Source organism: Enterococcus sp. LJL98 (genome assembly GCF_054871745.1).
The window spans coordinates 1-57,671 of the sequence record NZ_JBTXLU010000011.1; the positions used below are offsets into that span (position 1 = coordinate 1).

Genomic DNA, 57,671 nt, shown 5'->3' on the forward strand with positions numbered 1-57,671 from the left:
TAGGTGCGGCGCAAAACCGTTTAGGTCATACAATCAAAAATTTAACTACCACTCAAGAAAACTTAACGGAAGCAAATTCACGCATCCGTGACGTGGATATGGCAGAAGAAATGATGGAATTTACGAAGAATAATATCCTTTCTCAAGCAGCAACCTCAATGCTTTCTCAAGCAAATGCAATGCCAAACAGCGTTTTAGGTTTATTACAAGGTTAATCATAACTTTTGAACTCGACAGCCATGTCGAGTTTTTTCTTTTTGAAAAACTTAAATGATTCAAATACTTTCCGATAAGTAAGAGTAGAGGGTCACCCTTACAAGAAAAATTAGGAGGCAACACACAATGAGAATTAATACAAACGTATCCGCAATGAATACTTATGGTCGTTTAACCAACGCTAACGCATCAAAAAGTGGTTCATTAGCGAAATTATCATCAGGTTTACGTATTAACAAAGCCGGAGACGACGCAGCAGGACTATCGATTTCAGAGAAAATGAAATCACAAATCGGAGGCTTGAAACAAGCAACACGTAACGCCCAAGATGGGATTTCATTAATCCAAACGGCAGAGGGTGCTTTAAACGAAACCCATGCAATTTTAGGTCGTATGCGTGATTTGGCTGTACAAGGATCGAACGGTACATTAAGTCACGATGACAGTGCAGCCTTGAATAAAGAATTTGCGGCATTATCGGATGAAGTGACGCGTATTGCTGAGAAAACAGAATTTAACACAAAAACCTTACTAGATAAGGATGCAACAAAATTTACATTCCAAATTGGTGCGAATAATAATCAAACCATGGAAATCGAAATTAACAGCATGAAAGCAAATGATTTAAAAGTTTCAAAAGATGATGTGAAGTTAGCAGCTGAGGATGATTTTGAAGTAGAATTAACTGCAGGAGGTACTAAGTTAACGTTAGAAGATGCAAAAGAAGCATACGATACTGCTGGGGCAGCTGATAAGGAAGCAAGATTAGCAGATTTAAAAATAGTAGAAAAAGGCTATTCTGAAAAGAGTCGTGAATTAGCAGATGGAACAATTAGTAAAATCGACGATGCAATCGCTAAAGTTTCAGCACAACGTTCTGACCTAGGTGCGGCGCAAAACCGTTTAGGTCATACAATCAAAAATTTAACTACCACTCAAGAAAACTTAACGGAAGCAAATTCACGCATCCGTGACGTGGATATGGCAGAAGAAATGATGGAATTTACGAAGAATAATATCCTTTCTCAAGCAGCAACCTCAATGCTTTCTCAAGCAAATGCAATGCCAAACAGCGTTTTAGGTTTATTACAAGGTTAATCATAACTTTTGAACTCGACAGCCATGTCGAGTTTTTTCTTTTTGAAAAACTTAAATGATTCAAATACTTTCCGATAAGTAAGAGTAGAGGGTCACCCTTACAAGAAAAATTAGGAGGCAACACACAATGAGAATTAATACAAACGTATCCGCAATGAATACTTATGGTCGTTTAACCAACGCTAACGCATCAAAAAGTGGTTCATTAGCGAAATTATCATCAGGTTTACGTATTAACAAAGCCGGAGACGACGCAGCAGGACTATCGATTTCAGAGAAAATGAAATCACAAATCGGAGGCTTGAAACAAGCAACACGTAACGCCCAAGACGGGATTTCATTAATCCAAACGGCTGAAGGTGCTTTAAACGAAACCCACGCGATCTTAGGTCGTATGCGTGACTTAGCCGTTCAAGGAGCAAATGGTACCTTAAGCCATGATGACCGTTCAGCACTAGATAAAGAATTTGCGGCATTATCGGATGAAGTGACGCGTATTGCTGAGGAGACAGAATTTAATACAAAAACATTGCTAGACAGTGATGGGGCAGATTCGACAGGTCAAAAATTCACTTTCCAAATTGGTGCGAATAATAGTCAAACCATGGAAATTAAAATTAAAAGTATGAAAGCAGATTCTTTGGGATTAACAAAAGAAGTTGATTTAATTGATGCAGCTCATGAATTTAATGTTAAGGTTATTAAAGATGATGGCTCATCTGACGCAATGGAAGACATTACGTTAGCAGATTTAAAAGACAAGCTAGATGAGGCAAACGAAGCTGCAGTAGGGAAAGATTCTACAACAGATGAATTCAAAAAAGCAGCTGCTCTTCAAGAGGTTTATAACGATACCTTAAAAGCAGCTGATAGCATTGGTCGTGAAGCATCAGATGCTGCAATCAGTAAGATTGACGATGCAATTAAGACTGTTTCTGAACAACGCTCAAGCCTAGGTGCGGCGCAAAACCGCTTAGGTCATACAATCAAAAACTTAACTACCACTCAAGAAAACTTAACGGAAGCAAACTCACGCATCCGTGACGTCGATATGGCAGAAGAAATGATGGAATTCACGAAGAACAACATCCTTTCTCAAGCAGCAACTTCAATGCTTTCTCAAGCAAATGCAATGCCAAACAGCGTTTTAGGTTTATTACAAGGGTAATCATAACTTTTGAACTCGACAGCCATGTCGAGTTTTTTCTTTTCCTTAAAAAAGAGGGTCTACCCTTTAACCACCCGTCTTTTTCACCGATAAAATACTTGTATAGGATGAAAGTTTTGTAATTAGATAACATTTACAGGAGGGCACATCAGATGGCGAATATTACAAGTTCTTCAGGAATTAGCGGCATGTTAGGACAATACTCAGGAATTGGGGCCGAACAAATTGAAAGTTTATTGCAAGGAGACGCGATTCCCAAAACCCGTGCCGAAAATCGGATTGAAGAAATTAAAAATCAAAAAACAGCGTGGAGTGACGTAAAAACTCGTTTAAATAATTTCTTAAGTAAATTAGAAGCACTGCAAAAACCAGAAGCCTTTCAATCAAAGCTGGTGACGTCTTCCAATGATAAAATCGCAAACATCAAAGGAACGGCAGAAGCTTTAGAAGGCAACTACAAATTAAAGGTCGACCAATTAGCAACGGCAACCAACCTAGTCGGAAAAAAAATGGACGATAGCAGTCGTTCACTCGGTGCAAATGGTGAACTCGTGATTGAAACGGCAGATTTGGATGAGGCAGGACAACCGAAAAGCTTCACCATTCAAATTGAGTCTGGCGATAGCATGAAAGATGTAGTTAAGAAAATCAACGCAGAATCAAAAAACTCAGGTGTTTCGGCGGTTTTAATGGATAATCGGTTAGTCTTAACTGATAGCAAGACGGGCAATCGTGAGTTGCAGCTTCACGGTGACGTGGTGTCTGAGCTAGGACTAGGAGCAGATGATGTGACCTTAAACAAAGGAGTCGATGCCCAGTTCACCTTAAATGGGATTGAAATGACGCGTGCAAGTAACACGCTGACAGACGTCGTGGATGGCATTACCTTTGAATTAAAGAGTGTCAGTGAAGAAGTCGTTGATTTGAGCCTCAAAAATGATACCGGCAAATTAAAAGATGCCGTGAAAGAATTGGTTTCACAATACAACAGTTTAATGAGTTTCATCAATGAAAAAGCCGATGTTGGCGACCCAAGCGCAAAAGACAACAAGGCTGGGACTTTATCGGGGGACAGTTCGTTAATGCGGCTACAAACCGAATTACGAAATTTAATCGCGCCACCTTATGGCATTGGTTCTGGCTTGAAAGCGACGGAACTGGGGCTTTCGATTTCAGACCGTCAAGGAACCTTAGCGTTTGATGAAAAGAAATTTGATGAGAAATTAAAAGAAGATCCAAATGGCGTACAAGATTTCTTTTATCAAGCAGAAAAAGTCGCTGGTGAAAGCCAACCAAAGACGTCGGGGTATACGGTGGCCTTAAAAGCAGTTGCCGATAAATATTTGGTTGATAAAACCGGTGAAAAAGGCGTAATCGCCTCAAAATTTGATAGTTTCGAATCATCGATTAAAGACTTAAACAAACAAATCACGCGAATTGATGAAGTATTAGAACAAAAAAAGGCACGTTATGTCGATATGTTCACCCGATTGGATCAAGCGATGATGCAAGCCGAGGAACAAATGAGTTGGTTAATTAGCCAAGTCAATGCCTTTAATGGTGGGCAATAATGACGGCCTTGCATGACTTACAGACCTTGTTTGCGGCCTGGGATGGCACGTTTGAACAAGCAGAAAGCATCTTGGCTGCGAGTCAGCCGCTTTTTTCGAAACTAGAAGCGACGACTTTAGCCGCCAAAGACGTTCCGGAGTTGCAGCACCTCATCAGCGAGTATCAGAAATTGTTGCGTTTTTTACAAGAAGAAAAACGACAAGTTCAACGCGAAGCCGGGAAACTGAATCAGGCCAATCAAAAAGTTCGAGACTATGTGAAATTCAATCAGTCGTCAGGCTATGAATTTTATTATTAATAAAGCGAGGAAAAAAATGTATCAAAAAAACCCTAATTTATATTTAAAGAACCAAGTCATGAGCGCGTCGCCGAACAAGTTAATTGAGATGCTTTATGAAGGGGGCATTAAAAACATACGCTTAGGTATTTTAGCCTTAGAAAAAGAACAATTTGTCAAAGCGGGCGAATACTTAATCAAGGCTCAAGACATTGTTTCCGAGTTGCGTTATTCAGTGAATACCGAAGTGGAAAGTGAAATCCCTCAGCAATTAATTCAACTTTACGACTATATGTACAATCAGTTAGTCATCGGCAATGTCGATCAAGAGGTGACGGTTTTACAAGAAGTTCAAAAATTATTAACGGAACTACTAGAGACTTGGAAAGAAATTCAAGCAGAATAGACCATCAGACAAGTGCGCAGACTGCAACTTGTCTGATTTTTTATTTGAAGCTTAATGAGCGGTTGAAAGTAGCCGATAGGACAAGAGTAAGCATTTGAAAACGTGCAGTGTGTAGGAGGATTTTTTTATTATGGATATCTTTTTAATTATCGGTATTTTACTTGGTTTCTTTTCCGTGGTCGTGGGAATGATCGTCAAAGGAGCCAACGTCGCGGTCTTGATTAATCCTGCGGCGATTATTATTATTTTTGTTGGGATGGTGGCAGCGCTAATTAATGCCTATCCGCAAAAAGACATTAAACGGTTGCCTAAAATCTTTGGAATTGTTTTTCAAAATAAAACCTACGATGTGGCAGGGACCATCACTACGATTGTGGAATTATCCAACTTGGCTCGACGGGACGGCTTGCTCGCTTTAGAAAGCAGCGTGCAATCGTTAGACGATCCTTTTTTAAAGATGGGACTTGAGATGGTCGTTGATGGGGTGGACCCAGAACAAATTCAAGAAACGCTCGAAAATGAAATCGCCGGGATGGAAGACCGTCACCACGTCGGAGCCTCCATGTTGCAAACGGCGGGCACGACTTCGCCGACCTTGGGGGTACTAGGAGCCGTGATTGGTCTAATTGGTGCTTTAGGGAATTTGAATGACGTGGACGCGCTGGGACATATGATTTCGGCGGCTTTCGTTGCGACCTTGTATGGGATTTTCTTCGGATATGTTCTTTTCTTACCTTTTGCCAGCCGTCTAAAAATCAAATCACAGGAAGAAGTGCTGCAAATGAGTATTGTCATTGAAGGGATTATGGCGATTCAAGGTGGACAATCACCAAAAACGATTGAACAAAAATTATACAGCTTGATTGAACCGGATCAACGGAAGCAATCTTCCTAGAGAGGGCGAGTGACAGGGATTGAAACGAAAAAAAAGAGAAGAAGAACACATCGATGAAGGTTGGCTTTTACCTTATGCCGACATGTTAACCTTAGTCTTGGCATTATTTATCGTCATGTTTGCCATGGCTTCCGTCGATGATGCCAAGTTTCAAGAATTTCGGACGGAATTTGGGACGATTTTTGCCGGTTTACAAACGGGGGGCGATTCGCTTGTTGGGCCGATTGTTGATTTAGGAAGTTTTTCCGGTGAAGGCGGTAACGGTGCAGCAGACTCGGTCGAGGTCAGCACGAAAGCAGTCGAAGAAGCCAAAGAAGACCAACTCGCGCAAAAAATGGAAGACCAACAGATGGTAACAGCTAGTGAGAAGCTAAAAGCAGATTTGGAAAAGTCTGATTTTGGCAAAGAGATGAATGTTTCGCTAAAATCGGATGGGTTACATATTAATCTGGATAGTAATATTTTATTTGCACCTGGAAGTGCCAATTTAGGCAGCGACGTGGCAAAATCATTGGGCGTCGTGGCGCCGCATTTAAAAGATTTGAACCAAGAAATCATTGTCGCCGGCTATACCGACAATGTCCCTGAAAACGTCACCTACGCGTCCAACTGGGAGTTAAGTGCAGCACGTGCCATTTCTGTCATGAACTATCTCGTGGAAGAGAAAATCGTGCGTGACAATCAAATCTCCATTCAGGCTTATGGGGAGAATAAGCCGCATGCAACCAATCAAACGGCGCAAGGACGCGCCAAAAATCGCCGCGTTGAGATTATCATAAAAAAAGTTTACCAGTAAGGGATGACAATGAAGAAAAAAATTCTAATTCATTTGCTGTTACTATCGATTGTTGGACTGACCGTTTATTTTTCTTATTTTTATGAAAGTCCAAAGGCAAAACAGCAGGCAGAGCAAGAAGCCGTAGAGGACGCTTTCTGGTTTGGCGAAGAAGAACCGGTGAAAAAAGGCGACCCTGCCTTCATCCGCAGTATTCGTCTAGACGTCCCCTTAGAAGACCAACTGGCCAACCACGCCTTAGAAAATGGCTGTGAAATTACCAGTTTATCGATGTTGCTTCAATATTATGGCTTCGAGGTGGATAAAAACCAGCTAGCGAACAAATTGGACTATGAGCCCTTTACAATCGATAAAAAGACGCATGGCGATCCGAATCAAGGATTTGTCGGAAACATCGAAACAGGCAAGCAAGCAATGGGCGTTCATGTCGAGCCAATTGCCAAAGTTGCTCGGGCCATTGTACAAGAAGAATATGAAGTGGTTGCCGGTAAAGGCCGTTCCTTTCAAGAAATTCTAAACAAATTACAGGAAGATACCCCCATTTGGATCCTCTCGACTTTAGAGATGACGGTGCCAACCAAAGAAGATTTCCTTTCTTGGCAAACAAAAGCCGGAGAAATTCAAGTAACACCCCTGATTCATTCTGTCGTTTTAACGGGGATGGACGAGCAGTACATTTACTATAATGACCCTTTAGGTGGCAAAAGTGCGCGGGTAACCCTTGAAGTTTTGGAACAAGTTTACAACCGTCTTGGTAAGCAATCTTTATACCTTAAATAACAGGATAATTGATGAAAAAATCATCGATTATCCTGTTTTTTTATTAGAAATCGCCGATAAAAAGCTGTGAATGACCGAACGGAAATTGATGGAGGACGGACCGGTTTCGCTAGAGCGACGAGCCAAATATAAGTTTCGAAAGATTTATTTTTTGTGAAAAAAATGTCGAATATTAAAAAAGGTTCTTTAAAATCTAAAAATAAGTATGACGTTAAAAATAAATGGGAGAAATCTAATATAATGCTTTTCATTTAATCAAAAGCATGCTATTATCGGCATGTGTTAAAAATGTTTAATAGGAAAAAAACATTTTTAAACAAAGGTTAATGGGAAGTAAATGACAGGCATCGAATTTGGATGACTGGTATTTTCGTGCGCCAGAATCAAGAATCAAAAAAACAAGTAGGGTTGTTTTTTGAAAAAAAGAAAAGGAGGGTTATCAAATGTTATTGGAAAACATGGATAATCAAAAGGGTCAAATGGCAGAAGTCGAAAAAAGAGTAAATGGGCATCGTCGCTACTCATTGTTAATGCTGGCCTTACTATTTATTGGGATGGCAACCTATGGGACGTACGCCTACTTCACGGATAGTACGAATGTTGCTGGCCAAATCGAGTTGAAGACAGGGACTGTCAGCTTAGGCCAAGCAACGAAAGCAGATTGGGTTTATGGCTATGCTGATGATAAGGTCTTAGAAAATACTGTTCGGGATGAAAACGTATCCGTAAACCAGTTTACAAACTTACAACCAGGCGATTTTTATACCAAAACGGTGAAAGTTGCTTACACTGGAAGCCTTAATGCAAAAGTAACGGCTAAAATTAAGGGGGAAACGGAACTAAAACAAGATGGCTTTACTTATACCGTTGCCTTGGCTGGCTTGACCGATGGAAAAGTGCTTGCTGCTGACGATGGTGAAAAGGAACTGACTGTCACTTTAACAGCAAGTGTCGATTACTCAGAGGAACCGGAAAAACCAGGTAGCCGTAATCGAGAAGATGCTCCAAGCTTAAATCTATTAGATGTAGAGGGTCTCGTAACGATTACCGCCGAGCAAATTCGTAACTAAAAAAAACAAAGGGAGACACTAAAATGAAACGAAAAGTACTTTTTTTGCCACTAGTCATTTTAGTGGCCCTTTTTTTGAGTTCTGCATGGATGCATGGTACGAGTGCCTATTTCATCGATCAAAAAACAATCGATGGCCAAATTAAACTCCAAATGGGGACCTTGACCTTAGGCGAATGCCAACCCTCAAAAAGTGAAGTGATACTGGGAGATAAAGAAGAGGAAATCGAGTTAGTCATTCAAAACACAGGGACTTTAATCGGAAAAGTTCAGCCCCTTATAAAGGCTGAACCAAGCGGAGAACAGCTGCGGATTGATTACACACTCGACAAAGAAAGCCAGCAGCTAGCAGGGGGAGCGTCGACCACCTTGCGTTTGAAATTCAATCAGCAGGATTGGGATGAAGCCGGTGAGAAGTTGGTCACGGTTCGTGTGCAGTTGAAGCAGGCGAATCTCAAAGCCGATCGGGGAGGTTTTTCAGATGAAAAAACCGTACAGATTCTCGTGAAAAGAGAAAAAAAACCAACGACTTCTTGGCCGAGTGAAGACCAATTTGAGAATCAAATGTTCATTGAACGAAACCTGTACTATAGTGTTGTGAATCAACAATTAACAACGGTGGTTCCAGGAGTTGTCTTCTTAGAGTACCGTAAAGGGGAAACGCTAACGGAACGTGAACTTGAGGCAGTGAAAAAACACCTGACAAATAAAATAACGACCAAGATTCCAACGGCAAAGCCAAACAGCCAAGGGGAAACAGAATCTTATCTTGTCAAAGAGCTTGTCTACGTAGAAAAACAGGGCTTTAAGCTAGTGCTCGAACTCAAGCCAGGGATAAAAAGAGAGTGGCAGGACTATTCATGGCTTCGAATCAATATTGCCTGGTTTCATGAAGAGTATTTACCTTATCGTGGGGAGGAACAATTTGGCTTGCCGGTACTGATCGACACTGACATCAATCAAGATGGTCGACCGCAAGTTGGGGCACCGATTGAGTTAAAAGGGACAGAGCCCTTGACATTAAAGCTTTACACATTAGCGAAACAGCAAGATCCTTTATCTGCGAGACTCCCATTAAATCTGGCTGCTTATTTTGAGAAGAACATCGAAGCAGTAATGGAGACGTCAGCTGTTTCATTTGAATGGGGGACAGCCTATGAATCCTTTACCTTAACTGCGGCTGAAAGTAGTACGAAAAGGATTCGTTTGGATTTAGTTAAAGGGGGACAAGTCGTCTTTTCGCGTGAAATAAAAATAGAAGGACTACCCGCCGAAGCTAAGACAGACTTGCCTGTAGACTCTGTGCTTTTATCGGCTGAAGAAGGCCCTCAATCCCGTCCGAATCCACCAGAAAAAACAGCCGAAAGCCTCCCTCAAGAGCCAACCATTGAAGCAGAGGGAAAATGGGAAGAAACATTCATGGAATCTCGCGCTTCTTTGCTCTTGGAGGAACAAAACGAGTGAAAGAGGGCACCAATAAAAGAGTAAGGGAGTGTTAGGAGAAAAATATGAAAAAAAAGCTAGGCTTGATGTTAAATGGGTTGACCACCTTATTCGTGGGGCTCATTTTAACCTTTGCTTTATTAAATTTTTTATCAGAACCAGGCAAGCAAGGCCTGTTTGGTTATAAAGGCTATATCGTGTTGAGTGATAGCATGCAACCGGTCTTTTCAGCCGGAGATTATATTATCGATCGACAGGTACCCTATGCGCAATTGAAGGTCGGCGATGTGGTCTCCTACCTTGACTCGGAACAAGCCGTGATTGTCACCCATCGAATTGTGGCAATCACGGATGAAGGTTTAGCGGTGCAAGGGGACGGCAATGACTTTATCGATCAGACTTTCGTCACAAAAGAAAATTTCATCGGCAAACAAGAATATAAAATTTCGAAATTAGGGCACTTAATGTTAAACTTAAGTCAACCGATAGTTTTGATAGGGATTAGTTTTGTTTTTGGCATCCTCTTGCTTTATGGATTTTTCAAAAGAAGCCAATCCGTATCAAACGCATAACAGATGGGTGGCTGAAAGACCTTGGACAAAATCAAACAAACGATGCGAAAAAATCTTCTTGTCGGAAGCCTATTTCTTTTATTTGTGTTTGTCTTTTTTGAAATGAAACGAAGTATCAATCAACGCAATTTGGAAAATCAATATTTTTTGGCAACGGTTTATCGAATGGATGAAAGCGTCGACCATTATTCAGAAGACGTCTATGAAAAAACGCACATTCAAGAACCCCTAAGTAACCAGGCTTTTTTTCAGCGGGTCAAAGAATTGATTGCAAAAAATCAACACCCACAAAAAATTATTTTAATGGATGTTTCGAATTATCAAGAGGAACGACTGGGACCAACAGAAACTTTGGAGCAAGTGATGGTCACTTATTCTGGCAATCAAGTCCAGTTGTTGCTTGATCGCAGCTATCGCTTGGAAGAGGACTTACCCGTCACGCAAGCGCCTTTTGATTTGATTTCGGAGGGGAAACTGGGGCTGGTTTCAAATACGCTTGAGTACCGTTTGGCGGTGACAGAGTGCGAGGGACCAGAAGAATGGATTTCATATTTGCCTGTTTTTGTGGATCAAATTCAAGCAGTCAACCAATTACCAAACACGGAAAGCGTCGTTTACATCGAAACAACTTCCAGACAATTTGTTTACCGCTCCAAAAAGAAAAATCAATTAACCGAAATTAAACGTCAAGACTTGGAGTAAAAAATGAAGAAAAAAATGCAACGAACGACCCAAGTATTGGGCACCTTTTTTGTCCTAGGCGTGTTGGCATTCGCCCTTTTAAATTTTTATTCATCTCCCGAACGACCGTCACTTTTTGGTCATCGCGGTTATACGGTGATTAGCGGCAGCATGGCACCAGCCTTGGCGATTGGCGATTACATTCTTGTCAAAGAAAAGCCTTTTGAACAATTGGAAGAAGAGGAGATTATCTCTTTTCGCAATGGACAGATGATTGTTACCCATCGAATTGAAAAAGTCTTAGCCGACCAGCACCTGATTACGCGCGGGGACGCCAATCAAGTGGATGATTTATTAGCGGTGACGGAAAAAGAATACATCGGCAGCTTGGTTTATCGTATTCCGAAGCTCGGCCATGCAATGATTTGGCTGCAAAACCCACTCGTCTTTAGCTTAATTTTGGGTGCGATTGCGACACGATTTGCGGTCTTATTCATCAACCGCAAGTAAGAGAAAAAACAAAGATCAATTGAATGGTAGGAAAGAAAAAAAGTCGGGAAGTGGCCATTGTCACCCTCCCGACTTTTTTACGTAGTGGAAGAAGAAGGACCGACTGACTTTCAAAAGCAGGGGATTTTCTTTGGCTCTGCTTTTTTTGTCGTTTGAATCGAAATTTTATTGAAAAAATAATGAATTTTCTGAGAAAAAATCCTCAGATTCCTTGACTAGTTCCTTCATTTTCGTTAACATTTGTATAACAGTAAAGTTTACCTGTAATAGCTTACATGAAAAATACGTGAGGAGGAAATTCGTAATGAGTGTCGATGCCATTCAACAAGTCATACAAGCAGAAGAACAAGCAGAGAAGATTTTACAAGAAACAAGGCAGCAAATCGAAGAACGACAAAAAATCAGTCAAGAACTGCTTGCTGTTTTTCATAAAGAACGAAAAGAGGCGGTAAAGCAAGAACAAAAGGAAAAATTGAAGCAACAAGAACGTGAATTTGAAACATTAAAGGCGCCAGTCGTTCAAAAAACAACTGGAGAAATTCAAAAATTGCAACAAGTCTCCCCTAGCCAGCGTGAGCAAGCAATCCGATTAATGTTGGAAGCGGTGGTGAATTAATTTGGCCATCGTACAAATGCAAAAATTCCATGTGTTGACCTTTCAAGAAAATCAAGAACAAGTGCTACAAGGCTTACAAAACTTTCAAAAAGCCGAGATTTTGGCAGCCGATGAAGACCTTCATGGCTTGAATACCCATTTTACAAAAGAAAATGCTTCTGCCAAAACAGAAGAATTAGAAAACCAACTCGCTCGAGTGGTTTGGGCAAGAGACTTTTTAAAGAACTACTTACCAAAGGAAAGTTTTTTACAAGGGTTAAGGCGTCCGCCAAAATCCTTTACACTCCCACAATTAGCACAGCTCACCGCAACCTCTTCTTGGGAAACCTTTGTCGAAGATTTACGCTTAAGCGATCGACGACTCCGTCTACTTGACCAAGAAAAACAAGACCTTTCAAAGGAAGAAGATGAACTGAATCGTTGGCGTTATTTTGACGAATCCCCAGCAGTTCTAAAAACACTGAAACATTCAATTGGTATCCTGGGAACGATTTCCAACGAACAAATGACGCAGCTTAGTCAAGAACTCGAAAAATTCCCAAGCACTTATTACCAAATCATCCAACAAACAACCACAACGACTTATGTGTTTCTCTTGTTTCATAAGAGTAAACAAAAACCTATTGAACGGGCATTGATTATGACCGGTTTTTCCGAATATGAGTATCTTTTTGAAGGCAAACCCGCCGATGCGCTAAGCCAAGTAAAAGAAAAACGACTGGCAGTGGTCAATGAAGAAAAAGCCCTCAAGGAAAGTCTCCAAAAAATGACGAAAGAAGCGGAAACCTTAGGCCTCGTTGCCGAGCACCTAAGTAGCGCCATCATCAAAAGTCAAAATCAAGAGAAAATCTTGCATTCCAAATCGATTCTAAATGTTTCGGGCTGGGTTCCAATCGAAGAAGCGACCAACTTTGAGGCTGTCTTGCAAAGGACAACGAAAGGAAATTATTATCTCGTTTTCGAGGAAGTCAAAGAAGAAGAAATCAAAGAAGTGCCGATTTTACTGAAAAATCACCGTCTGGTTGCGCCCTTTGAAGCTTTGATTGAGATGTACAGTTTGCCACGCTATGATGAAATTGATCCGACGCCTTTTATGGCCCCTTTTTACGCCTTGGCCTTTGGCATGATGGTAGCCGATTTTGGTTACGGACTCTTATTATTTTTAGGAATCTTTTTAATCAAACGCTTGTTTCATTTTGAGGCAGGTATGAAGCGTAATTTGGATTTCTTTCAAATTTGTGCCGTCCCAACAATGATGTGGGGCTTGCTCTACGGCAGTCTTTTTGGCTTTACCATGCCGCTTCAAGTCCTTTCCAGTCAATCAGACATTACGGAGATTTTACTGATTTCTGTCATTTTCGGTTTTATTCAAGTTTTCTTTGCGCTCATTTTAAAATTTTACTTATTATGGAGCAAGCAACAGCAGAAATTCCGAGCAATTTTCCAAGCAGGATCATGGATGCTCTTTTTACTAAGTGGTGCCTTGATGGCGGTAGGGATGATGCTGTTACCAGACACCCCACTAGGAACGATTGGGTTAAGCGGACTGATTCTTTCATTAGTAGCCGTACTCATCGGCGGTAGTGTGGATGGGAATACCTTTGTTGGTAAAATTGGAACGGCCTTGTATAGCTTGATGGACTTAACCAACTATATGAGTGACCTGGTCAGTTATACCCGTTTAATGGCCTTAGGTGTTGCCGGCGGAAGTATTGCGGCCGCCTTTAACTTAATTATTAGTTATTTCCCACCAGCCATTCGTTTTACCTTCGGGATTGTTTTATTTATCCTATTACACAGTATTAACATTTTCCTAAGTTACTTAGGTGCCTATGTCCATGGGATTCGTTTGCAATACTTAGAATTCTTTGGCAAATTCTTTACCGGTGGCGGCCGTGCTTTTAACCCCTTAAAAGCAAGTGAAAAATACGCATCAGTCAAAATTGAAGAAGTGAAAACACAGGAGGAGTTAGATTAGATGGAGAATTGGATTAGTTTTTTTGTTGAAAATGGTGGCTTAATTTTTGCCGCATTAGGAGTAGCCATGGCGACGATTTGTGGCGGGATTGGCTCAACAGTCGGAATTGGTATGACCTCTCAAGCAGCGGCAGGTTTGATTGCAGAAGAACCAGAGAAATTCGGTCAAGCCTTGATTTTAGAGTTACTTTCTGCGACCCAAGGATTATACGGTTTCGTTATTTCCTTTATGATCTTTTTACAAATTACAGGAGATATTACTTTTGAAAAAGGGATTTTCTTATTTGTTGCTTCCCTACCGATTTCAATCGCAGCGATTTTTAACGGCGTGTGGCAAGGTCGTGGATCGGCTGCTGCTATGCAAATTTTAGCCAAAAAGCCAGAACATACCACAAAAGGAATTATCTTTGTGGCGATGATGGAAACTTATGCAATCTTAGGTTTCGTTATTTCTTTCTTATTGGTTATGATGTAGGAGGAAAAAAATGTCTGATATTACAAAATTAACCATGAAAATTATTGCAGATGCTAAGCAAAAACAAATGCATCTTTTAGAAGAAGCGGAAAAAGAAATTCTTGAAAACGAACAAATCAAAAAAAAGCAAATCGAAAAAGAAGCGAGCGAACAGCTTCGTCGTTATGATAGAGAACTGCAAAAAGAGTTAAGTTTAAAAGTATCGGAACTCCATGTGAAATCGCGCAATCGCGTGTTGGCAGCCAAGCAACAAGTCTTAGACGAGCTCTTTGAAGCGGCGAAAGAAGCCCTTGAGGAGATTTCTCCTGCTGATTTTCAACAGTTTGTTTTAGAAAAATTGCAGGCAACCCAAGTGACCGGTGAAGTCGAATTGATTTTTGGCTCAAAAAGTCGAGAAATCGTCACTTCCGAGCTTCTTGCAAGTTGGCAAGAGGCTTTGGGTGAGACCGTTCACTTAACGATTGCCCCACGGACGATCCCAAATCGCAGCGGGGTAGTCTTTAAGCAACAAGAAATTGAATTTAACTTTATTTTTGAAGCGCTCCTAGAAGCGAAGGAAGAAGAATTGAGTTATCAATTGATCGCCTTGATTTTTAGCGAAGCGTAGGAGGAGGGATTGCTTGAAGGATATTCAGTTTAGTCATGCCAACGTACGCATTCGAACCTATGAAAATCAATTGCTAAACCAAGCGGATTTGACCCGCCTACTAAGTGTAGAAGATGCAAGTGGGTTGTACCCCATCTTGCAAGAAACCCCTTATGGCGACTTCATCGATGAAACGACATCCTACCACGACTTTGAAAAAGTCTTGCTAGCGGAAGAAAAAAGAACCTTTGAAATGGCCTATGAATTAACGCCAGTCAAAGCCGTTGTTGATATTTATACTTTGAAATACGACTACCAAAACTTAAAAATACTGGTGAAAGAGTGGTACACCAAAGAAGATTTGTCGGCCTTGATTGTGCCATTTGGCGCCTTCTCACTTGACGTTTTAAAAGAAGCTGTCCAGACACGTACGCACAAAGAAATCCCACAAGTCATGATCGATTGCCTAGAAGAAGTCTTTGCCTATATTGAAGACTATGAAGAAGTGCAAGGCATTGACATCATCTTTGACAACTATTATTGGCGTCATTTCTTAGAAATTTCTGAAGAAAACGGCGATGCGCTGTTTCTAGAAATCAGCCAACGTTTGATTGATACTTTTAATTTATCCACGATTTTACGTAGCTATTTTATGGGGCGCAAACAAGGCTTTATGAGTGCCGTTGTCGCTGAAGGCGGGCTTCTTTCGACGGATGAATTGCTTGATGCCATTCATCAGTCCTTAGCCACCTTCCTTGAATACTTAGCCAATACGCCCTATTATCGCTTAGTCGATACCAGCGTCAGTGAGTTAGAGGAACGTCGCACCTTGAATCAATTTGATTTGATTAAAGATAACTTTTTAATGAATTATTTTAAAGAAAAGAAAATGATTGTTTTTGGTCCAACGGCATTACTAGGCTACCTTTATGCCAAAGAGACGGAAATTAAAAATTTGCGTATGATTTTTATTGGGAAAATTAATAAAATTCCCGTGGAAAAATTAAGCAGTCGGGTGCGTGATTCATATGTATAAAAAAATAGGGATGCTGGGTGGGAAAAACTCGATTTTGCCCTTTAAAGGATTAGGTATCGATGTCTTTCCAGTCACGAGCTTGGCGGAAGCCAAAAGGCAATTGACCACAATGGCCGAGTCGTATGGCGTGATTTTTATTACCGAACGGATTGTGGAGCAACTCGAAGAAGAAATTGCGCTTTATGACAATCAACTAACGCCAGCCATTATTCCCATCCCAAGTAGTACAGGGAGCTTGGGGATTGGCATGGCACGCTTACATAAAAATGTCGAACAGGCGATCGGTCTATCGATTTTAGAAAAAGATTAAAGTAGAGGAGGAGCCTATTTGGCAATTGGAGAAATTATCAAGGTTTCCGGTCCTTTAGTTCAGGCAAAAGGCTTACAAGGTGCGAAAATACATGAGCTTTGTAAAGTCAGTGAAAAAGGACTATTAGGGGAAATTATTGAATTAAAAAAAGGGATTGCCTCCATTCAGGTTTATGAAGAAACCAATGGCATCGGTCCCGGAGAAATCGTAGAAACAACGGGGTCGCCTTTATCAGTCGAGCTGGCTCCTGGGTTACTTGGACAAATGTTTGATGGGATTCAACGTCCCTTAGACCAGTTCATGGCCCTAACAGAAAGTGATTATTTAGAACGAGGGGTCATGATTGATGCCCTCGACTGGCAAAAAAAATGGACCTTTGTACCGAAAAAAGCGGTTGGCGATGTCGTCGTCGCCGGTGATATTTTGGGTGTTGTACAAGAAACCGAAGTCATTGAACATCGCGTCCTCGTTCCCAACGGTGTGGCTGGCGTGATTCAAGAAATAAAGGTAGGGAATTATAGTATTACCGAACCGATTGTGACTTTAACCTTAGAAGATGGCACCGAAAAAAAATTACCGATGATGCAACGCTGGCCCGTACGGACACCGCGTCCAAGTAAAAAGAAAATGACACCCGGCGAGCCACTGGTGACTGGACAAAGGGTGATTGATACCTTCTTTCCAGTAGCCAAAGGAGGATCTGCTGCCGTTCCTGGACCATTTGGTGCGGGGAAAACGGTCGTTCAGCACCAAATTGCCAAATGGTCGGATGTCGATATCGTCGTCTACGTTGGTTGTGGCGAACGTGGAAACGAGATGAAAGACGTAATCAACGAATTTTCCGAATTGATTGACCCCTTAACTGGAAAATCATTGATGGAACGAACCGTTTTAATTGCCAACACGTCAAATATGCCCGTTGCAGCACGTGAGGCGTCGATTTATACCGGAATTACCATTGCGGAATATTACCGTGATATGGGGTACGCCGTGGCAATTATGGCCGACTCCACCTCTCGTTGGGCGGAGGCACTGCGAGAAATGAGTGGTCGTTTGCAAGAGATTCCAGGAGATGAAGGCTATCCAGCTTATCTCGGTAGTCGAATTGCAGAGTATTATGAACGTGCTGGACTTTATCAAACCTTAGGGAGCGAGGCACGTGAAGGCAGTATTACCGCGATTGGCGCCGTTTCACCTGCCGGGGGAGACATCAGTGAACCTGTCACGCAAAACACCTTACGTATCGTGAAAGTCTTCTGGGCACTCGACAGCGCCTTGGCCCAAAAACGTCATTTTCCATCGATTAACTGGACCAATTCTTATTCGCTTTATGAAGAAGAATTAAATGCGTATTTGGATCAAATTTTTAAAGGCGAGTGGTCCAAACAAGTCATTGCGGCGATGACCCTCTTACAAGAAGAAAGCCGCTTGGATGAAATTGTTCAATTGGTCGGGATTGACGCCCTCTTGCCAAAAGATCGGATGACCCTCGTCACCGCGCGTTCGATTCGTCAGGACTACTTACAGCAAAATGCCTTTGATGATGTTGATACGTATACCTCCAGAGAAAAACAGTTTTATTTATTGAAAAATATTTTGGCTTTCCACCATGAGGCCTTACGAGCCATCCAATTAGGGGCTTATTACCATGAAATTATTGAGGGAACGATTGCCTTACGCGAACAAATTGCACGTAGCAAATACATTCCCGAACAAGAAATTGGCGAACTCAGTCAACTCGAACAAGTGATTAAACATACGATGCAAGCCATCGTTGAAAAAGGAGGGATGGAATAAATGTTAAAAGAATATCGTTCCGTCTCTGAAATTTATGGACCGATTATGGTCGTTGAAAACGTCGCAGGAGTCAAATACGACGAGCTCGTTGAAATTCGAACAGACAGTGGCGAATTACGACAAGGTCAAGTATTAGAAGTGACGAATGACAAGGCCATTGTCCAAGTTTTTGAAGGCACAAGTAACTTAGGTGCCGAAGAAAGTCGCGTCCGTTTCTTAGGCACCGGCCTAAGTTTAGGTGTTTCAGAAGACATGCTCGGCCGTATTTATGATGGCATCGGCCAACCGATTGACGACGGACCAAAAGTGATTCCAGACAAGCGAGTCGATGTGAACGGCGCCTCGATTAATCCGATGGCTCGGGCTTTCCCTGATGAATTTATTCAAACAGGAATTTCAGCCATCGATCACTTAAACACCCTCGTTCGTGGTCAAAAACTCCCGATTTTTTCTTCAGCGGGATTGCCGCATAAAGAAATGGCGGCACAAATTGCTCGACAAGCAACGGTACCAAATGATGAAGGAAACTTTGCAATTGTCTTTGGAGCAATTGGGATTCCTTTTGAAGAATCGGAATTTTTCATTGAAGAATTTCGCAAGACTGGCGCACTAGATCGCTCGGTCATGTTTTTAAACTTGGCCAACGATCCGGCAATTGAACGGATTGCGACGCCGCGGATGGCGCTAACGGCTGCCGAATATTTAGCTTTTGAAAAAGGCATGCACGTGCTGGTGATTTTAACGGATATGACGAACTACTGTGAAGCCTTACGTGAAATCTCCGCCGCTCGACGAGAAGTTCCTGGCCGTCGCGGCTACCCCGGGTATTTATATACGGACCTGGCAGGCTTGTATGAGCGGGCTGGAATGTTAACAGACAAACCCGGTTCCATTACGCAAATTCCAATTTTAACCATGCCGGATAACGATAAGACGCATCCAATTCCAGATTTAACGGGCTACATTACGGAAGGTCAGATTATCTTATCGCCAGAGTTGGAAAAACGAAACATTCATCCGCCAATTGACGTCTTACCAAGCTTGTCCCGTCTAAAAGACAAGGGGACTGGTGAAGATAAAACAAGAAAAGACCATGCCGCTACGATGAATCAAATCTATGCCGCTTATGCGGACGGCAAAGACGCCAAAGAATTGGCGGTCGTTTTAGGCGAATCTGCCTTATCAGAAGTCGATCGTAAATATGCACGTTTTGCCGATTTATTTGAAAATGAATATTTAAATCAAGGGTTTTATACCAACCGTAGCATTGAAGAAACACTCGATTTAAGTTGGAAATTACTTGCTACCTTACCAAAAGAAGAACTGAGTCGCATCAAAGAAGAATACATCGAAGAATTCTTGCCTGATACGAAGGAGCTGAATGCTTAATGGCGATTTTAAATGTCAATCCCACACGGATGGAACTGAGCCGTTTACGTAAACGACTCGGGACAGCCACACGTGGGCATAAACTTTTAAAAGACAAATTAGATGAATTGGTTCGTCAGTTTATTACGCTAGTCAAAAGAAACCAAGCCTTGCGTCGTGAAATGGAGAAAGCCTTACAAGACGGCATGGAAAAGTACGTGCTGGCATCAAGCGTCATTCCAGACCACGTGCTTGAAGAAGCCTTTTCGATTCCAATGAACCAAGTTTCGCTGGATGTCCAGACCAAAAGCATTATGAATACCGAAGTGCCCGTACTAAATACGATGTATCAAGAAGAAAGCGACGTGGACGATTTTTCTTATGGCTTTGTAACGACGACCAGTGAACTCGACCTTTCCTTGAGTTATTTAGACGCGATTTTACCGCAAATGTTGCAATTAGCAGAAATTGAAAAAACCTGTCAATTGATTGCCAAGGAAATTGAAAGTACCAAACGACGCGTCAACGCCCTCGAATATCTAACCATCCCCAATTTAACCGAGACCATTGCTTATATTGAAAGTACCTTAGATGAAAATGAACGTGGCAATGTGACGCGTTTAATGAAGGTGATTGATATTTTGGAAATGGAAGAAGAGGAATAAAGAAAAGACCAAAGAGTGAGACGGTCCGTTTCACATCAATAAAAAAACATTCGCCCATCCAGCGAATGTTTTTTTGTTAGTCAATATCAATGATGGATTCTTTGTGGTAAACGGTGCAATCGCGCTCGTTTATCGCTCGTAGCACGCGACAAGGGCTACCGACAGCAACGACATTTGCCGGAATATCTTGTGTGACAACGCTCCCTGCTCCAATGACACTGTTTTCACCAATCGTGACACCCGGCATCACCAGTACTCCTGCTCCCAACCAGACATTGGCTTCAATTCGAATCGGTAAATTGTATTGTGCTGTTTTCCGGCGTAGCTCGGGATGAATCGGATGCGTCCCCGTTGCTAGCACAACGTTTGGCGCAATCATCACGTGATCACCGATAAAAATATCTGTATCGTCGACTAGGGTTAAATTGTAATTCACATAGACATGCTTACCAAAATGAACATGTTTGCCGCCCCAGTTGGCATGAAACGGCGCTTCAATGTAACAGCCTTCCCCAATTTCAGCAAACATTTCCTTCAGTAAGGCTTGCTTTTCCGCTTGTTGCGAAGGGCGTAGCTGGTTGTAGTCAAAGTTCTTTTCTAAATAAGTTAATTGGTCGGCCACAAGTTCTTCTTGTCCAGAATAATACAATTGGCCTGTATGCATGCGTTTTTTTACTTCACTTAAATCCATGGTTGCTTCTCCTTTGTTTTTTCCTTTTTTCTTATTATACCGTTTTTTGCTGCAAAAGAGCAGCTTCTTTTAAAGCGTTCTTGCGCAAAAAAACACAAGCATATTTTTCGTACTTCTTTGTGAAAACCACTATAATGTCAGATGTATAATTTTTAAGGAGGAACCGATATATGGACTATCGTGTATTACTTTACTACAATTATACTAAAATTGAGGACCCTGAAACCTTTGCCAAAGAGCACTTAGCTTTTTGTAAAAGTTTAGGTTTGAAAGGTCGCATTTTAGTAGCCGAGGAAGGCATTAATGGCACTGCTTCAGGAACGATTGAAGCAACGCAACAGTATATGGACTGGATGCATGGGGATGAACGTTTTAAAGATACTTGGTTTAAAATCGATGAAAGTGAAGGCCATGCTTTTCGTAAAATGTTTGTGCGACCAAGAAAAGAATTGGTGGCCTTAAACTTAGAAGAAGACATCGATCCGCTACGTTTAACTGGAAAATATCTAGATCCAAAAGCATTCAAAGAAGCTTTATTAGATGAAGACACAATCGTGCTGGATGCACGCAATGACTATGAATTTGATTTAGGACATTTCCGTGGTGCCATTCGCCCAGATATTCGTAATTTCCGCGAATTGCCCCAATGGATTCGTGAAAATAAAGAGCAATTTATGGATAAAAAAGTGGTCACGTATTGTACAGGTGGCATTCGCTGTGAAAAATTCTCTGGTTGGTTATTAAGAGAAGGGGTAGAAGACGTGTCACAATTACACGGTGGCATTGCGATGTACGGTAAAGACCCTGAAGTTCAAGGGGAATTATGGGATGGTAAAATGTACGTCTTTGATGACCGAATTAGCGTTGAAATTAACCACGTGGATAAACAAGTGGTCGGTAAAGACTGGTTCGATGGCACACCATGTGAACGTTACATTAACTGTGGCAACCCCGCATGTAACCGTCAAATCATTACTTCAGAAGAAAACGAAGCCAAACATTTAGGTGGCTGCTGCTACGAGTGTGCCGCAAGTGAAACCAATCGTTACATCAAACGCAATCAGATTTCAGCAGAAGAAAGAGTGCAACGCCTAGCCGCAATGACTCAAGAAGTTTCTGCTTAATTTAAAAAAAGAGGTGTGACAAAAGTCGTTTTGCTCTGAAAAACTGGAGGGAAATTCGAACAATTGGCTTTTTCAATTGCTCGAATTTCGTGAAGTTTCCGAAAGAGTAACGTTTTGTTGCCCATTTATCCGCCAAAGAAGGGACTGTGACAGCTGTCACAGTCCCTTCTTTGGCCTTTTCTCTCAAGAATCCTCCTTTTTGAGTAAAAAAACAACAATTGCAAGTCGTTTTTCATGAGGGTGTAGAGTTGAAAAAGACCTTATTATGCTTTTCTTAAGATTTGTTGATTCTCGTAAATGTAGGGGAAGTTTGTTTTACAATTAAGAAAGAGTAAATAAGCATTCGAAAGTAGGTGGCGTCCATGTTTTTAGCCTTAAATGAAATTCGGCATTCAAAGCTTCGCTATGGGTTGATTATCGGTGTGATGTTTTTAATTGCGTATCTGGTCTTTTTCTTAACCGGCTTAGCCTATGGTTTGGCACAAGAAAACCGTATGGCGGTCGATAAGTGGGGAGCAGATGTCATTTTTCTTTCAAAAGATGCAAACAGCACCCTAGGGATGTCAATGATTCCTCAAAAACGCTTTGATGAGGTAGAAGCTGAGGAAAAAGCACTGCTCGCGCAAACACCGGGAATTGTGGCGAAACTGGGCCATGAAGAAGAGCAAATGACTGTCAGTTTTTTTGGTGTGAAAGAAGACCAGTTTTTAATGCCTGAAGTGACAGAAGGCCGAGGATTTCACGCCGTTGATGAAGGGGTCGCGGATGCGAGTCTTCAAAAGACGGATGGCCTGAAATTGGGCGATCGTTTGAAACTGGCTGGTCAAGAAAAGGAAATTACCATCGTTGGTTTTACAGAGAAGGCCAAATTTAATGTCTCTCCTGTGATTTATACCACTATTGAAACCTATCAAGAAATCCGTTTTGAAAAACAGGATACCAGTCCTGAGGCACGTGTAAATGGTATTGTTGTCCGCGGGCAAATCAAAGACTATCCAAAAGAAGAATTGGAAGAAATTTCCATTCCAACTTTTATTAATGATTTGCCTGGATACCGTGCGCAAGTCTTAACCTTTGGCTTTATGATTGGTTTTTTAATTGTGATTGCGGCGATTGTCATTGGGATATTTATTTACGTTTTAACGATGCAAAAAGTCAACATTTTTGGTGTTATGAAGGCACAAGGCATTTCGACCAAATACATTGCGACTTCGGTTGTGATACAAACACTCTTACTGGCGCTTGCTGGTGTGGGACTTGGTTTACTTGGAACGTATGCGACGGCACTTGGCTTACCAACAGCGGTCCCGTTTGCAAGTAACATCTTCTATTTTATCGGCATTGCAGTGCTAATGGTGATTTTTGCCTTAATGGGGGCACTTTTTTCTGTACGTACGATTGTGAAAATTGATCCCTTAAAGGCAATTGGATAAGGAGGCGGAAAAAATGACGGTATTAGAATTTAAAAAAGTTCGCAAAGATTTTCCCGATGGCGATCAAGTAATTCACGGCTTAAAAGAAACCAATTTTTCAATCGCTGCGGGTGAATTTATCGGAATTATTGGCCCGTCAGGTTCGGGAAAGAGTACCTTTCTAACCTTGGCAGGTGGGTTGCAAACGCCAACCGCGGGTGAAATTTTAATTAATGGACGACCATTTAGCGAAGAAAAAGAGAAACAACGAGCAACCATTCGTTTTCAGTCCATTGGCTTTATCTTACAAGCTTCCAATTTAATTCCCTTTTTAACCGTCGCAGATCAACTGCGTTTCGTTGATAAGGTCAACCATCGCTCGCAGACGGAAAAAGCCCAACAACTTTTTGAGAAATTAGCGATTCAAGGCTTGTTGAAAAAATATCCTCAAGATTTGTCTGGTGGGGAACGCCAACGGGTCGCGATCGCGCGTGCGTTGTACAATGATCCTTCAATTATTTTAGCGGATGAACCAACGGCTAGTTTAGATTCTGAAAAAGCGTTTGAAGTTGTCGAAATCTTGGCAAGGGAAGCCAAGGAAAAAGAAAAAGCGATTATGATGGTGACGCACGACACGCGTCTAATTGATGCTTGTGATAAAGTGTATGAAATCAATGATGGCGTCATGCACCCGTATGCAAAGAAAAGAAATCCCTCTTCATGAAAACGATTGACGAACAACTTTGTAACGGATAGACTAAAAAGCGTAATGAAAGAAGAAGGGGACGTTACGAACAGATGACACAGCAAAAAGCACTGGCTTATGCCACCGATTATGCCGGAGAATCAACCGGAATTGAGGAGATTGAAGCAAGGATTCGCCAAATCTCAGAAGCAGGATTCAGCCATATTCATTGGTGCCATGAATGGGATGGTGATTATACCTATTCGATTTATGAAATGCAACAAATCAAAGAATGGTTAGAAAAATATCATTTGAAAGTCCGAGGACTACACGCTTCAGAAGGAATGCGTTGGCGCGCCTCAAAAACAAAATTTCACTACCGTTGTACGACCTACAATCGCCGTGATTTTACGGCTTTTAACGAATACAACCGCCAAGCAGGTGTCGAACTGGTGAAAAATCGGATCGAGATGGCGGCATTTTTAGGGACAACGGAAATTGTTTTGCATATGCAAGTGCCCTATAAAAGTTTTGAAGAAGAAAAAGGCTATAAAGAGCGTTACTTTAAACAGGCCTATCAATCGTTTGATGAATTGCAACCCTATGCTTTAGAAAAAGGCGTGCGAATTTGTTTAGAAAATCAATTAGGAACACCTAACGCCTATCAAATCGATCAATTTGATCGGATGTTTGCCCGTTATCCTGCGAACTTTCTTGGATTTTGTTTTGATACAGGGCATGGCAATATTACGGGTTCCGATTGTTTAGAAATGCCGAAACGTTACCAAGACCGTCTCTATATGATTCATTTGTCGGATAATCATGGCTTGACATCAGAAGAATGTTGGGAAGATGCTTATCTTTTAGGACCTTGTGACGAGCACCTGAATCCTTACTTGGGTACCTTTGACTGGGAAGGTTTCGCCAAAATTGTTGCCCATTCGCCTTATGAAATGCCACCGGTGATTGAAGTCGCGCAAAAAGAAGCAGAAGCCTCTGCCTTTTTAGCAGAAAGCATTGCTTCAGGCCTGCGTTTTTCTAAAGCAGTCGAAAGATACCGACTCGAAAAATAAAATCATTATCCGACGCGAAAGGAAACATCCATCTCGAGTCGGATATTTTTTTGCTGAAAATATGCGATAATAGAAAGTATAAGGGAGGAAGAAGAAAATGAAAGAAAAAAATACGTTTCATGTAAACGGGTATTTAGGTTTGATTGTGTTGATCGGTCTATTGATCGGTGGGGGGTATCTCTTTTACACTGGTGTAGAAACAGAAACAACGTGGAAAATGATTACGGCAATTCTCATTGGAGTGATTTCTTTATTATTTATGAGTTCTCTAACAATCGTGAGTCCCAATCAATCCAAAGCCATTTTGTTTTTTGGACAATATTTAGGGACCATCAAGTCAAATGGCCTATTCATTACCACGCCATTAACCCAAAAAGTCAATGTTTCGTTAAAAGTGCGAAACTTCAATAGTTCATTACTAAAGGTCAACGACTCTGACGGGAATCCGGTTGAGATTTCAGCAGTCGTCGTCTATAAAGTCAAAGACACGGCCAAAGCTTTGTTTGATGTGGATTATTACCAAGAATTCATTGAGATTCAAAGTGAAACAGCCATTCGGCACATTGCTACCCAGTATCCCTATGATACCTTCAAGGAAGATGATATTACTTTGCGTGGCAATACGGCAGAAGTTTCGGCCGAACTGGCTAAAGAATTGCAAGAGCGACTAAGTGTGGCCGGCGTCGAAGTCATCGAGACACGTTTAAATCATTTGGCCTATGCAACAGAAATTGCGAGTGCCATGTTGCAACGGCAACAAGCCAAAGCCATTTTGTCAGCTCGTCAAACGATTGTCGAAGGTGCCGTTTCGATGACTCAAATGGCCCTGGAACAAATCGAAGAAGGGCAAGAAATAACCTTTACGGACGATCGGAAAATTCAATTAATCAATAACTTGCTCGTGTCGATTATTACCGATAAAGGCACACAGCCAGTCATTAACACCGGCGATGCGACACGTAGCCCGCACGAATAAGAAAGGGGGGAATGTATGATGCGACAACTTTACATTAAGCAAAAAGTCTTTAGTCTAGGAGAAAAATTCACCGTCTACGATCACCGCGAACGCCCCCAATACTTTGTGGAAGGCAGTTTCTTTCAAATTCCGAAAAGTTTTACGATTTACAATCAAAACCAAGTGGAAATTGCCCAAATTACCAAGAAAGTTTTTAGTTGGTTGCCAAAATTTTATGTGGATATTCGGCACAATCCGCAAATTATCATTGAAAAAGAACTGACCTTTTTCAAAGCGAAATACCAGATTTCAGCAGAAGATATTACGGTTGAAGGCGATTGGTGGGACATGGATTTTAGCATCCAACGACGTGGTCAAACCATTGCACGCATTCAAAAGAAATGGTTCACTTGGGGAGATACCTACGAGGTCGAGGTGCGAGATGAAAGTCTAGAAGAAGTCATTGTTTCCCTTGTGATTGCAATTGATTGTGTAAAAAATGATCAAAGTGCTTCTAACAGTGCAAGTAGCTAAAAAAGACCTTCCTCTATGAAAAATAGGGGAAGTCTTTTTTTGTTGGTCGATTTTTGTCGTTTCATTCAGTGATAATCGGACAACCACGAAAGGCAAGTCGTGCTATAGTTAAGGGGAAGAAAGGTTTTATCATAAAAAAATTTAGCGAATCGTTACCCAGTCGAAAAGCGAAAAGGAGCGGATGACAATGAAAGCAAGACTCAATCAAATTATTGGTTCTATCGGAGCGAGTATCGGAATTTTGGTCTTTGTTGCCTATATCCCTCAAATCATTTCAAATTTAAACGGTGTAAAAAGTCAACCATGGCAACCACTTGTCGCAGCGATTTCTTGTTTGATTTGGGTTTTGTATGGTGCGACAAAAGAACCGAAAAAAGACATCCTCTTAATCGTGCCAAACGCTTTTGGTGTTGTTTTTGGGCTGTTGACCTTTTTGACTTCGTTTTAGAGGAATTCATTTCGAACAAAAATATAAGCAAACAAGAGCCTACGACTATCGTCCATCGTCCAAGGCTCTTTTTTTTACATCTTTGCCACTACTTTTCGACTGTACAAAGCAATCATCAGGCTAACGAAACTCACTCCAACAATCAGCCACATGGTCGCATCACCAGCCAAGAGATTGCCGATGCCCCCATAGAACAATTGTCCTAAGGGCATGGCCGCTGCAGATAAAACCATGACAAAAGCCATCACTCGCCCAAGAAAATCGGTAGGTACATTCATTTGAATATAGACGATTAATTGTAACGAAACGAAGGAAAAGAGAGCCATAATGAAACTCACAATCACAAGCATTGTCCAAAAAGAAGCGAGGAGTTGATTCATCCAATGTAAGGGAAGGAGCAAGCCTAGAAAAATAAAACTGACAAGGAATAGACCGTTAGAAATCCATTGATTTGTCACTGTTTTCCCTTTGATTCCATAAAAAACCGTTCCGAGCAAACCGCCAATCGCAAAGCATGTATTCATGAGACCAAACTGCCCATCCGTCACTTGGAGCTGAATGCGCGAGAGGTAAGGAATCATGACTTGAATAAAAGCAGAAAGAAATAAATTAAGTAAAAGAGCAACAATGCAAATTTGCAGAATGACGACTTTTTTACGTAAGAAAGCCAGGATTTCCATAAAATCTTCTTGTACGATTTTGAAAATCGAAGCGTCGGTCACCGCTCTTTGAACGAGTGGTATTTGTAAAACGACTTCGCATAAGATGGCTAAGAAAAACAAAACTCCAGACCAAATGAAAATCAAATGCATGCGTTCAAATTGATACACCATCCCTGCGAAAATGGGGCCGAAAATCCCTCCTAAAATGCCAATGCCGCTAATAATACTATTCGTTTGTGGGATTTGTTCAGGGGTGCAAAGTAAAGGGATGGCTGACTGCACGACAGGTGTTTCGAAAGCGGAAATCATACCAAGCAAGACGGTTAAAATGCCAATGAATAAGATTCCGTGTTCTAAAGAGGTCACCAGATAGTAGAGTAGGGCAAAAATGAGGTAACCCGTATCCATGACCAACATCATTTTTTTCTTAGGTAGACGATCGGCTAAAATCCCGCAAATCGGCAAACAAAGCACCCGTCCAATAATGGCGAGAGCGGTAATGAAACTAAAAGTCCAAAGTGATTTTGTAAGGTCTAGGACATATAGGGAAATGGCAAATTGCATCAAGGTCGTTCCTAGGACAGAAAAGAGTTGGCTCCCTGTCAGTAGCAAGATGTTTTTATTTTTGGTCATAAGTGGTCTCCTTTTCGCTGGTTATAGGCTTCATTTTTTCTTTGAATTATCATCGGGAATCCTTTCTTGTGTTTTACATACTACTGGTATGTTGGAGCGTAAAAAAAATAGTTCAAGACTATTTTTTTAACTGATCAAACAAGTCATCGGCCGTTGCGACGTGTTCCTCTGTCAAAAGAGGGACATTTAATCCTTCAAAGGTCCTTTTGATGAAACGAACTTTTCGCTTGAGTGTTTGGGTATCTTGTTCATGTATTTGAAAGCCAATCCATAAGTTTAGCAACAAAATAATCAACTCAGCAATTTCTTGAGGATAATCGGTTTGGATGGAGCCATCATCGATTCCTTCTTGGACAATGCTTTGGATTTCAGGAGCGAAGGTCGCAAAGGATTGCAAGTATTGTTCGCCAATAATTCGTGGTGTTTTTAGTAAAACACTCGCAGAAAAGGCGATGGATTGCTTCTTAAAAGAAGAAAATTCGGCTTGAATGGAATTTTGGAGTTTCTCAAGCCCAGTGTTACCTTGCCAATCAAAGAAAGTCTGACCATTATCAGAAGCACTCAGTAAAGCTTCAAAAATCGCAAATTTCGATTGAAAATGATGATAGATCACGCCTTTTGTCATACCACCTAAACCATCGACAATGTCTTGAATGGAAGTATCATCATAACCTTTTTCTAAGAAAAGTTCTTCTGCCACGTCTAAGATTTTTTGTCTTGTTTGCTCAGGATTGCGTGTTTTTTTCATAAAAAAACTCCTTTACATACCAGTAGTATCTAAAGGATAAGAGGAAATCTACAAAAAGTCAATCGAATAGTAAAAATGCCTTTGTTTTCTTGAAAAAGAACGGAATCCTTACTCAAGGAACAAAAAACACGATGTAAACGTTTTATAAAATAAGAAATTCACTAAAGGACTAGCTTTATTGCAAAAATCTATTTAAAATAGAACTATTAAAGCATAAAAGGAGAAAAACGTCTATGTTATATGGGTCAATTGAAGCAGGCGGAACAAAATTTGTATGTGCTGTCGGCAATGAAAAATTAGAAATCGTGGAACGAGTGAGTTTCCCAACAACGACACCAGCAGAAACAATGCCATTGGTGATTGGGTTCTTCAATAAATACAAAGAGGATTTAGTTGCGATTGGTGTGGGTTCATTTGGACCAATCGACATTCGCCCTGATTCTGCAACATACGGTTTTATTACCTCAACACCGAAATTAGCTTGGCAAAATTACAACTTTTTAGGTGCAATGAAAGAAGCCTTTGATCTGCCAATGGCTTGGACAACCGATGTGAACGCTGCAGCCTATGGGGAATACGCTTTTGGTAACGGTCAAGGAACGAAAAGCATGGTTTACTACACGATTGGTACGGGTGTGGGTGCAGGTGCCATTCAAGACGGCAACTTTATTGAAGGGTTCAGCCATCCAGAAATGGGACACGTATTAGTTGTTCCTCATAAAGATGATGACTTTGAAGGTAGCTGTCCTTTCCATGGAAACTGTCTCGAAGGCATGGCGGCAGGTCCTGCGATTGAAAAACGTAATGGACGCAAAGGACAAGATATTCCTGAAAGTGATCCTTTCTGGGAAATTGAAGCAGAATACATCGCACAATGTGCGCACAACACGACCTTAATGTTTTCACCAGAAGTCATTATTTTTGGCGGTGGCGTGATGAAACAACGTCACATGGTTGAAAAAGTTCATGCAGCCTTTAAACGTTTAATGAACGGCTATGTGGCAACACCAGATTTAGAGAAATACATCGTAACCCCTGCTTTAGAAGACAATGCAGGAACAATTGGTTGCTTGGCCTTAGCAAAAAAAGCATTAGCTGAAGCGTCATTTTAACGAAAAAAATTGAAAGAGGAGGTGCAGTTGTGAGTTTGTATTTGGAAATTCCACAATTGAACCTCCAATTTCCTTATCGGGCGTTTTTGAATGACGGAATGACGATTGTCTATCCGCATTGGCATAAGGAAATTGAGATTATTTACGCCAGTCGGGGACAAGTGAAGATTGGCGTGGACGATACGGTTGTGGAATTAGAAGAAGGCGAGATTTTTATGATTGCCAGTGGTGAACCCCACTATTTCTTGGCATCGCCCGATAGTGAGCGTTACGTCTACCAATTTGATTTAAAGCTATTTGATGAATCTTTTTTACGAGAAACCGAAGAAAGTTTAGTCAATTTGTTTGCGACAGGCGAGCGTCATAGCCGTTATTGGCCACAAGCCTTTCGAATCAAAATGACCAAACTGCTCGTCGAATTGTATCAATTCGAAGCGACACCCCCTCAAGGGAAGAACTATTTCGTTTTAGCCAACCTTGCGCGTTTCATCGGGGAATGTTACGCCCATTTACCAAAACGTAACGAACACCATCTAAAAGAAACACCCAATGCCATTCATCGCAAAGACACCTTAGAGCGTTTGAATCAAGTCTTTGAATACATTGAAAACCGCTACCAAGAAGTGATTACGATTGAGGAAGTCGCCAAGTATGTTGGCTTTAGTCCCTATTATTTTACGCGCTTTTTTAAAAAGAATACGGGGCAAACCTTCATTCAATTTTTAACGGAATACCGAATTAATCAGGCGAAATTTATTTTGGCAAATGAAAAGTTACCGATGATTGAAGTCGCTGAAAAAGCAGGTTTTTCGAGTGTCAAAACCTTTCATCATGTCTTTAAAGAAGAAATGGATATTTCACCCTTGCAATACCAAAAGAAAATGAATCGCTAAAAAAGAGAAAAAGCTGGAAGACGAGTGTAGTGACCCAAAAAAGTTAGACCGAAAATCGAACTTTTGGAGGGCGCTTCAGAGCCCTTGTCTTTTGGCTTTTTCATTTTTGAATGTCACGCTTAAAATCAGGGCCTTTCAACTTTCGTTTGGCTCTTGTGAAACAAAATGATTTCCCGTAGAATGAAATGGAAACGTTTTATAAGGGGTGGGAGTTTGGAAAAATACTATAAAGTCTTATTAGTCGATGACGAAGCTGAGATTCGTGAAGGAATGGCCCAACGCATTCCTTGGGAGACCTTGGGCTTTCAAATTTGTGGAACGGCGGAAAATGGCGTGGAAGCCTTGGATTTGATTGAAAAAGAATATCCTGAAATCATTATTACCGACATTCAAATGCCCTTTATGGATGGGCTTGAATTGATTGATCGGGCGCAGTCCTTACTGCCACTATCGAAATTCATTGTTTTTTCTGGTTACGACCTTTTTGAATACGCGCAAAAGGCCATTTCGCTAGATGTGGCAGAATATTTGCTGAAGCCCTTTTCTGCGCAGGATTTAATGGCCGTGTTACAAAAAGTCAAAACAAGTATGGACGAAGAAAAACAGGCGCAGCGAAACATTGAAAGCTTACAAGCGCAATTTGAAGCCAGTTTGCCCTTGTTGCGACAAAGTTTTTTACTAAGTTGTCTAAGTAATGGCATGTCGGCAGAAAGACTGCAACAACAAAGTGAGAGCCTTTCGTTGAGTTCGTATCAAGGCTACGGTGTGGTTCTTTTTGATATTGGTTCCTTAAAAGAAATGCCCCATTTTCAAGGGAAAGCAGAACTGTATTTTTTAGCGATGAAACAATTTGTTTCGGAACACTTAGCACCATTAGTCACGAGCGAGACTTTTATTTTTGGTGAAGTCTTGGTTTCCATTTTATTGTTTGAAACAAAGCTGGATATGAATGAGTTGCTGACACGTATTAATGAAATTTGTCGGGAGGCCAGCCGGATCAATGGCGGGACGGTCGTTGCGGGTGTGAGTCAACCCGTCGGTCACTTAAAGCAGTTGGCGCGGGCGTATCGTCAGGCACAAGAGGCGTTAGCTGATAGTTACCGTCTAGACCGACAGGAATTATTTACAATCTACATTCGCGATGTCGTGCAGCAGTCGACCGATCTTTTGATTTTAACCGAACAGGAACAGCGCAACTTTGCGAATTTGTTGAAATTGGGTTCGAGTCAAGGCTTAGAAAGCTTTGTTGCGCAAATGTTTGAAAAAATTAGTGCCAATCACCTTTCATTGGCCCAGTATCGAGTGTATCTACTCGAACATGTGACCCTTTTATTACGGATGGCCAATAGCTATGAGCATGCCCCTTTGCTTGTCTTTGAAGAAGATGTCATGGAGAAAATCGGGCAAATCGAGAAACTTTCCTTAGAAGAAATGCGGATGTGGTTCTTGCAAAAAGCACTGCAACTCAGTCGAACCATTCAGATGACGACTGCCGATTCTGGAAAAGCCTTTATTCAAAAAGCCAAATTATTAGTCAAAGAACGCTATCATCAACCCGATTTATCGATTGAACAAATTAGCCAAGAATTGTACTTGAGTGCCGCTTATTTTTCTTCCATGTTTAAAAAAGAAACGGGGCAAAGTTTTGTTTCGTATTTGACGAAAGAGCGTTTAAAACAAGCTCTTGTTTTATTGGAAACAACGGCGGATAAAAGTTATATGATTGCAGAAAAAGTCGGTTACAGCGAACCAAACTATTTTAGTTATGTCTTTAAAAAGCATTACGGTTTGTCGCCTTCAAAATACCGAAAACAGTTGGCTCAGGCAGCGGAGAAGAGCCTATGAGAATGAAGTTTCGCCAACTGATGCATGCGGTGACGCAATTTTTTTATCGCAAGGGCTTGCAATTTACTTTGTTATCAACTTTTACTTTAGTTTCAGTCGTAGCGGTTTTATTCGTGACGGCTGGTTACATGCGGCAATTTTCAACCACAACCGAACAGATGATGCGCGATAATAGCCTTAAAATGTTGGATCAAGTCAACTTAAATTTGGATGATTACCTCCATCGCTTAATGGGCGTGTCCAATACGGCTTACTATAAAATTTTAAAAGATAGCGACATGAGTCAAAATCAGGACAGTCGTAATCGGGAACTGGGCTTGCTCTTTTCTGCCAATGAAAGCATCTTATCGACGATTGCCGTTTTTGATGATCAAGGCAATTTGCTTCATAGTGCGCCCAGCAATCAATTGAAAAAAGACAGTGATCCGACGCAAGAAAATTGGTTTATTCAAGCCAATGAAAAAATTGAGAACGTGCATTTCTCGCAACCAGCCGTCGAAACACTTTTTCAACCGATGAACAATACCTATCATTGGGTCGTCTCTTTGAGTCGCTCAGTTGAACTGATGAATCACGGAGCCGTTGAGCGTGGTGTATTACTAGTGAACATGAATTTTACCGGCATTGAAAAGATTAGCTTAAATGCCAATTTTGGTCACGAAGGTTACGTCTATTTGATGACGCCTGACGGCCAAATCATTTACCACCCAAAACAACAACTCATTTATAGTGGCTTGATGCTTGAAAACACGCATGCGGCTTCGAATTATAGTGAAGGCAGCCATCAGGAGGTCTTCCAAGGAGAAAAACGGATTGTGACGGTCAAAACGATGGGCTATACGGGTTGGAAAGTGGTCGGTGTGACACCGGTTTCTGAAATGCGTTCCGCGATTTTTAATAATCATTTATTATTGGTTAGTTTAGCCGTGATGGTGAGCTTACTGATTCTTAGCATTAACCTTTTGATTAGTGCTCGCGTGACGAACCCTTTGCGTCAATTGGAAAAAGCCGTCTCGCGAATGGAACAAGACATTTACGATATTGACATCCCGGTTGAAGGTAGCTATGAAATCCAACATTTATCCCGTACGTTGATGACGATGGCTCATACGATGCAACGTTTGATGGCTGATATCGTCAAGCAACAAGAACAAATGCGTGAAAAAGAAATGAATGTCTTGCAGCAGCAAATTAATCCTCATTTTCTATACAATACGTTAGATTCCACGATTTGGATGATTGAGAGTGGCCGCTATGAAGGTGCCATTACCATGATTACGTCTTTAGCGAAATTTTTCCGTATTAGTCTAAGCAAGGGGAAAAATATTATTGCATTAGAAGATGAAATCAAGCATGTTCAAAGCTACTTGACCATTCAAGAAATTCGCTATAAAAACAAATTTTCTTATACGATTGCGGTCGATGAATCAATTGAAAATGCCGCTACGATTAAGTTAATCATTCAACCACTTGTTGAAAATGCCATCTATCACGGCATGGACTATATGTACGAAGAAGGAGAAATTCAAATTCGTGCCTATCGTTATCAAGAAGCCATTTACATTGACATTGAAGACAATGGACCGGGGATGACGGAAGAAGAAGTCAATCACTTGCGTCATGGGACCAAGCCCAAAACGAAAAAAAGAGGGTCTGGCATTGGCTTTGCAAATGTAGAGGAACGAATCAAATTGTTTTATGGAGACCAATACGGGATTGCGGTTTATAGTGAACCCGATGAAGGCACCTTAATTCGCATTCATCTTCCCTTTCAACCAATAGAGGAGGAGTCAGAGAAATGAAAGAATCTTTGAAAAATGTTTTTTTAGTCTTTAGCTTTTTGCTCCTACTCTTTTCCTTTATTTTTTATGCGACACGACCCAAACCGACCCCTGAGTATCGCGTGACCGCCTATTTACAAAACACCTATGAAGAAAGCGGCCACCACGCCTTGCGTTTGGGTATGGAACAAGCAGCCTTTGACTATAAGTTAGAGCTAGTGTTTTCCCCCGTTTCAGCGATGGAATCCCTCGCGCAGCCAGTAGAAAATATGGAAGAAGCAGAAGAAAAGGACAGTGATGGCGTCATTATTGAGCCGACAGCCGACCAAACCACAATGACCTTACCAAAACACCAAGCCTTGCTTTTTGTCAACGGACAAGGGCCTACGATGTTTTCAATCCCGACGATTACCGCAGATAACGAAAAAATCGGGGAGGAGTTAGGCGAGGAAATTTTACGACACAAGCAGGCAGGGGGGACGGTATTGATTCTTGCTTCCGAAGGACCGAGCCAAGAAGAAGAAGAAAATCAAAGAGGCTTGATTGCAAGTTTTACCAAGCAACAAATCGACTATCAAATCATCACGTATCCAAATGATTTGGCAGAAGGCTTAGAAACCCTCTTTGCGGAACAAGCATACGAGGCCATTGTCTGTTTCGGCCGTGGAGGGAGTGAGGAGTTGGGCCGCCTGAAAAAAAGCATGGCCGCTCTTGATGAAGTCCCGATTTATGGGTTTGGTTTTTCCAATACCTTATTAACTTTGGTGGACCAAGGAGTCGTTGCTGGATTAGGCGTGAGCAATCAATTTGCGGTAGGTTATGCCGCAGTCGAGCAAATCATTCGGCAAATCGAAGGACAAACGGTTCGTCCGCCACAAATTGCACGTTTGATTGTGACCCAGGAAAATTTGTTTGATACCGAGAATCAAAAACTACTATTTCCACTGATTCAATAGGAGCGTGTGAGAGATGAAAAATTGGAAAGTGTTGCTCAGTTTTGTTTTTTTAGCGAGTGCCTTGCTCGTCTTTTTTATCAGTCGAACGCCACGAATGGCGGAGGAACGTTTGCGTTCCGATGCATTGAAAATTGGCGTCAGTTTGTACCGTGGCGATGACGAATTTATTTCGTCGGTCAGTCGTGCTTTGGAAGAAGCGAGCCCAAGCCAAGCCAAACAGTACCATCGGAAAAACCAATTGAAAATTGTAGATGCAAAAAATAGCCAAACCATTCAAAATACCCAAATCGATCAATTTATTCGCCAAGATTATGATGTTATTGCTGTTAACGTCGTCGATCGCACGGTTGCTTCTAGCTTAATTTATAAAGCAAAACAGGCCAACATTCCCATTATCTTTTTTAACCGGGAACCGATTGAAACGGACTTAAGGCAATGGGAGCAAGCTTTTTACGTGGGCAGTCAAGCGCAAGAATCGGGGGAAATGGAAGGGCGCCTCGTTTGGGAGACCTTTTTAGCCAATCCCGTTTCGATTGATTTAAATGGTGATGGTAAAATTCAATACGTGATGTTAGAAGGCGAAGAAGTCCATCAAGATTCGTTGATTCGTACCGAGTCTTCGATTCAATCTTTAGTAGATGCAGGAATCAAAGTCGAACGTATCGCTCGCGGAGTGGGCAATTGGATGCGGCAGCCCAGTAAAGAATTTGTCTTGAAATGGCTCACCGATTACCCGAATCAAATCGAATTAATTATCAGCAACAATGACGAAATGGCTTTGGGAGCGATTGAAGCGATTCAAGAAACGGCGGGCAATTGGTCGCCGAAAGTCGTGGGGATTGATGGCACCAAAGAAGGACTTGCTGCGGTCGATGAAGGACAAATGTTAGGCACGATTTTAAGCGATGTTCATTTGTATGCAGAAAAAATCTTTGAAATTGCCTATACGACGGCCCAAAATCAAGCACTGAAACCCCAATATTTTTGGATCCCACACCAAATGTACTTGCAACCTCAAGAAAAAAGGTGAGCAAACCGACTCAAACAAACCGTTGCCTTTTCACCTATGCGTAACGAAAAAATCACCTACATATGCATGTAAAAACAGTTTTAACGACAGAATCAAAGGAATCCTTACGCAAATCGAGCGAGGGATTCCTTTTTTGTTCACAAATAAAAGCGATTCCAAAAAAATCACTAAATCATCTAAAAATATTCTATGTTCAATCAGTGAGCGCTTTCATATACTAAGAGTGTTAAGAAAACAAAGGAGGCAATCAAGAATGAAGAAAAAAATGTTGGCGTTAGGTTTCATCAGTTTATCAGCAATTTTAACATTAGGTGCTTGTGGTAGCCGCGGTGGTGGCGGAAGTGCGAGTTCAAGTGAAGGTGGCGGAAAAGCAGAAGGCGACAGCAACCAATTAATTGGTGCAGCCATCTATAAATTTGATGATACCTTTATGACGGGTGTACGAACAGCCATGTCAGAAGCAGCCAGTGCAGATGGCTTAAAATTAGAATTGGTTGACTCACAAAATAAACAACCGACTCAAAATGAGCAAGTCGATACCTTTATCACCAAAGGAGTCAATGCCTTGGCAGTCAATGCGGTAGACCGAACAGCGGCTGGTCCAATTATTGAAAAAGCCAAAGCAAAAGAGTTACCAATTGTTTTCATTAACCGTGAGCCAGAAGCGGCAGATATGGAAAGCTATGACAAGGTTTGGTATGTTGGTGCCAAAGCGGAACAATCTGGTACCCAATCTGGACAAATCATTTCAGATTACTTTGATGCCAATCCAGAAGCAGACAAAAATGGCGATGGCGTCATTCAATATGTCATGTTACAAGGAGAACCCGGACACCAAGACGCGACATTAAGAACGGAATATTCCATTAAAGCGATTGAAGAAGCAGGTTACCAAACGGAAAAATTAGCAGTCGATACAGCGATGTGGGATAAGGCGAAAGCAACCGACTTAATGAAATCCTTCATTACTGGTCAAAGCTTAGATAAAATCGAAGCCGTGATTGCAAATAATGATGACATGGCACTGGGGGCAATTGAAGCCTTAAAAGCAGAAGGATACAACACGGGTGATCCAGCGAAATTCATTCCAGTTGTTGGGGTGGATGCAACGGCACCAGCCTTAGAAGCGATGAAAGACGGTTCGCTTTTAGGAACGGTCCTCAATGATGCAGTCAACCAAGGGACGGCGACCATCAATGTAGCAAAAGCAGCGATGAACGGGGAAGAAATCAATGAATCAACCGTAGGCTACCCTGTCACAGATGGCAAATACATTTGGATTGACTATGTCAAAGTCACAAAAGACAACTACGCAGAATTTATGGAATAAAAAAGTGAGTTGAGCGAAAGGGAGTCATTCACTTTGCTCAACTCCATTCTTTTTTGAACCAAATCGATCAATTGAAAAACAGAAAGGGAATGAAATCATGTCAGATGTCCTATTAGAAATGAAAAACATCGTAAAAGAATTCCCCGGAGTCAAAGCCCTAGATGGCGTAGATTTGACCGTCCGTAGAGGTTCTGTACATGCATTAATGGGGGAAAATGGTGCAGGAAAATCCACCTTAATGAAATGTCTTTTTGGGATTTACCATGAAGATAGCGGCGAGATTCTTTTAGATGGAAAAAAAGAAGAAATCCTAAATTCGAAACAAGCATTAGATTTAGGTGTTTCAATGATTCATCAAGAACTTCATCCCATTCGTTATCGTCCCGTAATGGAAAATATTTGGTTGGGACGCTTTCCAATGAAAGGTATCGTGGTCGATCGCAAGGAGATGATTCGTCAAACAGAAGCCTTATTTAAAGAATTGGAATTGGATGTCGATCCAGAAGCGCTTGCCGGTACACTGTCGCCTTCAACTTTACAATTAGTTGAAATTGCGAAAGCCGTTAGTTATCATTCAAAGATTATTATTATGGACGAACCGACGTCCTCCTTAACAGAAAACGAAACCAAGCATTTATTTAAAATTATTCGTTCGTTACAAGACCGCGGCGTCGCGATTATTTACATTTCGCATAAAATGGAAGAAATATTAAAAATATCCGATGATGTCACCATTATGCGTGACGGCCAATACGTGGGTACCTGGCCGGCAAAAGAATTGACGACCGATTTAATTATCAAACGAATGGTTGGTCGGGATATGACCCAGCGCTTCCCAGAAAAAGAGTATCAACCTTCAGAAGAAATTATTTTAAAAAGCACCAATTTAACGGCGACGGATCCAAAATCTTTTAAAGACGTCAATTTTGAGTTGCGTAAAGGTGAAATCTTAGGTGTAGGTGGACTCGTTGGTGCCCAAAGAACCGAGTTGGTCGAAGCGATTTTTGGGTTACGTGGGATTGCTTCAGGAACCTTAGAAAAAGAAGGCAAAGCACTGAAGATTCGCCACCCGAAAGATGCCATTCAAAACAAAATTGCTTTGTTAACGGAGGAGCGTCGAGCGACGGGGATTTTTGGTGTCCTCTCAATCTTAGACAACACCGTCATTGTCAATCAAAAAGACTATGCACATGCCGGAGTCCTCAATGAACACGAACGCTTGAAAGCGGCCGAAGCAAAAAACAAAGAGCTCCGGACAAAAACACCTCATATGGAGGAACTCATCCGAAACTTATCCGGAGGAAATCAGCAAAAAGTCTTATTGGCGCGATGGTTATTAACCAATCCTGATATTTTAATTTTAGATGAGCCGACACGGGGAATTGACGTCGGGGCCAAGTTTGAAATCTATACGATTATGCATCAATTAGTGGCAGCAGGAAAATCAATTATTATGATTTCATCGGAAATGCCTGAATTACTTGGCATGTCAGATCGTGTAATGGTGATGGCAGAAGGTCGAGTGACGGGTATTCTTGACGCAAAAGCAGCGGATTCTGTCCTAGTCATGGATTATGCGACCCGTTTTGCTGAAAAGGAACATCAAGGAATCATAGAAAGTGAGGAGTTCTAATATGGAAGCACAAATAAAAATCTTACCTCGCAAACAATTCGGGCAATTTTTTGCCATTGCTGGTGCAGCGATTTTGGCCTTAGCGATTGTTTTATGGTATACACTAAATCCAAACGTTTTTTACGAATTGGCGATTTATGTCGGAATGGTAGGCGTTGGGGCCTTATACTACGGGCTCAATCAAATGTTTGCGCGCAAATACCGCGAGGGTGAGGTGGAACTCTCAAAAAAGACAGCCAAAACCTTTTTATTAAATAATGCGATTATTTTATCCTTATTGCTCTTGGTGGTCATCATCATGGTCATTGAGCCACGTTTTATGCAGTTAAACGTGTTGCTTGATATTCTAACCATGTCGTCAACCAAAATGATCGTAGCACTCGGCATTTGTTTCACCTTGTTAATTGCTGGAACAGACCTTTCAGCAGGACGGATGGTTGGTTTAGCAGCGGTCGTCTCGACTTCGATGTTGCAAAACCCTGATTATGCCAATCGTTTCTTCCCTGATTTACCCATGTTGCCGGTCATTTTACCGATTCTAATTGCCGTTGCAGCAACGGCAATCTTTGGTGTATTGAATGGTTTCCTAGTGGCCAAATTTGATATGCATCCGTTTATCGCCACATTAGCGGTATCGGTGATTGTCTATGGGGTCAACTCTTTATACTTTGATATGGATCCCAATAAATCACAACCAATCGGTGGGATTCGTAAAGACTTTGTCATTTTAGGGCAAAAGAAATTTCTTGAAATAGGGGATTTCCCAGGGATTTCCGTGCTCGTGCCAATTGCGATTTTATTTATTTTACTCGTCTGGTTTATTTTAAATAAAACTGTCTTTGGTAAAAATGTTTATGCGATTGGAGGGAACCGTGAAGCGGCAGTCGTTTCAGGAGTGAATGTTTTCAAAACAACCATGGGTATTTTCGTTTTAGCTGCTGTTTTATACGGAATTGCTGGGATTTTAGAAGCCGCTCGAACAGCAGGTGCAACCAATAACTATGGAAATGCCTATGAACTGGACGCGATTGCCGCCTGTGTCGTTGGTGGGGTCTCCTTAAGTGGGGGTGTCGGAAAAGTCAGTGGGATTGTGAGCGGGGTCCTGATTTTCACCGTCATTCAATATGGACTACAATTCATTGCCGTGAGCCCAATGTGGCAGCAAGTGATTAAAGGAATTATTATCGCCGTTGCCGTTGCAATTGATTTAATGAAACACCGCAAAAACTAAAGTAAGAAAAGCGGTTCTTTGTTAATAAGGACTGATGAATAGAAGCTGGAAGGTATCTGTTAGAATCTCGCGATTACTAACAGGTATCTTTTTTCATTCTCCAAAAAAAGGAGAAAAGTATTTCTATTTCATGAATCGTAAATCAATAGTTTCAGTTACAACGGAAGTGTTGGATTAATATGTCCCTTTTGAGAAGACAGAAAAAGTTGCCGTTATCCATTGGAATACGAATAAATGGGTTCTAGCATGTATGAATTCACACGAAACTTCACAAGAAAAATAAAAGAAAAGGACTCAATCTTGTAACTTGAGCAAAGAGAGCAGATTTCTTTGGAACGTCTTTAAAAAGTATCAAAAAATCGTGCAAACTTCTCAAAAGGCAATATCTGGGAATTTTATAGGTGAAAGGTGGGAAGAATCTTTGAAAGCCTTTGCTTATAATAAAGTTATCAAATAGAAAAAGGCTTTCAGGAGGAATGGAAAAAATGACATTACTAAAAGTTGGAATTATCGGTTGTGGTGGAATTGCTGAAGGAAAACACTTACCATCATTAGCAAAAGTCAAAGAAATTGAAATCGTTGGTTTTTGTGACATTATTGTGGAACGTGCGGAAAAGGCACAAAAAAAATACGGTAGTGAAGCGAGTAAAGTCTTTGAAAACTATCAAGAAATGTTAGCAGAACTTGATTTAGATGTCGTGCACGTTTGTACCCCAAATATTTCTCATGCAGAAATTTCAATTGCTGCTTTAGAGGCAGGGAGTCACGTGATGTGTGAAAAACCAATGGCGAAAACGTCAGAAGAAGCCCGCGCGATGATCGAAGCGTCAAAACGCACTGGAAAAAAATTAACAATTGGTTACCAAGGTCGTTTTGCAACAGAATCAATTTATTTACAAGAAGTCTGTGCAGCGGGTGAATTAGGCGAAATCTACTCAGCGAAAGCACATGCGATTCGTCGTCGTGCCGTTCCAACTTGGGGCGTGTTCTTGGACGAAGAAGCACAAGGTGGCGGACCATTAATCGATATCGGTACGCACGCATTAGACTTAACCTTATGGATGATGGATAACTACAAACCGAAATACGTTGTCGGAAACACCTATCATAAATTATCTCAAACAAAAAATGCAGCCAACGCATGGGGACCTTGGGATCCAGAGAAATTCACGGTAGAAGATTCAGCCTTTGGTTTTGTTGTGATGGAAAACGGCGCAACGATTTACCTAGAATCAAGTTGGGCATTAAATAGTTTAGACGTAAAAGAATCAAAAACCACTTTATTTGGAACAAAAGGTGGCGCGGACATGAACGACGGCTTAACGATTAATGGAGAAGACCGTGGTTTATTGTATGAGAAGAAGATTGAATTAGAAGCTGGTGGGGTGGCTTTCTACGACGGAAATGCTGCAAGTCCAGCTGACTTAGAAGCACAAGCTTGGATTGATGCCGTGTTGAACGATACCGATCCAGTTGTTTTACCAGAACAAGCGTTAGTTGTGACCGAAATCTTAGAAGCAATTTATGAATCAGCGAAAACAGGCGCACCCGTTTACTTATAGGAGGAAAATGCAATGAAGCCAAAAATTGCCTTACAACTTTGGAGTATAAAAGAAGATTGCGAACAAGATTTTCCTAATGCATTGAAAGAAGTGAAGAAGGCAGGGTATGCCGGCGTGGAATTTGCCGGCTACTATGGCCTCAAAGCAGCAGAAGTTCGTCAATTGTTAGATGAATTAGACCTAGAAGTAGCCGGCTCCCACGTCCCTTATGAAAACCTCGTGGAAGATTATGAAGGCACCATCGCTTTTGAAAAAACGATTGGCAACACCCGTATCGTGATTCCTTTTATGAGCTTTCCTGATTTTTCTGGCTGGCAACAATTTGCGGCAGAGCTAAAAATACTTGCGCCAAAACTTGCGAAAGAAGGTCTCACCCTTTATTATCACAACCACGCCCACGAATTTACCGAAGTACCAGAGATGGATTTACTAGACTATCTGGCCAAAGAAGTACCAGAACTGAAACTCGAAGTGGACGTTTATTGGGTCCATGATGCCGGATTGAACGTGGAAGATTGGTTAGAAGCGCAAAAAGAAAAAATCGGTCTCTTACATATAAAAGAGATGCAGGAGAATCCAAAAGAAAGTACGGAAATTGGTAAAGGAATTTTACCGATAGCCCGTTACGTCAAAAAAGCCAAAGCACTTGATCTTCCATGGCTCATCATTGAACAGGAAGCGTTTCAAACCTTAACGCCAATGGCAGCCGTTCGTGAAAATTATCAAGTGTTAACCAAAATTGTAGAGGAGTGTCATTGAGATGATTCAAGTAACCGTATGGAATGAATTTCGTCATGAAAAAACCGACGAAGAAGTGCAAAAAATGTATCCCGAAGGCATTCATGGGCAATTAGCTCGTTTTATTGGAGAAGAATTTACCGTTAGAACAGCGACTTTAGATGAAGAAGAACACGGGTTGACGGAAGAAATCTTAGCAGAAACCGATGTCTTATTATGGTGGGGACACGTGGCCCACGAGGAAGTCCAAGACGAAATCGTCAATCGCGTACACCAACGAGTCTTAGAAGGTATGGGATTAATTGTCTTGCATTCGGGACATTTTTCAAAAATCTTTAAAAAATTAATGGGAACAAGTTGTGATTTAAAATGGCGGGAAGACGGCAAACATTGCCGCATCTGGAACGTCAACCCAAGCCATCCGATTGTTGAAGGCGTTGGCGAATTCATCGAGCTTGAACAAGAAGAAATGTACGGAGAGCACTTTGATATTCCGGCACCTGATGAGTTGGTCTTTGTGTCTTGGTTCCCAGGTGGCGAGGTCTTCCGTAGCGGCTGTACCTACCGTCGCGGGAATGGGAAAGTTTTTTATTTCCAACCCGGTCACGAGACCTATCCAAGTTATTACAATGAACAAGTGCAAAAAGTAATTAAAAACGGCATTCGTTGGTGTGCACCAACCGAGAACATTTACCCAACTTATGGGCACTATCAAGCAAGAGAGGATGTATAAAAAGAATGAAATTAGGCGTATTTACTCCATTATTTAACCAATTAAGTTTTGAAGAGATGATTGATGCGGTTTCAAAAAAAGGCATCCAAATGGTCGAACTTGGAACGGGTGGAAATCCAGGTGCCGCTCACGTGGACGTGGATAAATTACTTGTGAGTAGCGATGCTCGAAAAGAGTATTTGGCCAAGTTAGCAGATAAAGGACTGGGGATTTCTGCTTTTAGCTGTCACAACAATCCGATTGCACCGATTGCAGCGGAAGCACAAGAATCGGATGAAACTTTGCGTAAAACAATTAAATTAGCCAGCTTAATGAACGTTCCGGTTGTCAATGGCTTCTCAGGGGTAGCTGCTGGAAATGCTACCGACACGCAAGTCAACTGGCCAGTTTTACCATGGCCAACAGAATATGATGATAACTACAATTACCAATGGGAGCAAAAACTTATTCCTTATTGGAAAGGGATTAATACCGAAGCAGAAGCAGCAGGTATCAAAATTGGGATCGAATTACATGGGGGCTTTTTAGCACATACGCCTTATACGATGTTAAAATTACGAGAAGCAACTGGAAAAGCGATTGGTTGTAACCTAGACCCAAGTCACTTATGGTGGCAAGGCATTGATCCAGTGGCAGCCATTAAAATTCTTGGAAAAGAAAATGCGATTCACCACTTCCATGCGAAAGATACCTACTTAGACCAAGACAATATTAATATGTATGGTTTAACTGATATGCAACCGTACGGCGACGTGCAAACGCGTGCCTGGACTTTCCGTTCTGTGGGCTGTGGCCATGACTTGAAAGAATGGTCCGACATGGTTTCTGCGCTACGCTTATACGGCTATGACTATGTGATGAGTATCGAACATGAAGATCCACTAATGTCAGTGGACGAAGGGTTGACTCGTGCAGTAACCAACCTGAAAAGTATTATGATTAACGACCAACCAACGGAGATGTGGTGGGCGTAAAAACACTGAGACTCTCTGAAGAAAATTTGCTTCAGAGAGATTCTTGCATGGATGAAAGATTGAGGGAGTTTTTTTAGGATGAAAAAAATTAATTTTGTAATTGTCGGCTACGGTGGGATGGGTTCATACCATGCCAATACGTTAATGCCAACGGAAAAAGAAAAAATTGACGTGATTGGTGCTTACGATGTGGATGCCGCTCGTTTAGCGGTGGCAAAAGAAGCAGGACTAAAAACCTACGAAAGTTTAGAAGCTGTTTTCGCTGATGAGGCGGTCGAAGCCATTTTAATCGCAACACCCAATGATTCTCATAAAGACATTGCGATTGCCGCTTTACGGGCAGGGAAGCAAGTGGTTTGTGAAAAACCAGTAGCGATGAACGTGGCAGAGTTAGATGAGATCGTGGCAGTTGCCGAAGAAACAGGTCGTACGTTCATGGTGCATCAAAACCGTCGTTGGGATCCAGATTTCTTAATGGTTCGTGAAATGGTGCAAGCTAAACCAATCGGTGATATTTTCCAAATCGAATCGCGGGTTCAAGGAGCAAACGGGATTCCAGGGGATTGGCGTCATTTGAAAGAACACGGAGGCGGAATGTTACTTGACTGGGGCGTGCATTTACTCGACCAAATCTTATGGATTGTGGAAAGTCCAATCAAATCATTCAACGTAGATTTCAGTTACGTTTTAGGAGATCCAGTGGATGATGGATTCTTCACTTATATTACTTTTGAAAATGGCGTAAGAGCGATTATCGAAGTTGGAACAAGTAACTACACGAAACTCCCTCGTTGGTACGTGAAAGGGATTGAAGGAACAGCCAAAATTGAAGATTGGGATTGTTCAGGTGAAATGATTCGTGCCACAAATGCAACCGATGTCAGCGCACCAACTCCGATTCAAGCCGGTGTTGGCTTAACCAAAACAATGGCACCTCCTTCAGAAGAAGCGATGGAAGCCATTGCGTTACCACAAGGCAAGGCGGATTTCCCTCAGTTTTACGAAAACTTTTACGATGTGATTCGTGAAGGCGCGCAACCAATAGTGAAAAATACAGAAGTGCGTCAAGTGCTAGCCTTGATTGATGCGATGTTTGCAACGGAAGCGTAAGAAGTTTAAGGAATTCAGGTCTTAAAAGACTTGGATTCTTTTTTTTTTATCATTTTGAAATGAAAAACACGAATGATTTTCATGAATGTTTCGAAAATGATAGCATTTCATTTTGTTTAATGACCAACCTTTGCTATAATCAACGATACATCATATGAAAAGGGGAGAACAAAATGACCGTTTACAATTTTTCAGCAGGACCAGCCATTTTACCACCATCCGTTTTAAAAAAAGCACAAGCCGAGCTTCTAGATTATCAAGGAAGTCACTTGTCCGTGATGGAAATGAGCCATCGTTCCTCCTTATATGAAAGCATCATTGAAGCCGCAGAACAACACCTACGTGAATTAATGGCGATACCAGAAAACTATCGCGTGTTATTTTTACAAGGAGGAGCGAGTCTGCAATTTTCGATGGTACCTTTAAACTTAGCCAAAGGAAAAAAAGCCCTCTATGTGAACACCGGTACTTGGGCGAAAAAAGCGATTGAAGCGGCCCAAGCGATTGAAGGAGTCGAAGTGGAAGTCATCGCTTCAAGCGAGGATCAAAACTTTACTTATGTACCAAAAATCACTCGCGACATGGTTGACCAAGAGGCGGCTTACTTACATATTACAACCAATGAAACCATCGGAGGGATTGCTTTTAGCGAAATACCAGATGCCGGAAACGTTCCAATCGTTGCGGACATGTCTTCAAATATTTTATCGAATGATTATCAAACGACCGATTTTGGCGTGATTTATGCCGGTGCGCAAAAAAATATCGGACCTTCTGGCTTAACCGTGGTCATTATTCGTGAAGATTTATTAAATGACGAACCGATTTTTGCTCCAATGCTCGATTATCGTATTCAAGCAGAGAACCATTCGATGTATAACACACCAGCAACTTATAGCATTTACATCGCAAAATTGGTTTTCGAGTGGTTAAAAGAACAAGGCGGAACGGCAGGGATTTTAGCGAAAAATCAGGAAAAAGCGCAACTGCTTTACGATGCGATTGACGCGTCTCCTCTATTTACCAGTCCCATCGCCAAAGCAGACCGTTCATTGAACAATATTCCATTTGTCACAGGCAATGAAGCGTGGGATAAAGAATTCAATCAATTAGCTGAAGCGGCAGGGATGTTGAACTTAAAAGGGCACCGTAGCGTAGGCGGAATGCGTGCGAGCCTCTACAATGCCTTTCCGAAAGAAGGCGTACTTGCTTTAATTGATTTAATGCAAACATTTGAAAAAGAAAAGGCGGGGAAATAAATGTTTCAAATTAAAACATTTAACGCGATTGCTCCAGAAGGCATGGCGCGTTTCGAAGATGAGAATTATGGCATTGACCAAAATATCGATCCACACGGAATCATTTTACGCAGTGAAAAATTACACGACTACGCATTTCCAGAGTCTGTTTTAGCAGTCGCACGTGCCGGGGCAGGAACCAATAACATCCCCGTCGAGCAATTAACAAAAGAAGGGATTGTTGTTTTTAACACGCCCGGTGCCAACGCCAATGCCGTCAAAGAATTGGTCATTGCGAGCTTGCTCTTGAGCGTACGCCCGATTTTACAAGGAGCCAACTGGGTGCAAGGACTCGAAGGCGAGAACTTAGAGGCAGTCGCTGAGGCCAATAAAAAACAGTTTGCCGGTCATGAATTAGAAGGAAAACGTTTAGGTGTCATTGGTCTAGGCGCGATTGGCGCAATGATCGCCAACGACGCCTACCGTTTAGGCATGGAAGTCATGGGATACGACCCTTATGTTTCTGTCGATACCGCATGGACAATCTCAAGACGAGTGAAGCGCGCCCAGCAGATTGAAGAAATTTTTTCAACCTGTGATTTTATCACGGTTCATGTCCCGCTACTTGATACAACCTGCAAGATGATTGGTGAAAAAGAAATCGCCTTGATGAAACCGACAACGAAACTTTTTAACTTCTCTCGTGGTGAAATTGTCGACACTCAAGCCGTTTTAACTGCGATTGAAAAAGAAGAATTAGCAGGATTTACAACGGACTTTGCGGATGAAAAATTATTAGGAAATCCCAAAATTTTAGTCTTACCTCATTTAGGTGCCTCAACGGAAGAAGCAGAAATCAATTGTGCTAAGATGGCAGCAAGAACCTTAAAACGTTTCTTGGAAACAGGTGTCATCAAGCGTTCCGTCAATTTTCCAACCGTCGAAATGAGCTTCCAATCACCCTATCGAATTACAATTGTGCATGAAAACGCGCCAAATGTTTTAGGCCAAATTTCAACAGAGATTGCTTCTTTAGGCATTAACATTGATAATATGATTAATCGTGGTCGCGGAGACTTTGCCTATACTTTAGTCGATGTCAATGAGACTGACGACGCGAAAATGCAAAGAGTCAAACGTCACCTGGAAGGGAAAGAACGAATGATTCGGATTCGTACAATTAAAAATACGGAGGTTTTTAACGAATGGTGTTAGTCAAAGCATTTAAAGGAATTCGTCCAAAATCAGAACTGGCCGCGAAAGTTGCAGAGCTACCTTATGATGTGTTGAATTCGCAAGAAGCCAAAGCGTTGGCAGAAAATAATCCTTATAGTTATTTTCATATTGATAAAGCAGAAATTGATTTACCAGAAGACATCGACCCTTACAGTGAAGTAGTCTATCAAAAAGCCGCAGATAACTTAGCGGAAAACTTAGAAAAAGGCTGGTTGATTAAAGATAATCATCCGAATTTCTATTTATACCAATTAACCATGAACGGCCGTAGCCAAACAGGCTTGGTCGCATGTACTTCAATTGATGATTACATCGCAGGGAAAATTAAGAAACATGAATTCACCCGTCATGAAAAAGAAATCGATCGTATCAATCACATGAAAGCCTGTGACGCCAATACAAGTCCGATTTTTTTAACTTACCGTAAAGAAGCAGAAATTCAAACAATCATCGAAACGTGGAAGAAAAATCATGCCACTTTGTATGATTTTGACAGCTATCACGACGTGCATCACCAAGTCTGGTTGATCGACGACGAGAAAACAACCAATCGTTTAAGTGAACTCTTTGAAAGTGTTGACGCCCTCTACATCGCTGATGGTCACCATCGTAGTGAATCAGCGGTGAAAGTAGGCTTAGAAAAACGTGCCAACGGAACAAATAGTCCAGAAAGTGATTTTTTCTTATCGATTTTATTCCCGGCAGAAGAGTTAGAAATCCTTGAGTATAACCGCATTTTGAATGTACCCGTCCCAAGTGATTTCCTCGACATTCTAGGAAAACATTTTACGATTGAAAAAACAACCGAAATCAAGTCGCGAAATCCACGAGAAATCCAAATGTATCTGAACGAGGAATGGTACCAATTAACCATCCCTACAGAAAAAATTCCAGTGGATTTAATTGACAGTCTAGATGTTTCTTATTTACAAAAACATGTATTTGAAGAGATTTTTGACATCATGGACATCCGTAGCGACAATCGCATTGATTTCGTCGGCGGCATCCGTGGCTCAGAAGAGCTTATCAAGAACGTTGACAGTGGAGATTGGAACTTAGCCTTTGCCATGTACCCAACTCAAATGAGTGACCTCCTAGCTGTCGCAGATGCAGGTGAAATCATGCCACCAAAATCCACTTGGTTTGAACCGAAATTATTAAGTGGTTTGTTCTTACACGATTTAGAGACGAAGTAGAGAAATTGAAAAATCCCCGCCTGAAACATGAAAATGTTTTAGGTGGGGATTTGTTTTTATTCCTTGACTGATCCTGCAGTTACTCCTTCAACATAGAAGCGTTGCATCACAATAAATAAAATTGTAATTGGAATTGCAATAAGTACACAACCAGCTGTAAAAGCCATAAAGAGCGAGTTTGCAGTTGTTCGAGTCATCATCGTGAAGAGGCCAATGGCGACTGTGTAGTTCTCAATTTTGTCGCCCATAATAATTTTTGCGAAAATAAAATCCATCCACGGTCCCATAAAGGTCATTAATGAAGTGTAGACAATCATTGGTTTTGATAAAGGTAACGTGATTTTAGTGAAAATTTGCCATTTGTTTGCGCCATCAATCATTGCGGATTCATCAAGAGCCATCGGGATGGTATCAAAAAATCCTTTGGCAATATAAAAACCTAGAGCGGCCCCAGATGAATAGACTAAAATTAAAGCAAAAAGTGTTTCGGTTAAGTTTAAGGCTTTCAAAATATAGTAAATCGCAATCATGCTCATGAACCCCGGGAACATGTTCAAAACCAGAGCAAGTTTTAGAAATGGTTTTCTAAGTTTAAAACGTAATCTTGAAAGCGCATAAGCCATCGCAATTGTAATGAAGGTTGATAAAATACAACTGACTGTCGCAACAAAGAGTGTATTTAGAAACCAACGAACAAAGGGGAAGTTTCCCGTTGTATTGAGGAGTAAGATTCGATAATTCTCCAAAGTGAAGGTTTTTGGAATAATATAAGGAACGAAAGCGCCTCCTTCACCGCGAAAACTCGTCAAAATAATCCAAATAATCGGGAATAACCAAATAATCGATAGAACAATTAAGGTTGTATACGATGAAGTTAAGGTAAGGCGTCGTTTGGTTCGATAACTTTTTATTTTATGTTCTTTTTCCATTGGGTTAAGCCTCCTTAAATGAATTTGTTCTTGTGTAAGCAAACAAACTAAAGATTGCAGAGAGAATGAAGATTAAAATTCCGATAACAGAAGCTAAGTTGTAATCCATGGTATTTACTGTTAGATTATACAACCAAGTAACTAAAAGATCAGTTGATCCTGCACCGTAGAAATCTGAATTTGTTGGTCCACCGCCAGTTAATAGGAAAATGACATTAAAATTATTAATATTTCCAATAAACTGTTGAATCAAAGCTGGAGTCATAACAAATAAAATTTGTGGAAAGGTAATGTTTCGAAAAATTTGGAATGCATTTGCGCCATCGATATGAGCGGCTTCAATTTGATCTGCAGGTAAATTTTGAATAATACCGGTAGATACAAGCATAGTGGCAGGAATTCCTATCCACATGTTGACGACGATTACTGTAATCTTAGCCCAAGTAGGGTCCGTTAAAAAAGGGATAGCAGAATCAATGAGTCCCATCTTAATTAAAGAAGCATTAATCGGGCCCGACCCATTGAGTAAATTTCTCATAACTAATAAAGAAATAAATTGAGGGACGGCCAAAGTGATGACGAAAATCGTTCGCCAAAGTCCTTTGAGTTTTAAACCTTTAGTGTTGATTAATAAGGCCAAGAGTACACCGAAAAAGAAACAAGTGATGGTTGCTAAAACTGCCCAAGTGAGGGTCCACCCTAAGACTGGGAAGAAAGTAGCAGCCATTTTTCCATTTAAAACATTCCCAAAGTTTTTTAGTCCAACCCAAGTAAACAAATTTTTAGGTGGTAAATGATTGTGATCGTAATTGGTAAAAGCGATAGAAATCATATACAAGAGAGGTAGGATGGTAAATAATAACACACCCAACAAAGGGATTGTCATTAGCGTTGCATGAAAACGTTCGTTTAACAAACTACGAAGATCATCCATTGTTGTTGGGATTTTTTCGTTGTTTTGCTTGAGTTCGTATAAGTGACGAGCGCTTTTTAAGTTGATAATGTACAAGATAAAGACAACGACACAGAGTAAAATTGCAGCAATCCCAAATAATAATAATAACATGGAGTTGTCACCTTCTTGTAACACAGGGATTCCAAGACGTTTATCCATTACTAAACCTTGCGCTTCAGTTCCTAGGTGTGCAAGCATTTGCAATGCATGAATGCCATTGAAAATTAGCCAGGCTAAAAATGCGACTTGGGAACTTAAAAAAATGATTCCCTTTAACCATTGTTTATTAGCAAAATTGGCGGAACCCATCACTAAAAAAGAAAGCTTTGTTGCTAAATCACCTTTTTTAAATAATTCCAAAAAAGAGAGATGTTGTTCATATTTATTTTTTTTGAACATATCCTTTCGACTCACTTTCATTCTAAATTAAAAAGAGAAAAGGCATTCACCACCTTTCATTTGGATGAATGCCTCATCTCTCTTTTATTCTTCTTCGCTAGGTTTTGCGGTATCTTTTACTAGAGTATCTAATTTATTCATAAAATCAGCTTCTTTGATATTTCCCTTGAAAGTATCATTGATAACAGCATCCATTGCAGGCCAGAAAGAAACCATTTCTGGAATTTTAGGCATTACAACAGAGTGTGTTGTTTGTGACATATCCATAACTGCTTTTGCAACTTCGTCAGCTAAAACGGCTTCATTTTCTTGAAGCGCTTTATTTGAAGGGATAACGCCCATTTTTTCGAATTCAATTAACTGTGAACTTTCATTGGATAAATAATTAGCTAAAGCCATTGCAGCTAAAGGTGCTTGTGTTTGTTGGTTTACTGCAAATAATTTTACACCAAGGAAAGCTTTCATTGGAACCTCTCCGTTACCAAAATCAACGGTTGGATAAGCAGCAACAGCCATATTGTCGCCGAGTGCTTTTTTCACATCATTTTTTGACCAGGGACCAGATAAGAAAGCATCTGTAACACCGGATTCTAGATTCGACAAAGCTTCCTCATTTGATTGAATGACTCCAGGATTTGATTTTTGTGCAGCAATCCATTTTAGAACTTCCACTCCTGGTTCGCTATTAAAGTTTGTTCCTGTTGGGTCTTCACCGCTCTCACCGTATAAGTAGAGACCATTACTCATGAATAAAGGACCGAAGACGTAGTTTGCTCCTGCCTCACCGAAGTTTGTACCAATTTTTCCATTTTCAGTTAAGCTTACCCAAGATTGAACATCTTCTTCAGAAAGATTTGATTTATTGTAGTATAAAATTTGCGATTCTACACCATAGGGGTATCCGTAAAGTTCACTATCCCATGTCGCTCCTTCAATCGCTGATGCAACGTTATTTTCTTTTACCTCGTCTGCATATAAAGTATTTGGATAAAGTAAACCTGCCTCGGCCATTTGACCAACTTGATCATGCGGCATCATGAAAACATCTGCAGCAGCTTTAGGATCTTTGGCAACATCTTTTTTAGCGTCAGCGGAGCTACCGGCAGCAATTTCAACTTCTACATCAGGATACTCACTATTGAAGTTGGATACGATTCCTTTAAAAGTTTCGATATGTTCCGTATCAATCCAAACCTTTACTTTCCCTTCAACCTTTACTTCATCAGTCGATGCACTATTGTCAGCACTATCTTGAGGTTTATCATTCCCTCCACAAGCTGCTAGTAAAAAAGCTGAAGTACTTAAAACGAAACCATTGACTAAATATTTTTTCCAATTTCCTTTCATTTTGACCCCTCCGTATAATTAAAATTAAGTTACAATGCAATTATGCAACCGATTGCAAAAATAGTCAAGCCTTTTTCGTGTGATTTAAAAAATGAAAGAAAAATTTGTCTATCTTTTTTTGAACTTATATAAGTATTTTTCATTATATATCAATAGATTGTTTATGATTACTTGAGAAGTGTCTATTGCGCAACCGATTGCTAAAATGTTTGCGTAAGGAAGGAAGGTGTGGCATAATATTTAAAAAACTCAACAAAGGAGCATCTACATGAACACAGCAGCTATTTATCATCGCCCAGAAAGTGAATTTGCCTATCTTTATGATGCAAACACGCTACATTTACGTCTTCGTACAGCGAAAGGAGACGTGGCGAAAGTCCACTTAGTCAGCGGGGATCCTTATCTGGTCCATACGAAATGGTATGACCAGCCTCAAGCAATGGAAAAAATCTTAGCGACCGATTTGTACGACTATTGGTTTCTCGCGGTAACCGCAGGGACCAAACGCTTGTCTTACGGTTTTACTTTAGAAGGAGAAGATGGGCTCACCGCATTTTACGGAGATCATGGCATTTATCCTTTAACGGAAAAAACATTGGCGATGCCAAATAATTATTTCCGGATGCCTTATTTTCAAGAAGCCGATCGTTTTAAGGCGCCAGAATGGGTGAAGGAAACGGTTTGGTATCAAATTTTCCCAGAGCGTTTTGCCAATGGCGATCCAAGCAATGACCCTGCAGGGACCTTGCCATGGGGGAGTCGAGACCCCGAGCGACAAGATTTCTTTGGCGGTGATTTGCAAGGCGTCTTAGACAATCTTGATTATTTAGAAGATTTAGGTATTAACGGCATCTATTTTTGTCCGATTTTTGAAGCGGCATCCAATCATAAATATGACACGATTGATTACTTAAAAGTCGATCCAGCATTTGGGGACGGTGCGCTATTTAAGCAACTAGTTGAAGCTTGCCACGAGCGGGGCATCAAGGTCATGCTGGATGCGGTGTTCAATCATATAGGGGATACGTCGCCACAATGGCAAGATGTGTTGAAACATGGCAAGAATTCAAAATACGTTGATTGGTTTTATGTGAGAGAATTTCCGCCGACTTATACAGAAGGCAAAGATTTTGAAAATGCGGAAGACTTAACCTATGACGTGTTCGCCTTTACGCCACACATGCCCAAGCTAAATACCGCCAATCCAGAGGTGCAAGCCTATCTATTAGAGATTGCCAAGTATTGGATTGAGGAATATGACATTGATTCTTGGCGTCTAGACGTGGCCAATGAAGTGGATCATGCCTTTTGGAAGAAGTTTCGTCAAGTTTGTGATGCAGCGAAAGAAGACTTCTATATTTTAGGTGAAATTTGGCATTCTTCTCAAAGTTGGTTGCAAGGGGATGAATTCCATGCCGTGATGAATTACGCCTATACGGATGCCATCCTAGGTTATTTTGTCAAAGAGGAGATTGGCTTGACGAAGATGGTTTCAGAAATAAACGAACAGCTAATGCATTATCGTGATCAAACCAATCAGATGCAGTTTAATGTGCTTGACTCGCATGACACGGCGCGCTTATTGACGGAAACGAAAGAAGACAAAGATTTAATGAAACAAGTCATGGCCTTTACTTATATGCAGCCGGGGGTTCCTTGTTTGTATTACGGCGATGAAATTGGCATGACAGGCGGCAATGACCCGGATTGTCGGAAATGTATGATTTGGGAGAAAGAAAGGCAAGACCTTGACTTGTTGCAATTTACCAAGGAATTAATTGCGGTGAGACGTCGTTACGCCAAAGTCTTATCAGAAGGGCAAGTTCATTGGAAAGAAGTTCATGCAGAAACCGGGGAAATTATTTTTGAACGTCGATTGAAGGATGTGACGATTCAGGGGATCTTTAATACAGGAGCAAATCCAATCAAGGTCACCAAAAAAGGGGACGTCTTGTTCCAACACTTGGCTCAATCGAAGAAGGATGAAAGAATCGTCGAACCCAAAGGTTTTTTATGCTTGCAAATCCAAAAATAGACAACAAAAAAAGAAGTGGACATCCTTGTCGACTTCTTTTTCTGTGAATAAAAGTGCACGTTGCGAAGAATCTTCCCCAAAATCCTTCTTAGCTATATTATAACTGGATTCGGGTGTTTACTCAAATGATAGCCCTTTTTTAAGAGGGACAGAAGGCGTTCATTTCACAAAGTGACCCGTAAAAAGAAGAAGCCAAAGCAAGAGAGAGTTAAGCGGACAGTCGATTGCTGCCACCGCCTCAAGCAGCTGTTTTCTTGGATGGCAGAGGAAAGGGGAGGTGAATCAGACAAGAAACATCGAATCGGTATACTTGCAGGACCGATTATGATAGAATAATGAAAATATCTTTAGAAAATGGGGAGTTGTTTACATGGGGAAAGAATATGTCATTGCGGTTGCCGGTGCGACAGGAGCAGTCGGTACCAAAATGCTTGAATTATTAGAAGAAGTGAATTTACCAGTGAAGGAAGTCAAAGCGTTGGCGTCCAAACGTTCTGCAGGTAAAACGATTCCTTTTAAAAATCAAACCTTGACCATTGAGGAATTAAAACCAGAATCATTTGAAGGAGTTGATTTGGCGATTTTTAGTGCGGGCGGTGGGATTTCAGAAGTGTTCGCACCTGAAGCGGTCAAGCGCGGAGCCGTTGTGATTGATAATACGAGTCATTTTCGAATGGCAGAAGGAGTGCCTTTAGTCGTACCTGAAGTCAATCCGGAAAGTTTGAAGCAGCATCAAGGGATTATCGCTAACCCAAACTGTTCAACGATTCAAATGATGGTAGCCCTAGAACCGATTCGTCAAGCCTTTGGGTTGTCAAAAATTGTCGTTTCTACTTATCAAGCGGTCTCAGGTGCAGGAGCACAAGCGATTGCCGAGTTAGAAAACCAAGTCCAAGAATATTTAGATGGTCAACCCTTAAAAGAATTAACGGCAGCGATCTTACCATCTGCTGGCGACAAAAAGCATTACCCAATCGCTTTTAATGCCTTGCCACAAATTGACGTGTTTGGCGAGGAAGGGTATACCTTGGAAGAATGGAAAATGATGAATGAAACGAAAAAAATCATGGGGGATGAAACGATTCAAGTTGCAGCGACTTGTGTACGGATTCCCGTGGTAAATGGGCATTCGGAATCGATTTACATTGAAGTCAAGGAAGAAACGACGGTGGCTAAGCTGCAAGCGCAATTAGCAGACGCACCAGGAGTCATTTTAGTCGACGATCCAAGTCAACAACTTTACCCACAAGCGATTGATAGCATTGATACAAAAGGAACCTTGGTTGGGCGGATTCGTCGTGATTTAGACAATCCGAAGGGCTTCCATTTATGGGTCGTTTCAGACAACCTCCTAAAAGGAGCAGCTTTAAACTCCATTCAAATTGCCGAAAAAATGCATCAAATGGCGTTGTTATAAAAAAAGTATCGTCGAAAACTTGAAAGCTTTTGAATGGAACAAGCAAGCATCTCAAAGAATCTTTCAAGCTGGGTGACGACAAATAAGGACAAGAAAAAAACTGGAAAGTGACAGGCTGCCAGTTTTTTTCTGCTTTTCAGAGGACGCGTGCTACTTTTCCCACTTTTTTGGTGTATAATAAAAGCGATGGGATTTTTTTTGTCAGAGAATTAGAGAAAATAAATAACCAATAAAATACAAGAGGTGAACAATTTGAGTTCAATTAAAATTATTCCTTTAAGCGGCGTCCGGGAAAATGGAAAAAACCTGTACATTGCCGAAATTGAAGAGGAAATCTTTGTTCTGGATTGTGGCTTGCGCTACCCAGAAAATGAATTACTAGGAATTGACACGGTGATTCCTGATTTTACGTATTTAGAAGAAAATGCGGACCGCGTGGCTGGCGTCTTTTTAACGCATGGACATGCGGATGCCATCGGTGGCTTACCCTACCTATTAGAAAAATTAGAAGTGCCTGTTTTTGGGACAAAACTAACAATTGAGTTAGCAAAATTAGCAGTCAAACGTTATGAGCCGACGAAACATTTTAAAGAATTTCATACGATCGATAGCCACACGGAAATTGACTTTGGCAGTTCGGTTGTCAGCTTCTTTCCAACGACGCATTCGATTCCCGATTCAGTCGGAATTTGTTTGAAAACCACAGAAGGCAA

General features: G+C 41.2%; 56 protein-coding genes (1 of these 56 running past the window's edge). 50 read left to right on the forward strand and 6 right to left on the reverse strand.

Going from position 1 to position 57,671, the window contains the following annotated elements:
• The 23 genes from ACYSNO_RS09335 to ACYSNO_RS09445 form a co-directional block, all read left to right on the forward strand.
• A partial coding sequence (locus tag ACYSNO_RS09335; protein ID WP_461730812.1) for a flagellin occupies positions 1-215 on the forward strand: 215 nt, incomplete at its 5' end.
• Between the two features lie 127 nt (positions 216-342).
• Positions 343-1,314: a flagellin N-terminal helical domain-containing protein gene (locus ACYSNO_RS09340; RefSeq protein WP_461730813.1), complete on the forward strand. Its 972-nt coding sequence runs from the start codon at positions 343-345 to the stop codon at positions 1,312-1,314.
• A 127-nt stretch (positions 1,315-1,441) separates the two neighbouring features.
• Entirely contained in the window at positions 1,442-2,482 is a 1,041-nt protein-coding gene (locus ACYSNO_RS09345) for a flagellin N-terminal helical domain-containing protein (RefSeq protein WP_461730814.1), read from the forward strand.
• 152 nt (positions 2,483-2,634) lie between these two features.
• Positions 2,635-4,053 carry a flagellar filament capping protein FliD gene (fliD, locus tag ACYSNO_RS09350; protein WP_461730815.1) on the forward strand — a complete coding sequence of 473 codons (1,419 nt, stop codon included), beginning with the start codon at positions 2,635-2,637 and terminating at the stop codon, positions 4,051-4,053.
• Entirely contained in the window at positions 4,053-4,352 is a 300-nt protein-coding gene (locus ACYSNO_RS09355) for a hypothetical protein (protein ID WP_461730816.1), read from the forward strand. The genes fliD and ACYSNO_RS09355 overlap by 1 nt, the downstream gene beginning before the upstream one ends.
• Before the next feature lie 16 nt (positions 4,353-4,368).
• Positions 4,369-4,737, forward strand: a complete 369-nt coding sequence (fliS, locus tag ACYSNO_RS09360) for a flagellar export chaperone FliS (protein ID WP_461730817.1) — start codon at positions 4,369-4,371, stop codon at positions 4,735-4,737.
• A gap of 130 nt (positions 4,738-4,867) precedes the next feature.
• Entirely contained in the window at positions 4,868-5,632 is a 765-nt protein-coding gene (gene motA / locus ACYSNO_RS09365) for a flagellar motor stator protein MotA (RefSeq protein ID WP_461730818.1), read from the forward strand.
• A gap of 19 nt (positions 5,633-5,651) precedes the next feature.
• Positions 5,652-6,428: an OmpA family protein gene (locus ACYSNO_RS09370; RefSeq protein WP_461730819.1), complete on the forward strand. Its 777-nt coding sequence runs from the start codon at positions 5,652-5,654 to the stop codon at positions 6,426-6,428.
• 9 nt (positions 6,429-6,437) lie between these two features.
• Positions 6,438-7,208, forward strand: coding sequence for a C39 family peptidase (locus tag ACYSNO_RS09375; protein ID WP_461730820.1), 771 nt, complete (start codon positions 6,438-6,440; stop codon positions 7,206-7,208).
• Between the two features lie 443 nt (positions 7,209-7,651).
• Positions 7,652-8,278 carry a hypothetical protein gene (locus ACYSNO_RS09380; RefSeq protein ID WP_461730821.1) on the forward strand — a complete coding sequence of 209 codons (627 nt, stop codon included), beginning with the start codon at positions 7,652-7,654 and terminating at the stop codon, positions 8,276-8,278.
• A 23-nt stretch (positions 8,279-8,301) separates the two neighbouring features.
• Positions 8,302-9,741 carry a hypothetical protein gene (locus tag ACYSNO_RS09385; protein ID WP_461730822.1) on the forward strand — a complete coding sequence of 480 codons (1,440 nt, stop codon included), beginning with the start codon at positions 8,302-8,304 and terminating at the stop codon, positions 9,739-9,741.
• Positions 9,742-9,785: 44 nt separating this feature from the next.
• The gene (locus tag ACYSNO_RS09390) at positions 9,786-10,292 is read left to right on the forward strand and encodes a signal peptidase I (RefSeq protein ID WP_461730823.1); all 507 of its coding nucleotides are present in this window, start codon (positions 9,786-9,788) and stop codon (positions 10,290-10,292) included.
• A 21-nt stretch (positions 10,293-10,313) separates the two neighbouring features.
• Positions 10,314-10,994 (forward strand): hypothetical protein, encoded by a 681-nt coding sequence (locus ACYSNO_RS09395; RefSeq protein WP_461730824.1) that lies wholly within the window; start codon positions 10,314-10,316, stop codon positions 10,992-10,994.
• A gap of 3 nt (positions 10,995-10,997) precedes the next feature.
• Entirely contained in the window at positions 10,998-11,483 is a 486-nt protein-coding gene (locus tag ACYSNO_RS09400; RefSeq protein ID WP_461730825.1) for a signal peptidase I, read from the forward strand.
• A gap of 304 nt (positions 11,484-11,787) precedes the next feature.
• Positions 11,788-12,099 carry a hypothetical protein gene (locus tag ACYSNO_RS09405; protein ID WP_461730826.1) on the forward strand — a complete coding sequence of 104 codons (312 nt, stop codon included), beginning with the start codon at positions 11,788-11,790 and terminating at the stop codon, positions 12,097-12,099.
• 1 nt (position 12,100) lies between these two features.
• Positions 12,101-14,077, forward strand: coding sequence for a V-type ATP synthase subunit I (locus tag ACYSNO_RS09410; RefSeq protein ID WP_461730827.1), 1,977 nt, complete (start codon positions 12,101-12,103; stop codon positions 14,075-14,077).
• On the forward strand, positions 14,078-14,551 hold the full coding sequence (locus ACYSNO_RS09415) for a V-type ATP synthase subunit K (RefSeq protein ID WP_461730828.1): 474 nt from the start codon (positions 14,078-14,080) through the stop codon (positions 14,549-14,551).
• Between the two features lie 10 nt (positions 14,552-14,561).
• Positions 14,562-15,158 carry a V-type ATP synthase subunit E gene (locus tag ACYSNO_RS09420; RefSeq protein WP_461730829.1) on the forward strand — a complete coding sequence of 199 codons (597 nt, stop codon included), beginning with the start codon at positions 14,562-14,564 and terminating at the stop codon, positions 15,156-15,158.
• Between the two features lie 13 nt (positions 15,159-15,171).
• Positions 15,172-16,173, forward strand: a complete 1,002-nt coding sequence (locus tag ACYSNO_RS09425; protein ID WP_461730830.1) for a V-type ATP synthase subunit C — start codon at positions 15,172-15,174, stop codon at positions 16,171-16,173.
• Positions 16,166-16,483 (forward strand): V-type ATP synthase subunit F, encoded by a 318-nt coding sequence (locus tag ACYSNO_RS09430; protein ID WP_461730831.1) that lies wholly within the window; start codon positions 16,166-16,168, stop codon positions 16,481-16,483. The genes ACYSNO_RS09425 and ACYSNO_RS09430 overlap by 8 nt, the downstream gene beginning before the upstream one ends.
• Positions 16,484-16,501: 18 nt before the next feature.
• The gene (locus ACYSNO_RS09435) at positions 16,502-18,280 is read left to right on the forward strand and encodes a V-type ATP synthase subunit A (RefSeq protein WP_461730832.1); all 1,779 of its coding nucleotides are present in this window, start codon (positions 16,502-16,504) and stop codon (positions 18,278-18,280) included.
• Positions 18,281-19,669: a V-type ATP synthase subunit B gene (locus tag ACYSNO_RS09440; RefSeq protein WP_461730833.1), complete on the forward strand. Its 1,389-nt coding sequence runs from the start codon at positions 18,281-18,283 to the stop codon at positions 19,667-19,669. It abuts the gene before it with no gap.
• Positions 19,669-20,313 (forward strand): V-type ATP synthase subunit D, encoded by a 645-nt coding sequence (locus ACYSNO_RS09445; RefSeq protein WP_461730834.1) that lies wholly within the window; start codon positions 19,669-19,671, stop codon positions 20,311-20,313. The genes ACYSNO_RS09440 and ACYSNO_RS09445 overlap by 1 nt, the downstream gene beginning before the upstream one ends.
• Before the next feature lie 76 nt (positions 20,314-20,389).
• Here ACYSNO_RS09445 and ACYSNO_RS09450 read toward each other — a convergent pair whose 3' ends face one another.
• Positions 20,390-21,004: a sugar O-acetyltransferase gene (locus ACYSNO_RS09450; RefSeq protein ID WP_461730835.1), complete on the reverse strand. Its 615-nt coding sequence runs from the start codon at positions 21,002-21,004 to the stop codon at positions 20,390-20,392.
• A gap of 170 nt (positions 21,005-21,174) precedes the next feature.
• On the opposite strand from ACYSNO_RS09450, the gene trhO reads away from it, so the two are divergent.
• From trhO to ACYSNO_RS09485, 7 genes are all read left to right on the forward strand, one after another.
• Positions 21,175-22,128 carry an oxygen-dependent tRNA uridine(34) hydroxylase TrhO gene (trhO, locus tag ACYSNO_RS09455; protein ID WP_461730836.1) on the forward strand — a complete coding sequence of 318 codons (954 nt, stop codon included), beginning with the start codon at positions 21,175-21,177 and terminating at the stop codon, positions 22,126-22,128.
• Between the two features lie 362 nt (positions 22,129-22,490).
• A complete protein-coding gene (locus ACYSNO_RS09460) occupies positions 22,491-23,561 on the forward strand; it encodes an FtsX-like permease family protein (protein WP_461730837.1) in 1,071 nt (356 codons plus the stop codon).
• Between the two features lie 13 nt (positions 23,562-23,574).
• A complete protein-coding gene (locus ACYSNO_RS09465) occupies positions 23,575-24,264 on the forward strand; it encodes an ABC transporter ATP-binding protein (protein ID WP_461730838.1) in 690 nt (229 codons plus the stop codon).
• Between the two features lie 74 nt (positions 24,265-24,338).
• Positions 24,339-25,298, forward strand: coding sequence for a sugar phosphate isomerase/epimerase family protein (locus tag ACYSNO_RS09470; protein WP_461730839.1), 960 nt, complete (start codon positions 24,339-24,341; stop codon positions 25,296-25,298).
• 97 nt (positions 25,299-25,395) lie between these two features.
• The gene (locus ACYSNO_RS09475) at positions 25,396-26,274 is read left to right on the forward strand and encodes an SPFH domain-containing protein (RefSeq protein ID WP_461730840.1); all 879 of its coding nucleotides are present in this window, start codon (positions 25,396-25,398) and stop codon (positions 26,272-26,274) included.
• A gap of 18 nt (positions 26,275-26,292) precedes the next feature.
• Entirely contained in the window at positions 26,293-26,787 is a 495-nt protein-coding gene (locus ACYSNO_RS09480) for an LURP-one-related/scramblase family protein (protein ID WP_461730920.1), read from the forward strand.
• Between the two features lie 187 nt (positions 26,788-26,974).
• Complete coding sequence (locus tag ACYSNO_RS09485) at positions 26,975-27,235, forward strand: SemiSWEET family transporter (protein ID WP_461730841.1); 261 nt, start codon at positions 26,975-26,977, stop codon at positions 27,233-27,235.
• Positions 27,236-27,309: 74 nt separating this feature from the next.
• Here the strand turns inward: ACYSNO_RS09485 and ACYSNO_RS09490 are convergent, their stop codons facing one another.
• Positions 27,310-28,530, reverse strand: a complete 1,221-nt coding sequence (locus ACYSNO_RS09490) for an MFS transporter (RefSeq protein ID WP_461730842.1) — start codon at positions 28,528-28,530, stop codon at positions 27,310-27,312.
• A gap of 118 nt (positions 28,531-28,648) precedes the next feature.
• The gene (locus tag ACYSNO_RS09495; RefSeq protein WP_461730843.1) at positions 28,649-29,278 is read right to left on the reverse strand and encodes a TetR/AcrR family transcriptional regulator; all 630 of its coding nucleotides are present in this window, start codon (positions 29,276-29,278) and stop codon (positions 28,649-28,651) included.
• Positions 29,279-29,511: 233 nt separating this feature from the next.
• Here ACYSNO_RS09495 and scrK point away from each other — a divergent pair, with 233 nt between their 5' ends.
• From scrK to ACYSNO_RS09580, 17 genes are all read left to right on the forward strand, one after another.
• A complete protein-coding gene (gene scrK, locus ACYSNO_RS09500; RefSeq protein WP_461730844.1) occupies positions 29,512-30,390 on the forward strand; it encodes a fructokinase ScrK in 879 nt (292 codons plus the stop codon).
• A 29-nt stretch (positions 30,391-30,419) separates the two neighbouring features.
• Positions 30,420-31,283, forward strand: coding sequence for an AraC family transcriptional regulator (locus ACYSNO_RS09505; RefSeq protein WP_461730845.1), 864 nt, complete (start codon positions 30,420-30,422; stop codon positions 31,281-31,283).
• Between the two features lie 213 nt (positions 31,284-31,496).
• Positions 31,497-33,128 (forward strand): response regulator, encoded by a 1,632-nt coding sequence (locus tag ACYSNO_RS09510; protein WP_461730846.1) that lies wholly within the window; start codon positions 31,497-31,499, stop codon positions 33,126-33,128.
• On the forward strand, positions 33,125-34,930 hold the full coding sequence (locus ACYSNO_RS09515) for a cache domain-containing sensor histidine kinase (RefSeq protein ID WP_461730847.1): 1,806 nt from the start codon (positions 33,125-33,127) through the stop codon (positions 34,928-34,930). Before ACYSNO_RS09510 ends, ACYSNO_RS09515 begins: the two co-directional genes overlap by 4 nt.
• On the forward strand, positions 34,927-35,865 hold the full coding sequence (locus ACYSNO_RS09520; protein WP_461730848.1) for a sugar ABC transporter substrate-binding protein: 939 nt from the start codon (positions 34,927-34,929) through the stop codon (positions 35,863-35,865). Before ACYSNO_RS09515 ends, ACYSNO_RS09520 begins: the two co-directional genes overlap by 4 nt.
• Positions 35,866-35,878: 13 nt before the next feature.
• Complete coding sequence (locus ACYSNO_RS09525) at positions 35,879-36,895, forward strand: galactose ABC transporter substrate-binding protein (protein ID WP_461730849.1); 1,017 nt, start codon at positions 35,879-35,881, stop codon at positions 36,893-36,895.
• A gap of 253 nt (positions 36,896-37,148) precedes the next feature.
• Entirely contained in the window at positions 37,149-38,225 is a 1,077-nt protein-coding gene (locus ACYSNO_RS09530) for a galactose ABC transporter substrate-binding protein (protein ID WP_461730850.1), read from the forward strand.
• Positions 38,226-38,322: 97 nt separating this feature from the next.
• Entirely contained in the window at positions 38,323-39,858 is a 1,536-nt protein-coding gene (locus ACYSNO_RS09535) for a sugar ABC transporter ATP-binding protein (RefSeq protein ID WP_461730851.1), read from the forward strand.
• 1 nt (position 39,859) lies between these two features.
• A complete protein-coding gene (gene mglC / locus ACYSNO_RS09540) occupies positions 39,860-41,089 on the forward strand; it encodes a galactose/methyl galactoside ABC transporter permease MglC (protein WP_461730852.1) in 1,230 nt (409 codons plus the stop codon).
• Between the two features lie 485 nt (positions 41,090-41,574).
• The gene (locus ACYSNO_RS09545; protein WP_461730853.1) at positions 41,575-42,651 is read left to right on the forward strand and encodes a Gfo/Idh/MocA family protein; all 1,077 of its coding nucleotides are present in this window, start codon (positions 41,575-41,577) and stop codon (positions 42,649-42,651) included.
• Between the two features lie 12 nt (positions 42,652-42,663).
• Positions 42,664-43,410, forward strand: coding sequence for a sugar phosphate isomerase/epimerase family protein (locus tag ACYSNO_RS09550; RefSeq protein ID WP_461730854.1), 747 nt, complete (start codon positions 42,664-42,666; stop codon positions 43,408-43,410).
• A gap of 1 nt (position 43,411) precedes the next feature.
• Positions 43,412-44,122: a ThuA domain-containing protein gene (locus ACYSNO_RS09555; protein WP_461730855.1), complete on the forward strand. Its 711-nt coding sequence runs from the start codon at positions 43,412-43,414 to the stop codon at positions 44,120-44,122.
• Between the two features lie 5 nt (positions 44,123-44,127).
• Positions 44,128-45,096, forward strand: a complete 969-nt coding sequence (locus tag ACYSNO_RS09560) for a sugar phosphate isomerase/epimerase family protein (RefSeq protein WP_461730856.1) — start codon at positions 44,128-44,130, stop codon at positions 45,094-45,096.
• Between the two features lie 78 nt (positions 45,097-45,174).
• Positions 45,175-46,206 (forward strand): Gfo/Idh/MocA family protein, encoded by a 1,032-nt coding sequence (locus tag ACYSNO_RS09565; RefSeq protein WP_461730857.1) that lies wholly within the window; start codon positions 45,175-45,177, stop codon positions 46,204-46,206.
• Between the two features lie 173 nt (positions 46,207-46,379).
• Complete coding sequence (gene serC / locus ACYSNO_RS09570; protein WP_461730858.1) at positions 46,380-47,465, forward strand: 3-phosphoserine/phosphohydroxythreonine transaminase; 1,086 nt, start codon at positions 46,380-46,382, stop codon at positions 47,463-47,465.
• Positions 47,466-48,659, forward strand: a complete 1,194-nt coding sequence (locus ACYSNO_RS09575) for a 3-phosphoglycerate dehydrogenase family protein (protein ID WP_461730859.1) — start codon at positions 47,466-47,468, stop codon at positions 48,657-48,659. It abuts the gene before it with no gap.
• Positions 48,650-49,876 carry a DUF1015 domain-containing protein gene (locus ACYSNO_RS09580; protein ID WP_461730860.1) on the forward strand — a complete coding sequence of 409 codons (1,227 nt, stop codon included), beginning with the start codon at positions 48,650-48,652 and terminating at the stop codon, positions 49,874-49,876. The genes ACYSNO_RS09575 and ACYSNO_RS09580 overlap by 10 nt, the downstream gene beginning before the upstream one ends.
• A 56-nt stretch (positions 49,877-49,932) precedes the next feature.
• On the opposite strand, the gene ACYSNO_RS09585 is transcribed toward ACYSNO_RS09580, so the two are convergent.
• From ACYSNO_RS09585 to ACYSNO_RS09595, 3 genes are all read right to left on the reverse strand, one after another.
• Entirely contained in the window at positions 49,933-50,805 is an 873-nt protein-coding gene (locus ACYSNO_RS09585) for a sugar ABC transporter permease (protein ID WP_461730861.1), read from the reverse strand.
• 4 nt (positions 50,806-50,809) lie between these two features.
• Positions 50,810-52,159, reverse strand: coding sequence for a carbohydrate ABC transporter permease (locus ACYSNO_RS09590; protein ID WP_461730862.1), 1,350 nt, complete (start codon positions 52,157-52,159; stop codon positions 50,810-50,812).
• Positions 52,160-52,243: 84 nt separating this feature from the next.
• A complete protein-coding gene (locus ACYSNO_RS09595) occupies positions 52,244-53,506 on the reverse strand; it encodes an extracellular solute-binding protein (protein ID WP_461730863.1) in 1,263 nt (420 codons plus the stop codon).
• Between the two features lie 268 nt (positions 53,507-53,774).
• Here ACYSNO_RS09595 and ACYSNO_RS09600 point away from each other — a divergent pair, with 268 nt between their 5' ends.
• The 3 genes from ACYSNO_RS09600 to ACYSNO_RS09610 all read left to right on the forward strand — a co-directional run.
• Positions 53,775-55,541: a glycoside hydrolase family 13 protein gene (locus ACYSNO_RS09600; RefSeq protein WP_461730864.1), complete on the forward strand. Its 1,767-nt coding sequence runs from the start codon at positions 53,775-53,777 to the stop codon at positions 55,539-55,541.
• 370 nt (positions 55,542-55,911) lie between these two features.
• Positions 55,912-56,958, forward strand: a complete 1,047-nt coding sequence (locus ACYSNO_RS09605; protein ID WP_461730865.1) for an aspartate-semialdehyde dehydrogenase — start codon at positions 55,912-55,914, stop codon at positions 56,956-56,958.
• A 252-nt stretch (positions 56,959-57,210) separates the two neighbouring features.
• Positions 57,211-57,671, forward strand: the 5' end (the start) of a protein-coding gene (locus tag ACYSNO_RS09610) for a ribonuclease J (protein WP_461730866.1). 1,219 nt of this gene lie beyond the right edge of the window; 461 of the gene's 1,680 nt are visible here — the first part of the coding sequence; the start codon lies at positions 57,211-57,213; the stop codon falls past the right edge of the window.

Excerpts from the sequence above, each read along its gene's own strand:
- ACYSNO_RS09555 (WP_461730855.1), top strand. The coding sequence starts at position 43,412 with ATGATTCAAGTAACCGTATGGAATGAATTTCGTCATGAAAAAACCGAC.
- ACYSNO_RS09605 (WP_461730865.1), top strand. The coding sequence starts at position 55,912 with ATGGGGAAAGAATATGTCATTGCGGTTGCCGGTGCGACAGGAGCAGTC.
- ACYSNO_RS09545 (WP_461730853.1), top strand. The coding sequence starts at position 41,575 with ATGACATTACTAAAAGTTGGAATTATCGGTTGTGGTGGAATTGCTGAA.
- ACYSNO_RS09450 (WP_461730835.1), bottom strand. The coding sequence starts at position 21,004 with ATGGATTTAAGTGAAGTAAAAAAACGCATGCATACAGGCCAATTGTAT.
- ACYSNO_RS09490 (WP_461730842.1), bottom strand. The coding sequence starts at position 28,530 with ATGACCAAAAATAAAAACATCTTGCTACTGACAGGGAGCCAACTCTTT.
- ACYSNO_RS09385 (WP_461730822.1), top strand. The coding sequence starts at position 8,302 with ATGAAACGAAAAGTACTTTTTTTGCCACTAGTCATTTTAGTGGCCCTT.
- ACYSNO_RS09340 (WP_461730813.1), top strand. The coding sequence starts at position 343 with ATGAGAATTAATACAAACGTATCCGCAATGAATACTTATGGTCGTTTA.
- ACYSNO_RS09440 (WP_461730833.1), top strand. The coding sequence starts at position 18,281 with ATGTTAAAAGAATATCGTTCCGTCTCTGAAATTTATGGACCGATTATG.
- ACYSNO_RS09460 (WP_461730837.1), top strand. The coding sequence starts at position 22,491 with ATGTTTTTAGCCTTAAATGAAATTCGGCATTCAAAGCTTCGCTATGGG.
- ACYSNO_RS09590 (WP_461730862.1), bottom strand. The coding sequence starts at position 52,159 with ATGTTCAAAAAAAATAAATATGAACAACATCTCTCTTTTTTGGAATTA.
- mglC (WP_461730852.1), top strand. The coding sequence starts at position 39,860 with ATGGAAGCACAAATAAAAATCTTACCTCGCAAACAATTCGGGCAATTT.
- ACYSNO_RS09535 (WP_461730851.1), top strand. The coding sequence starts at position 38,323 with ATGTCAGATGTCCTATTAGAAATGAAAAACATCGTAAAAGAATTCCCC.
- fliS (WP_461730817.1), top strand. The coding sequence starts at position 4,369 with ATGTATCAAAAAAACCCTAATTTATATTTAAAGAACCAAGTCATGAGC.
- motA (WP_461730818.1), top strand. The coding sequence starts at position 4,868 with ATGGATATCTTTTTAATTATCGGTATTTTACTTGGTTTCTTTTCCGTG.
- ACYSNO_RS09575 (WP_461730859.1), top strand. The coding sequence starts at position 47,466 with ATGTTTCAAATTAAAACATTTAACGCGATTGCTCCAGAAGGCATGGCG.
- ACYSNO_RS09470 (WP_461730839.1), top strand. The coding sequence starts at position 24,339 with ATGACACAGCAAAAAGCACTGGCTTATGCCACCGATTATGCCGGAGAA.
- ACYSNO_RS09520 (WP_461730848.1), top strand. The coding sequence starts at position 34,927 with ATGAAAGAATCTTTGAAAAATGTTTTTTTAGTCTTTAGCTTTTTGCTC.
- ACYSNO_RS09465 (WP_461730838.1), top strand. The coding sequence starts at position 23,575 with ATGACGGTATTAGAATTTAAAAAAGTTCGCAAAGATTTTCCCGATGGC.
- ACYSNO_RS09475 (WP_461730840.1), top strand. The coding sequence starts at position 25,396 with ATGAAAGAAAAAAATACGTTTCATGTAAACGGGTATTTAGGTTTGATT.
- ACYSNO_RS09565 (WP_461730857.1), top strand. The coding sequence starts at position 45,175 with ATGAAAAAAATTAATTTTGTAATTGTCGGCTACGGTGGGATGGGTTCA.
- ACYSNO_RS09485 (WP_461730841.1), top strand. The coding sequence starts at position 26,975 with ATGAAAGCAAGACTCAATCAAATTATTGGTTCTATCGGAGCGAGTATC.
- fliD (WP_461730815.1), top strand. The coding sequence starts at position 2,635 with ATGGCGAATATTACAAGTTCTTCAGGAATTAGCGGCATGTTAGGACAA.
- ACYSNO_RS09345 (WP_461730814.1), top strand. The coding sequence starts at position 1,442 with ATGAGAATTAATACAAACGTATCCGCAATGAATACTTATGGTCGTTTA.
- ACYSNO_RS09525 (WP_461730849.1), top strand. The coding sequence starts at position 35,879 with ATGAAAAATTGGAAAGTGTTGCTCAGTTTTGTTTTTTTAGCGAGTGCC.
- ACYSNO_RS09600 (WP_461730864.1), top strand. The coding sequence starts at position 53,775 with ATGAACACAGCAGCTATTTATCATCGCCCAGAAAGTGAATTTGCCTAT.
- ACYSNO_RS09495 (WP_461730843.1), bottom strand. The coding sequence starts at position 29,278 with ATGAAAAAAACACGCAATCCTGAGCAAACAAGACAAAAAATCTTAGAC.
- ACYSNO_RS09550 (WP_461730854.1), top strand. The coding sequence starts at position 42,664 with ATGAAGCCAAAAATTGCCTTACAACTTTGGAGTATAAAAGAAGATTGC.
- ACYSNO_RS09400 (WP_461730825.1), top strand. The coding sequence starts at position 10,998 with ATGAAGAAAAAAATGCAACGAACGACCCAAGTATTGGGCACCTTTTTT.
- ACYSNO_RS09580 (WP_461730860.1), top strand. The coding sequence starts at position 48,650 with ATGGTGTTAGTCAAAGCATTTAAAGGAATTCGTCCAAAATCAGAACTG.
- ACYSNO_RS09430 (WP_461730831.1), top strand. The coding sequence starts at position 16,166 with ATGTATAAAAAAATAGGGATGCTGGGTGGGAAAAACTCGATTTTGCCC.
- ACYSNO_RS09445 (WP_461730834.1), top strand. The coding sequence starts at position 19,669 with ATGGCGATTTTAAATGTCAATCCCACACGGATGGAACTGAGCCGTTTA.
- ACYSNO_RS09530 (WP_461730850.1), top strand. The coding sequence starts at position 37,149 with ATGAAGAAAAAAATGTTGGCGTTAGGTTTCATCAGTTTATCAGCAATT.
- trhO (WP_461730836.1), top strand. The coding sequence starts at position 21,175 with ATGGACTATCGTGTATTACTTTACTACAATTATACTAAAATTGAGGAC.
- ACYSNO_RS09560 (WP_461730856.1), top strand. The coding sequence starts at position 44,128 with ATGAAATTAGGCGTATTTACTCCATTATTTAACCAATTAAGTTTTGAA.
- ACYSNO_RS09480 (WP_461730920.1), top strand. The coding sequence starts at position 26,293 with ATGCGACAACTTTACATTAAGCAAAAAGTCTTTAGTCTAGGAGAAAAA.
- ACYSNO_RS09405 (WP_461730826.1), top strand. The coding sequence starts at position 11,788 with ATGAGTGTCGATGCCATTCAACAAGTCATACAAGCAGAAGAACAAGCA.
- ACYSNO_RS09415 (WP_461730828.1), top strand. The coding sequence starts at position 14,078 with ATGGAGAATTGGATTAGTTTTTTTGTTGAAAATGGTGGCTTAATTTTT.
- ACYSNO_RS09420 (WP_461730829.1), top strand. The coding sequence starts at position 14,562 with ATGTCTGATATTACAAAATTAACCATGAAAATTATTGCAGATGCTAAG.
- ACYSNO_RS09390 (WP_461730823.1), top strand. The coding sequence starts at position 9,786 with ATGAAAAAAAAGCTAGGCTTGATGTTAAATGGGTTGACCACCTTATTC.
- ACYSNO_RS09380 (WP_461730821.1), top strand. The coding sequence starts at position 7,652 with ATGTTATTGGAAAACATGGATAATCAAAAGGGTCAAATGGCAGAAGTC.
- ACYSNO_RS09595 (WP_461730863.1), bottom strand. The coding sequence starts at position 53,506 with ATGAAAGGAAATTGGAAAAAATATTTAGTCAATGGTTTCGTTTTAAGT.
- ACYSNO_RS09585 (WP_461730861.1), bottom strand. The coding sequence starts at position 50,805 with ATGGAAAAAGAACATAAAATAAAAAGTTATCGAACCAAACGACGCCTT.
- serC (WP_461730858.1), top strand. The coding sequence starts at position 46,380 with ATGACCGTTTACAATTTTTCAGCAGGACCAGCCATTTTACCACCATCC.
- scrK (WP_461730844.1), top strand. The coding sequence starts at position 29,512 with ATGTTATATGGGTCAATTGAAGCAGGCGGAACAAAATTTGTATGTGCT.
- ACYSNO_RS09375 (WP_461730820.1), top strand. The coding sequence starts at position 6,438 with ATGAAGAAAAAAATTCTAATTCATTTGCTGTTACTATCGATTGTTGGA.
- ACYSNO_RS09515 (WP_461730847.1), top strand. The coding sequence starts at position 33,125 with ATGAGAATGAAGTTTCGCCAACTGATGCATGCGGTGACGCAATTTTTT.
- ACYSNO_RS09355 (WP_461730816.1), top strand. The coding sequence starts at position 4,053 with ATGACGGCCTTGCATGACTTACAGACCTTGTTTGCGGCCTGGGATGGC.